This window comes from Streptomyces sp. NPDC016309, from assembly GCF_043077235.1.
GTDB lineage: Bacteria > Actinomycetota > Actinomycetes > Streptomycetales > Streptomycetaceae > Streptomyces.
Genome location: NZ_JBIBSG010000007.1, coordinates 187,977 through 232,035 on the forward strand (window position 1 = coordinate 187,977; position 44,059 = coordinate 232,035).

General features: G+C 72.2%; 45 protein-coding genes. 14 read left to right on the plus strand and 31 right to left on the minus strand.

What is annotated here, in order from left to right; genetic code table 11:
• The 3 genes from ACF068_RS19450 to ACF068_RS19460 all read left to right on the plus strand — a co-directional run.
• The coding region (locus ACF068_RS19450; RefSeq protein ID WP_392275481.1) for a DUF5753 domain-containing protein at positions 1–603 on the plus strand (603 nt) is incomplete at its 5' end.
• Complete coding sequence (locus ACF068_RS19455) at positions 600–836, plus strand: DUF397 domain-containing protein (RefSeq protein ID WP_392275482.1); 237 nt, start codon at positions 600–602, stop codon at positions 834–836. The genes ACF068_RS19450 and ACF068_RS19455, both read left to right, overlap by 4 nt.
• 34 nt (positions 837–870) lie before the next feature.
• Positions 871–1,317 carry an SRPBCC family protein gene (locus tag ACF068_RS19460; protein WP_392275483.1) on the plus strand — a complete coding sequence of 149 codons (447 nt, stop codon included), beginning with the start codon at positions 871–873 and terminating at the stop codon, positions 1,315–1,317.
• Between the two features lie 48 nt (positions 1,318–1,365).
• On the opposite strand, the gene ACF068_RS19465 is transcribed toward ACF068_RS19460, so the two are convergent.
• The 5 genes from ACF068_RS19465 to ACF068_RS19485 all read right to left on the minus strand — a co-directional run bounded on the left by ACF068_RS19465 (position 1,366) and on the right by ACF068_RS19485 (position 6,391).
• Positions 1,366–1,776 carry a hypothetical protein gene (locus ACF068_RS19465; RefSeq protein ID WP_392275484.1) on the minus strand — a complete coding sequence of 137 codons (411 nt, stop codon included), beginning with the start codon at positions 1,774–1,776 and terminating at the stop codon, positions 1,366–1,368.
• The gene (locus ACF068_RS19470) at positions 1,773–2,042 is read right to left on the minus strand and encodes a hypothetical protein (RefSeq protein ID WP_392275699.1); all 270 of its coding nucleotides are present in this window, start codon (positions 2,040–2,042) and stop codon (positions 1,773–1,775) included. The genes ACF068_RS19465 and ACF068_RS19470 overlap by 4 nt, the downstream gene beginning before the upstream one ends.
• A 104-nt stretch (positions 2,043–2,146) precedes the next feature.
• Positions 2,147–2,977 carry a hypothetical protein gene (locus ACF068_RS19475; protein ID WP_392275485.1) on the minus strand — a complete coding sequence of 277 codons (831 nt, stop codon included), beginning with the start codon at positions 2,975–2,977 and terminating at the stop codon, positions 2,147–2,149.
• A 264-nt stretch (positions 2,978–3,241) separates the two neighbouring features.
• A complete protein-coding gene (locus ACF068_RS19480) occupies positions 3,242–5,266 on the minus strand; it encodes an FG-GAP-like repeat-containing protein (protein ID WP_392275486.1) in 2,025 nt (674 codons plus the stop codon).
• A gap of 225 nt (positions 5,267–5,491) precedes the next feature.
• A complete protein-coding gene (locus ACF068_RS19485) occupies positions 5,492–6,391 on the minus strand; it encodes a glycoside hydrolase family 19 protein (protein WP_392275487.1) in 900 nt (299 codons plus the stop codon).
• A gap of 117 nt (positions 6,392–6,508) precedes the next feature.
• On the opposite strand from ACF068_RS19485, the gene ACF068_RS19490 reads away from it, so the two are divergent.
• The gene (locus ACF068_RS19490) at positions 6,509–8,461 is read left to right on the plus strand and encodes a serine/threonine-protein kinase (protein ID WP_392275488.1); all 1,953 of its coding nucleotides are present in this window, start codon (positions 6,509–6,511) and stop codon (positions 8,459–8,461) included.
• Positions 8,462–8,496: 35 nt separating this feature from the next.
• On the opposite strand, the gene ACF068_RS19495 is transcribed toward ACF068_RS19490, so the two are convergent.
• Positions 8,497–9,780 carry an adenylosuccinate synthase gene (locus ACF068_RS19495; protein WP_392275489.1) on the minus strand — a complete coding sequence of 428 codons (1,284 nt, stop codon included), beginning with the start codon at positions 9,778–9,780 and terminating at the stop codon, positions 8,497–8,499.
• A gap of 175 nt (positions 9,781–9,955) precedes the next feature.
• On the opposite strand from ACF068_RS19495, the gene ACF068_RS19500 reads away from it, so the two are divergent.
• Positions 9,956–10,759, plus strand: coding sequence for a diacylglycerol kinase (locus ACF068_RS19500; protein WP_392275490.1), 804 nt, complete (start codon positions 9,956–9,958; stop codon positions 10,757–10,759).
• A gap of 17 nt (positions 10,760–10,776) precedes the next feature.
• On the opposite strand, the gene ACF068_RS19505 is transcribed toward ACF068_RS19500, so the two are convergent.
• From ACF068_RS19505 to ACF068_RS19580, 16 genes are all read right to left on the minus strand, one after another.
• Positions 10,777–11,040 (minus strand): hypothetical protein, encoded by a 264-nt coding sequence (locus ACF068_RS19505; RefSeq protein ID WP_392275491.1) that lies wholly within the window; start codon positions 11,038–11,040, stop codon positions 10,777–10,779.
• 12 nt (positions 11,041–11,052) lie between these two features.
• Positions 11,053–12,252: a cytochrome P450 gene (locus ACF068_RS19510; protein ID WP_392275492.1), complete on the minus strand. Its 1,200-nt coding sequence runs from the start codon at positions 12,250–12,252 to the stop codon at positions 11,053–11,055.
• A 21-nt stretch (positions 12,253–12,273) separates the two neighbouring features.
• Complete coding sequence (locus tag ACF068_RS19515) at positions 12,274–12,933, minus strand: response regulator (RefSeq protein WP_392275493.1); 660 nt, start codon at positions 12,931–12,933, stop codon at positions 12,274–12,276.
• Complete coding sequence (locus tag ACF068_RS19520) at positions 12,930–14,207, minus strand: sensor histidine kinase (RefSeq protein WP_392275494.1); 1,278 nt, start codon at positions 14,205–14,207, stop codon at positions 12,930–12,932. Before ACF068_RS19520 ends, ACF068_RS19515 begins: the two co-directional genes overlap by 4 nt.
• A gap of 74 nt (positions 14,208–14,281) precedes the next feature.
• A complete protein-coding gene (locus ACF068_RS19525; RefSeq protein ID WP_392275495.1) occupies positions 14,282–15,133 on the minus strand; it encodes an NAD(P)H-binding protein in 852 nt (283 codons plus the stop codon).
• Between the two features lie 43 nt (positions 15,134–15,176).
• Positions 15,177–16,046, minus strand: coding sequence for an alpha/beta hydrolase (locus tag ACF068_RS19530; RefSeq protein WP_392275496.1), 870 nt, complete (start codon positions 16,044–16,046; stop codon positions 15,177–15,179).
• A gap of 89 nt (positions 16,047–16,135) precedes the next feature.
• The gene (kynU, locus tag ACF068_RS19535) at positions 16,136–17,368 is read right to left on the minus strand and encodes a kynureninase (RefSeq protein WP_392275497.1); all 1,233 of its coding nucleotides are present in this window, start codon (positions 17,366–17,368) and stop codon (positions 16,136–16,138) included.
• Positions 17,361–18,206, minus strand: coding sequence for a tryptophan 2,3-dioxygenase family protein (locus ACF068_RS19540; protein WP_392275498.1), 846 nt, complete (start codon positions 18,204–18,206; stop codon positions 17,361–17,363). Before ACF068_RS19540 ends, kynU begins: the two co-directional genes overlap by 8 nt.
• Before the next feature lie 131 nt (positions 18,207–18,337).
• Positions 18,338–19,258 (minus strand): DUF3152 domain-containing protein, encoded by a 921-nt coding sequence (locus ACF068_RS19545; protein WP_392275499.1) that lies wholly within the window; start codon positions 19,256–19,258, stop codon positions 18,338–18,340.
• Between the two features lie 83 nt (positions 19,259–19,341).
• Positions 19,342–19,755, minus strand: a complete 414-nt coding sequence (locus tag ACF068_RS19550; RefSeq protein WP_392275500.1) for a DUF3151 domain-containing protein — start codon at positions 19,753–19,755, stop codon at positions 19,342–19,344.
• A gap of 77 nt (positions 19,756–19,832) precedes the next feature.
• Positions 19,833–20,873 (minus strand): class II fructose-bisphosphate aldolase, encoded by a 1,041-nt coding sequence (gene fbaA, locus ACF068_RS19555; protein WP_392275700.1) that lies wholly within the window; start codon positions 20,871–20,873, stop codon positions 19,833–19,835.
• A 165-nt stretch (positions 20,874–21,038) separates the two neighbouring features.
• A complete protein-coding gene (gene pyrE / locus ACF068_RS19560; protein ID WP_392275501.1) occupies positions 21,039–21,587 on the minus strand; it encodes an orotate phosphoribosyltransferase in 549 nt (182 codons plus the stop codon).
• Positions 21,588–21,597: 10 nt separating this feature from the next.
• Positions 21,598–22,392 carry an aldose 1-epimerase gene (locus ACF068_RS19565; RefSeq protein WP_392275502.1) on the minus strand — a complete coding sequence of 265 codons (795 nt, stop codon included), beginning with the start codon at positions 22,390–22,392 and terminating at the stop codon, positions 21,598–21,600.
• Between the two features lie 10 nt (positions 22,393–22,402).
• Positions 22,403–23,284, minus strand: coding sequence for an SRPBCC domain-containing protein (locus tag ACF068_RS19570; protein ID WP_392275503.1), 882 nt, complete (start codon positions 23,282–23,284; stop codon positions 22,403–22,405).
• Positions 23,285–23,345: 61 nt separating this feature from the next.
• Positions 23,346–24,929 carry a polyamine aminopropyltransferase gene (locus tag ACF068_RS19575; RefSeq protein ID WP_392275504.1) on the minus strand — a complete coding sequence of 528 codons (1,584 nt, stop codon included), beginning with the start codon at positions 24,927–24,929 and terminating at the stop codon, positions 23,346–23,348.
• Between the two features lie 54 nt (positions 24,930–24,983).
• Positions 24,984–25,502, minus strand: a complete 519-nt coding sequence (locus ACF068_RS19580) for a DUF2617 family protein (protein WP_392275505.1) — start codon at positions 25,500–25,502, stop codon at positions 24,984–24,986.
• Between the two features lie 647 nt (positions 25,503–26,149).
• Here ACF068_RS19580 and ACF068_RS19585 point away from each other — a divergent pair.
• From ACF068_RS19585 to ACF068_RS19595, 3 genes are all read left to right on the plus strand, one after another.
• The gene (locus tag ACF068_RS19585) at positions 26,150–26,455 is read left to right on the plus strand and encodes a hypothetical protein (RefSeq protein WP_392275506.1); all 306 of its coding nucleotides are present in this window, start codon (positions 26,150–26,152) and stop codon (positions 26,453–26,455) included.
• 91 nt (positions 26,456–26,546) lie between these two features.
• On the plus strand, positions 26,547–27,713 hold the full coding sequence (locus ACF068_RS19590; RefSeq protein WP_392275507.1) for a pyridoxal phosphate-dependent aminotransferase: 1,167 nt from the start codon (positions 26,547–26,549) through the stop codon (positions 27,711–27,713).
• A gap of 309 nt (positions 27,714–28,022) precedes the next feature.
• A complete protein-coding gene (locus ACF068_RS19595) occupies positions 28,023–29,156 on the plus strand; it encodes a hypothetical protein (RefSeq protein WP_392275508.1) in 1,134 nt (377 codons plus the stop codon).
• 13 nt (positions 29,157–29,169) lie between these two features.
• Here the strand turns inward: ACF068_RS19595 and ACF068_RS19600 are convergent, their stop codons facing one another.
• On the minus strand, positions 29,170–29,715 hold the full coding sequence (locus ACF068_RS19600; protein ID WP_392275509.1) for a YbjN domain-containing protein: 546 nt from the start codon (positions 29,713–29,715) through the stop codon (positions 29,170–29,172).
• Positions 29,716–29,818: 103 nt separating this feature from the next.
• Here ACF068_RS19600 and ACF068_RS19605 point away from each other — a divergent pair, with 103 nt between their 5' ends.
• A complete protein-coding gene (locus ACF068_RS19605; protein WP_392275510.1) occupies positions 29,819–30,250 on the plus strand; it encodes a hypothetical protein in 432 nt (143 codons plus the stop codon).
• Between the two features lie 6 nt (positions 30,251–30,256).
• Here ACF068_RS19605 and clpB read toward each other — a convergent pair whose 3' ends face one another.
• On the minus strand, positions 30,257–32,842 hold the full coding sequence (clpB, locus tag ACF068_RS19610; protein WP_392275511.1) for an ATP-dependent chaperone ClpB: 2,586 nt from the start codon (positions 32,840–32,842) through the stop codon (positions 30,257–30,259).
• 120 nt (positions 32,843–32,962) lie between these two features.
• Between clpB and ACF068_RS19615 the strand changes: the two genes are divergently transcribed.
• Positions 32,963–33,376, plus strand: a complete 414-nt coding sequence (locus tag ACF068_RS19615; protein WP_392275512.1) for a pyridoxamine 5'-phosphate oxidase family protein — start codon at positions 32,963–32,965, stop codon at positions 33,374–33,376.
• A 131-nt stretch (positions 33,377–33,507) separates the two neighbouring features.
• Here ACF068_RS19615 and ACF068_RS19620 read toward each other — a convergent pair whose 3' ends face one another.
• Both ACF068_RS19620 and ACF068_RS19625 read right to left on the minus strand, forming a co-directional pair.
• Positions 33,508–33,825, minus strand: a complete 318-nt coding sequence (locus ACF068_RS19620) for a hypothetical protein (RefSeq protein ID WP_064067217.1) — start codon at positions 33,823–33,825, stop codon at positions 33,508–33,510.
• Positions 33,822–34,121: a hypothetical protein gene (locus ACF068_RS19625; protein ID WP_392275513.1), complete on the minus strand. Its 300-nt coding sequence runs from the start codon at positions 34,119–34,121 to the stop codon at positions 33,822–33,824. The genes ACF068_RS19620 and ACF068_RS19625 overlap by 4 nt, the downstream gene beginning before the upstream one ends.
• Positions 34,122–34,253: 132 nt before the next feature.
• Here ACF068_RS19625 and ACF068_RS19630 point away from each other — a divergent pair, with 132 nt between their 5' ends.
• A complete protein-coding gene (locus ACF068_RS19630) occupies positions 34,254–35,234 on the plus strand; it encodes a helix-turn-helix transcriptional regulator (protein WP_392275514.1) in 981 nt (326 codons plus the stop codon).
• A 2-nt stretch (positions 35,235–35,236) separates the two neighbouring features.
• On the plus strand, positions 35,237–35,728 hold the full coding sequence (locus ACF068_RS19635; protein ID WP_392275515.1) for a hypothetical protein: 492 nt from the start codon (positions 35,237–35,239) through the stop codon (positions 35,726–35,728).
• Here ACF068_RS19635 and ACF068_RS19640 read toward each other — a convergent pair.
• The 5 genes from ACF068_RS19640 to dnaK form a co-directional block, all read right to left on the minus strand.
• Entirely contained in the window at positions 35,721–36,374 is a 654-nt protein-coding gene (locus ACF068_RS19640; protein ID WP_392275516.1) for a DUF4232 domain-containing protein, read from the minus strand. The two genes, ACF068_RS19635 and ACF068_RS19640, sit on opposite strands and share 8 nt — an antisense overlap.
• 73 nt (positions 36,375–36,447) lie before the next feature.
• Positions 36,448–36,903: a heat shock protein transcriptional repressor HspR gene (locus ACF068_RS19645; RefSeq protein WP_392275517.1), complete on the minus strand. Its 456-nt coding sequence runs from the start codon at positions 36,901–36,903 to the stop codon at positions 36,448–36,450.
• Position 36,904: 1 nt separating this feature from the next.
• Complete coding sequence (gene dnaJ / locus ACF068_RS19650; RefSeq protein ID WP_392275518.1) at positions 36,905–38,095, minus strand: molecular chaperone DnaJ; 1,191 nt, start codon at positions 38,093–38,095, stop codon at positions 36,905–36,907.
• 51 nt (positions 38,096–38,146) lie between these two features.
• Positions 38,147–38,827: a nucleotide exchange factor GrpE gene (grpE, locus tag ACF068_RS19655; protein WP_392275519.1), complete on the minus strand. Its 681-nt coding sequence runs from the start codon at positions 38,825–38,827 to the stop codon at positions 38,147–38,149.
• Positions 38,824–40,677 (minus strand): molecular chaperone DnaK, encoded by a 1,854-nt coding sequence (dnaK, locus tag ACF068_RS19660; RefSeq protein WP_392275520.1) that lies wholly within the window; start codon positions 40,675–40,677, stop codon positions 38,824–38,826. The genes grpE and dnaK overlap by 4 nt, the downstream gene beginning before the upstream one ends.
• Before the next feature lie 256 nt (positions 40,678–40,933).
• Here dnaK and ACF068_RS19665 point away from each other — a divergent pair, with 256 nt between their 5' ends.
• Both ACF068_RS19665 and ACF068_RS19670 read left to right on the plus strand, forming a co-directional pair.
• Positions 40,934–41,566: a sugar transferase gene (locus ACF068_RS19665; protein WP_392275521.1), complete on the plus strand. Its 633-nt coding sequence runs from the start codon at positions 40,934–40,936 to the stop codon at positions 41,564–41,566.
• 85 nt (positions 41,567–41,651) lie between these two features.
• Positions 41,652–43,913 carry a (Fe-S)-binding protein gene (locus ACF068_RS19670; RefSeq protein ID WP_392275522.1) on the plus strand — a complete coding sequence of 754 codons (2,262 nt, stop codon included), beginning with the start codon at positions 41,652–41,654 and terminating at the stop codon, positions 43,911–43,913.
• Positions 43,914–44,059: the final 146 nt, after the last annotated feature.

Genomic DNA, 44,059 nt, shown 5'->3' on the forward strand with positions numbered 1-44,059 from the left:
CGGATGTATGTCCGGCTGGACAAGTATCCGGAGCAGTTCAAGAACTACGCGCTGCTGGAGCAGAAGGCGGTGAGCCTGTCGCTCTACGCGACGCTGGTGGTGCACGGGCTGTTCCAGACGGAGGCCTACGCGCGGGCGCTGATCGGCGGTGGGTACCCGCCGCTGCCGGAGCGACGGGTGGAGGAGCTGGTCGAGGCGAGGATGGCGCGCAGGGAGCTGTTCGAGCGGGATCCGGTGGCGCTGATCGAGCTGGTCCTGGAGGAGTCGGTGCTGCGCCGCACGATCGGCGGCTCGGAGGTCATGCGGGGGCAGTTGCTGCACCTCGCGGAGTGCGCGCGGAGGCGGAACGTGACGGTTCAGGTGCTGCCGCTGGACTGCGGGCTGAGCGGGGAGCACGCTGGCGAACGAGGCGGCATGACCCTGGTGGAGACACCGGAGCACGACCACCTCGTGTACCTGGAGATTCAGGGCGAGAGTCTGTTGATCAAGGACCGTGCGAAGGTCAGTACGTACGGGCAGCGGTATGCGAGGATCCGAGCACAGGCCCTCGACACCCGTGAATCGCTGGGCCTCATCGAGCGGTTGGCAGGAGAGCAGAGATGAGCAGCACCCTGCGGTGGTTCAAGTCCAGCTACAGCGACAGCGGCGGTGGCGAGTGCGTCGAAGTCGCCTTCGACTGGCGTACGTCCTCGTACAGCAGCCCCAGCGGCGGCGAGTGCGTCGAGGTGGCCGCCTGCCCCCACACCGTCCACGTCCGTGACTCCAAGAACCCCGGCGGGCCCGTCCTCGCCGTCGCCCCGGCGGCCTGGGGGTCCTTCCTCGCCTGGGCCGAGTAGGGTTGTTCGTAGGAATGACCCGAAAGGGGGCGACATGTCCGCGATCAGGCAGAGCGTCGAGATCTCGCGTCGTCCCGAGGACGTCTTCTCCTACCTGACCGACGCCTCCCACATGCCCGAGTGGCAGGAGAGCGCCCTGGCGGTCAGCCCGGTCGGAGGCGCCACCGGCGGCTTGGGCTCCCGGGTCAGGGTGACCCGGCAGATGGGCCGCCGGCGGATGCCGATGACCATGGAGATGAGCCAGTACGACCCGCCGCGGAGCTTCCGCATGGACGGGATCGACGGCCCCGTCCGGGGCCATGTGCAGGGGACGGTCGAGCCGATCGGCGACGGCGAGCGGTCGCGCGTGACGCTGGACCTGAACTTCGAGTCGCACGGCATCGGCAAGGTGCTCGTGCCGCTGGTCGTCCGGGCGCGTGCGAGGAAGGAAATGCCGAGGAACGAGCAGCACCTCAAGGACATCCTGGAGGCACGCCCGTAGCCGCCACAGGGCCCGGGCGCGCTCCGGGCCCCGCGCTCGTCGGCGGGCCTACTTCTCGATGGTGATCACCCGCACGCCGGTCCCCCGGTAGCGCTTGGGGTCGGCGCTGAGCACCGGTCGGCCCCGGGGCCACTCGACCGAGGGCTGGGCCAGGTGCACCGCGTGCGCGCTGCTCCACTCGTCATCGTGGACCCGCAGGCGCTTGCCGACGGCCGCCGCACCCGCGAAGTCCAGGGCGGCGATGTCCACGGACGGCAGGGCGCCCACGTGTTCCGCAACGCCCGCCCGCTCAGCCTCGGCAGCCGTCAGGGACAGGGCCGGGATGCAGATCCTCAGCGTGGCGTCGCTCTCGGCCTCCACGACGAGCCACGAGGCCATGCGGTTGCCGCCGCCCAGCGCCAGCACAGCGGTGTCGTCGAAGACGATCGCGCGCGGCAGCGGGTACTGGTCCTCCTTCACTGAACCTCCCCGATGCGCCCCGACACCACGTCGGCCCAGAGCTGCTGCCCCGCCACCGCGTCCTGCTCCGTGTACGGCCCGCCGAGGAAGTGTTCCTCGACGTACGCCTTGGTCTCCTCACGACGCTTCGCCAGTTCTTCTTTGGTCGGCGTCGCTCCGGCGAGCTGCGCGACCAGATCGCGCATGGTGATCCCACGATCCCGGGCGAGCTCCTGGAGGCGGTCGCGAACCGCGGGGTCAACCTTGATCGTTGTGTCAGCCACCATGACAGTATACCGACGGTATACCACCTCAGGGCGTTCGAGTGTGATGGTCATGGCACTCCATTTCTTTTCGGTGGGCCCGGCCGCCGAGCGGCGGCCGGGAGCTTTCAGCAGCGGCGGCGCAGGACCTGCCGGACCGAGGCGCTGCCGCGCAGTGCGGCCGCGACGAAACCGGCGACGGCGGGCGTGGCGGGGTCGCAGCGGGCGCAGGAGGCCCCTTCGGGCACCGGCGTGCCGCAGACGCCGCACTCGGGTCGTACGGGCGCCGCAGGGCGCGGTGCGGGCTTCTTGCGGCGGAGGCGGTCGGCCACCAGGGCGGCGGGGGCGTGAACGCGGGTGGGCAGGCCGGAGGTCAGCGCCTCGCGGATCAGGGCGTCACTGGCGCCGACGGCCCACCACTCCTCGACCAGGGTCCTCAGCCGTTCCGCCTCGCCCGCCCCCAGGGCGAGCCGTGGATCGCTCCGGCCCAGCGAGGTGAGCAACTGGACTGCCGGGGAGGGAGGTTGTTTCACCCCCGTCTTTTCTCCCGGAGGGAGCGGTCCAGGAGGCCCGTCGTCCCGGCCACCGGAGGCCGGGTTTCCGACCGTTCGGGGGGTGGGCCCGGCGGCGGGGGCTTCGGCGGGGTCCGGGGCGGGGGCTTCGGGGTCGTACGGGGTGTCGAAGACCTCGTACTCCGTGCGCAGTCGCCCCGTGCGGTCGCGGCGCGTCAGGCGGCGCAGATAGCGGGCCTCCTCCAGCTCCCGGAGGGCGGCGCCGATCCGGTCACGGCCCTCCTTGCGCTGCTCGGAGAGCTTGCGGATGCTCGCCCTGGCACCGTTGGGAAGGCTGACCAGATAGGCGAGGAGACCCACGGCGCACCACGAGATGGTGGCGTCGCGCAGCAGGGCGTTGCTGAAAGTGGTGAAGGCGCGCGTGGGCGCGGTACGGTAAACACGCATCGGGAGGTCTTGCTCCTGGTGTCGCGCCCCCGGATGTTGGCCCATCGCGGGGGCATTTCGTTTTCTGTGCGGCGAATCTAGCGCCACGCGAAGCGATCACCGCAATCAACAGCCTTTAGTCATACGGTCATTCGAAAACCGGGGACTTGATATCCGGTTTCCGGTGCGACCTGCGGTGATGCAGCGAAAAGGGGTGGCCACCCGCCGGTGGCCACCCCTGTGTCATATGCCGAATTCACCCCTGCGGGTGAGCCTCGGTGAGGCTCAGTACAGCGTGCCGCGTGCGCCCCAGCCCGAGCCGATCTGGACCGTGGGGCCGAACGTGCCGTCGCCCCTGCCGCTGTTGCGCAGCAGCTTGCCGTTGGTGTCGCGGGAGACGAGGTCGTTCTTCCCGTCCCCGTCGACGTCCCCCGCGCCGATGATCGCGTCGCGTCCCGCTCCCCAGTCTCGGAACACCAGGGTCCGGGGGTGGAACGCGCCCGTGCCGGTCGACTCGTACCTCCACAGCTCGCCGCCCGCGTCGCGGGCGAGCAGGTCGGTGTGGCCGTCCCCGTCGAGGTCGCCCGCGCCGATCAGGGTGAGACCGTTCCACTTCCCGGCGATCCTGACGCCCGCCTTGATGCCGCCCGCCCGGTTGTCCGCGTACAGGTAGAGGTCGCCCGTCGAACGCTGGCGGGCCAGCAGGTCGGCGCGGCCGTCGCCGGTCATGTCCCCGGGGTTGAGCAGGACGTCGAAGGCGTTGAAGCCCGTGCCGATCCTCGACTTGGGGCTCGTGGGGGCGGGGACCCCGGCGCACTTGGCGCCGTGGCGGTACAGCTCGCCCGTGGTGGCGCGGGTGAGGACGTCGTTGCAGCCGTCGCCGTCCAGGTCACCGAAGGGGACGACGGCGCTGACGCCGGTCCAGCCGGTCGACGTCGTCGACGTGCCCTTCACCGGCTCGTGGGCGCTCAGCCCGCCGCCGCTGCGGGAGAACAGCTCGCCGATCCCGTCACGGTCGTAGTCCCGGAACGGCAGGTGCACATCGGCGACCTGGACCGTCCCGGTGCGCACCGCGCGGGGACCGCTGCCGTCGCCGGGGTCGGCCTTGAGCGTCCAGGTGTAGTGGCCGGCGGGCACGAAGGCACCGTCCGAGCCCCTGCCGTCCCAGGCCATCGAGGACTGCGCCCCGACGCGGTCGGCGGAACTCCAGCCGGCCACGGTCGTACCGGCCGGGTTCTTGAACTCGATGCTGGTGCGGAGGGCGGGCCGCGACAGCAGCCAGGTGCCGTACCAGGCCCTGTCCGCGCCGTTCGCGACGTTCAGCACCGAGGTGTCCTGGCGCTCCTCGATGACCGAGATCGGGGAACGCGGCACAGTCACCGGCTTGATGTGGATGCGCTCCTCGGCGTCCGTGAACGCCACGTGGCCGCCAAACTTGTCGACGGACCAGTCGGCGCCGGCCGGGACGGAGGCGAAGTCGGTCGTCCTGACGGCCGCCGGGTCGCCGGTGTGGACGTCGGTGAGCGTGAGCTTCCCGGCCGCCGCGTCCTTGCGTACCACGAACCCGTCACCGAGCTGCGTCTCGCCGAACGGCACGGGCGTGGTCAGCCGGGTCTTCTGGTCCCAGACACCGGCCTTCGCTCCCTTGGCGCAGCTCCAGTGGATCCAGCGGCCCACGGCCTGGAGCCGGTCGGGGGTGCAGTCGGAGCCGATCGCGAGGGCGGCCGAGGTCGCCTTCGTCTTCACGTCGTACCAGGAGACGGTGGAGGGCTTGGCGGGGTCGGACAGCCAGACGGTCGTGCCCCACACCGTGGACGCGGCCCTGCCGTCGAACCGGCGGGTGCCGAACTGCCGCTGGAGATCGCCCACGTACTGGGTGGTGACGGTGCCCGACACGACGTACCGGCCGGAGCCGCCGGACAGCCGTCCGTACATCCCGTCGGCGTGCTGTCCTGTGAGCCCCCCGATGACGTCGGTGTTCGACTGGTGCGCCGCCTCGCCGTTGCCGAGCGGAACCAGGGCGTCGACCGGGGTGGGCAGACCCCGGACCATGACCCGCTGGTCCGCCGTGGGGGTTCCGGTGATGGACAGGAGGTGCCGGTACAGCGCCGGGGAGGACGACACGTCGGACATGGCCCGGTAGTGCAGCGCCCCGGCGCCCAGGGTGAGGCCGTCCACGGGCGTGGGCGGCGCGGGCACCACGACCTCGGCGGCCGGGCCGTCCGCCGCGAACGCCGCACCGGGGAACAGCGGCACGAGGGTGCCCGCCAGGGCGGCGGACAGAACGACGGACGCGCCGGAACGCGTCAAAGCATGACGAGGCAAGGGCCCCTCCCCAGGAACCGAAGAGGCGGGGGAGGCGGCGCGACGGCTCGCCACGGCTGATGTGTCCTGCCCGGCCCCCCACGGCCGCGCCCTCCCCCGCAAGACGCTGGGATCGTAACAGCAGCCCCGGACATCACATCAGGCACTTTCCGAGCGGGTGCGACGAAGGGGCGGCCACCCGCCGGTGGCCGCCCCCGTACCGCGCGCGTCTCAGCAGCTCAGGTTCGAGCCCGTGGGGACGCCCAGGATCTGGGTGAAGCGCTGGTAGTTGGTGATGCGGCTCTGCACCTGCGCCGGGTTCTTGCCGTCGCACTCCAGGGAACCGTTGATGGAGCGGATGGTCTGGCCGAAGCCGGCACCGTTGACCATGGCGTTGTGGGGCGTCATGGTGCCGGGGCCGTTCTGGGTGTTCCAGTACCAGAGGCCGGTCTTCCAGGCGACCGCCGGCTCCCGCTCGACGCGGTAGGGGTTGTTGAGCAGGTCGATGCCGAGGGCGTCGCCCGCCGCCTTGTAGTTGAAGTTCCAACTGAGCTGGATCGGGCCGCGCCCGTAGTAGGCGGCCTGGCCGGCCGGGCAGCCGTAGGGCTGACCGGAGTCGCAGTAGTGCGGGTAGTTGGCGGTGTTCTGCTCCACGATGTGGACCAGGCCGCCCGTCTCGTGGCTGACGTTGGCGAGGAAGGCGGCGGCCTCCTGCTTCTTCACCGTGTCACTGCCGGTGTTGGCGAAGCCGGGGTACGCGCTCAGGGCGGCGGTCAGACCGCTGTACGTGTAGAAGGAGTTGCGGTTCGGGAACATCTGGTTGAACTGCGCCTCGCTCACCACGAAGCCCGAGGGCGACGGCGAGGGGCCGGGGCCGGTGCCGCCGCCGCACGCGCCCTGGTCGGACCAGACGTCGGCGGAGCCGGGGCGTTCGTTCTGGGTCCACCACTTCGCCAGCCAGTTGCGGCCGTTGTACGAGGCGGTCTTGCCACCCGTGTAGACGGTGGCGGAGGTCCAGGGCGCCGCGCACTCGGCGGCCGACGCGGTGGTGGCGGGGAGCATGACGGCCAGGCCGACGGCCGCGGCGAGAGCGGCGAGGGTGGCGAGCAGGGTCGACAGGCGTCGCAGCATGAACCGGCCTTTCCGTGGGGGATGTCCCCTACCGAAGCGTGAATGGTCTGTACCTGTCAAGGTCTAGACCAAACGTTGTTACGGGCGCCCGGCCCTCCTCTGGCATGCTCTGTGGACGTGGAGCCTCTGAGTGGTCAAGACCCCGTCCAGGTTGGGCCGTTCCGGCTGCTCGGACGGCTGGGGTCCGGCGGCATGGGCCGGGTGTACCTGGCCAGGTCGGCCGGTGGTCGCACGGTCGCGGTGAAGGTGGTGCACGCCGAACTCGCCGAGCGGGAGGAGTTCCGGCGCCGCTTCGCCCGCGAGGTGGCCGCGCTGGAGAAGGTCGGCGGCACCGGAACCGCGCCGGTGCTGGGCGCGGACACCGCCGCGGAGGCGCCGTGGGTGGCCGTCGGGTACGTCGCGGGGCCGTCGTTGCGTACCGTCGTCGGGGACGAGTACGGGCCGCTGCCGGCCGCGTCGGTGCGGTCCCTCGCCGCCGGGCTGGCCCGCGCGCTGGAGCACATCCACGCCGCCGGGCTGGTGCACCGGGACCTGAAGCCCGCGAACGTCCTGCTCACCGTCGACGGGCCCCGCATCATCGACTTCGGCATCGCCCGGGCGGTCGAGACGGTCACCGACGGCGGGCTGACCAGCACCGGAGCGGTCGTGGGCTCGCCCGGGTTCATGTCACCCGAGCAGGTGCGGGGCGAGCGGGTCACCCCCGCGTCGGACGTCTTCTGCCTCGGCTCGGTCCTGGCGTACGCGGCGACCGGGCGCGCGCCGTTCGGCACCGCCGACAGCGGCGTCCACGCCATGCTGTTCCGCATCGCGCACGACGAGCCCGACCTCACCGGCCTGCCCGCCGAGCTGGACGGCCTCGTCCGGTCCTGCCTCGCCAAGGACCCGGCCGCCCGCCCCACCGCGGGCGACCTGGCCGCCTCCGTCGAGCCCGCCGACCCGTGGCTGCCCGCCGGGCTGCTCGCCCAGCTCGGCCGGATGGCCGCCCGGCTGCTCGACCAGGACGGCACCCCGGCGCAGGACGGCACCCCGGCACACGGCACCACCCCCGAGCACGGCACCCCCACCCCCGGCGGCACCCCCGGCGCCACCCCGGCCGGCGACGCCACCCCCGCGCACGACGGCACCACCGCCGGCGGCGGCGCGCAGGCGCCCGTACCGGAGCCACCGGGCCGCCCCCGCCCGGGACGGCGGCGGCTGCTGATCGGCACCGTCGCCGCCCTCGCCGCCGCGGCCACCGCGGCCGCCGTCGGGTACGGGCTGACGGAACGCTCCCGGACGCCGGGCGCGCCCGGCGGGGGCACGACAGCGGGGGACGGGTCCCGCAACGTCGTCCCCGCCACCTTCCTCGGCGCCTGGGAAGGGGTCCTCCGGGGCACCGACACCGCCCCGTACGAAACCGCCCGCATCGAGATCAGCGAGGGAGCGCCCGGCGACAAGGCGGCGGTCTACGTCCACGTGGGCGGGGAGCGGCTCTGCATGGGCCGGTCGGCCCTCGTCTCGGCGGACGAGGACGGGATCGTGTTCGGCGAGAGCGACGTGACGACCAGCGTGCCCGCCCGGCGCTGCACACCGGCGGCCCACCAGAAGCTGACCGTCCGCTCCCCGGAGGTGCTGGAGTGGTCGTCGGGCGCGGCGACCGCCACGTTCCGCAAGGCCCGGTCCGGGCCCGCCGTCGTGCCCAAGGAGTTCCTCGGGCACTGGAAGGACGTCCCGCACCCGGACGTGTCCGACCCGCAGGCGGACCTCTACAGCCACGAGGTGATCATCACCCAGGGCCCGGTCGGCGCGCCGCTCGTCCGGTTCGAGCAGAGCTACCCGCGCACCGACGAGGAGACCGGCGAGCCGCTGTCCGACACGGTCAACTGCGCCGAGACCGCCGTCCTCGGCGGCGCCGGGAGCCTGCTGGTGCTGGGCCCGGCCACGGTCGACGCGGCCGCCTCCGACCGGGAGTGCACCGCCTCCGGCGCGTCCTCGAACCTGCGGATCCAGCGCGTCGACGGCAAGGACCGGCTCCTGGTCTACGGCATGGACGCGGACGGGGAGCCCGGCGAGTTCTCCAAGGAGAAGTGACCGGGCTCCCCGTCACGGGACCTGCTCGGGTGTGCCTACAGGAAGGAGTTGATCTCGATCGTCTCGGTACGGCCGGGGCCGACACCGATCGCGGAGATCGGCGCGCCCGACATCTCCTCCAGCGCCTTCACGTACGCCTGCGCGTTCTTCGGCAGGTCGGAGAAGGTCTTCGCCTTGCTGATGTCCTCGGACCAGCCGGGGAGGTACTCGTAGACCGGCTTCGCGTGGTGGAAGTCCGTCTGCGAGTACGGCAGCTCCTCGACGCGCTTGCCGTCGATCTCGTACGCCACGCAGACCGGGATCTGCTCCCAGCCGGTGAGCACGTCCAGCTTGGTGAGGAAGAAGTCGGTCAGGCCGTTGACGCGGGTGGCGTACCGGGCGATGACCGCGTCGAACCAGCCGCAGCGGCGGTCACGGCCGGTGGTGACGCCCCGCTCGCCGCCGATGCGGCGCAGCGCCTCGCCGTCCTCGTCGAACAGCTCCGTCGGGAACGGGCCGGCGCCGACGCGGGTGGTGTACGCCTTGAGGATGCCGATGACCCGGCTGATCTTCGTGGGGCCCACGCCCGCGCCGGTGCAGGCACCGCCGGAGGTCGGGTTGGACGAGGTCACGAAGGGGTACGTGCCGTGGTCGACGTCCAGGAGGGTGCCCTGGCCGCCCTCGAAGAGGACGACCTTGCCCTCGTCGATGGCGTTGTTGAGGATCAGCGTCGTGTCGGCGACGAACGGCTTGATCTGCTCCGCGTACTGGAGCATCTCCTCGACGATCCGGCCCGACTCGATGGCGCGGCGGTTGAAGACCTTGGCGAGGAGCTGGTTCTTCTGCTCCAGCGCCGCCTCGACCTTCTGCTCCAGGATCGACTCGTCGTAGAGGTCCTGGACGCGGATGCCGACGCGGTTGATCTTGTCGGCGTAGGTGGGGCCGATGCCGCGCCCGGTCGTGCCGATCTTGCGCTTGCCGAGGAACCGTTCCGTCACCTTGTCGAGGGTGACGTTGTACGGAGTGATCAGGTGTGCGTTACCGCTGATCAGCAGCTTCGACGTGTCGACGCCGCGCTCGTTCAGTCCGCTCAGCTCGGAGAGCAGGACCGCCGGGTCGACGACGACACCGTTCCCGATCACCGGGGTGCACCCCGGTGAGAGGATTCCGGAAGGGAGAAGGTGCAGCGCGTACTTCTGGTCGCCGACGACGACCGTGTGGCCGGCGTTGTTGCCGCCCTGGTAGCGCACCACATAATCAACGGATCCACCGAGGAGATCGGTGGCCTTTCCCTTGCCCTCGTCACCCCACTGAGCACCGAGCAGCACAAGTGCGGGCACAGGCGTACACCCCTTCCGGGCGGGGCATGTCCAAGGCCAGGGGAAGTACAGACGTCGTACGACGGTGTACGACACAGCCTGAGCCGTCGGACCGGGTGCCCCGGAATAGACGAAGCCCCTGGCGCAATAGCGCAAGGGGCTCTTGCACAAAGATGCTACCCGAGGAAGGACCGAGGTGTCGGCTCCCGACCAGTTGCTGGTCGTCATCGACGCGGTGGCGCGCCGGAACGACGGCGAGTCCGTGCGGATCGCGAAGGACGTCCTGCGTGCCGGGGCGAGCGTCAAGATCTGCCTCCCCGACACCCCGGCCGAGTTCGCCCGGGCCCTTTCCCGGCGCGGTTCGCGGCGCCCCGTGGTCATCGGTGACGACCGGGCGCTGCTGCGGGCGGTGGCGCAGCTTCACCGGGAGCGGGAGCTGGCCCACGGGGCGTTGTCGCTGGTCCCGGTCGGGCCGCGCGGCTCGGTGGAGCTGGCCGGGGCCCTGGGCGTGCCGCTGGGCGCGGTGGCCGCCGCGCGGTCGGTGCTGGACGGGGCGGTACGGCGGCTGGACCTGCTGGTCGACGACAGCGACGGCGTGGTGGTGGGGGGGCTGCGGGTGCCGGCGGGGCCCGCGGGACTGTCGGTCGTGGAGCCGCCGTCGGTGTGGGACACCTGCCGGTCGCTGGTGCGGACGCTGGTCCGCCCGGCGCCCGTCGTTCCGGCGATACGGACGCACCGGCTGCGGGTCGAGGCGGACGGGCGGCTGCTCAGCGACCTGGACGACCCGGTGGAGGGTGTGACGGTACGCTCCCGGGGCGGGGTCGCCGAGGTGGTGGTCCGCCCCAGGGCGGCGGAGCCGGTGCGGGTGGAGGCCGCCGCGGTCACGATCTCGGGCGCCTCGTACCGCTACCGGGCGGACGCGCTGGTCACGGGCCCGGTGTGGACCCGGACCTGGACGGTCCGCCCGTCGGCGTGGTCGCTCACCCTGCCGGTGGGGTAGCGCCCGGGGGCCGGTTCCTACAGGGCGTCCAGCGGGCCGGTGAAGGGCGGGGGCGTCGAGGCGTCGTCGTTGTCGTCGTCCTTGTCGTCCTCCGGGGTGCCGGGGAACATCAGCCGGGCACTGATGCTGATCATGGCCATCGCCGTGAGCCCCATGGCGAACTTCAGCAGCCGCATGCCGCCCGTCCACTCGTGCGGCGACCCGAAGACCACGTAGAACGCGAGGGCCGCTCCGGAGAGCAGAACGAGGACAGCGACGGTACGGCGCAAGGCAGTTGACATCCGTCCATGATCTCAAACCTCCACCGGCAGCCCCTTCAGACCCCGGATCACGAAGCCCGGGGAGCGCTCCGGCTCCCCGGCCGGCCGGAGGGCGGGCGCCCGGGTGAGCAGCGCCTCCATCGAGGCCGCCAGCTCGATACGGGCCAGCGGGGCGCCGAGGCAGTAGTGGATGCCCGCGCCGAAGGAGACGTGCGGGTTGTCCGACCGGGACAGGTCCAGGGTGTCGGGGCGGTCGAAGACGTCCGGGTCCCGGTTGGCCGAGCCGAACAGCAGGGCGACCTCCGAGCCGCGCGGGACGGTGGTGCCGCCGATCTCGATGTCGTCCAGCACCCAGCGCTCGAAGAGCTGGAGGGGGGTGTCGTAGCGGAGCAGCTCCGCTACGGCGGTGGGGACCAGCCCCGGGTCGGCGCGCAGGGCGGCGAGCTGCTCCGGGTGGCGGAAGAGCGTCCACCAGCCGCCGACCGTGGCGTTCACCGTCGCCTCGTGACCGGCGTTCAGCAGCAGCACACAGGTGGAGACCATCTCCTGCTCGGTGAGCCGGTCGCCCTCGTCGTGCGCCGCGATCAGCGCGCTGATCAGGTCCTCGCCCGGTGCGGCGCGCCGCTCGGCGATCAGTTCGCGCAGGTACGCCGAGAACTCGGCCGACGCCCGGACCGCGCGGGCCGCCGTCCCCTCGTCCGGGTTCAGCTCGTACATGCCGCAGATGTCCGCCGACCAGGGCCGCAGCGGTGCCCGGTCGGACTCGGGGATGCCGAGCATCTCCGCGATCACGGCGACCGGCAGCGGCTCGGCCACGGCGGTCAGCAGGTCACCGCCGCCGTCCGCGACCAGGACGTCGACCAGCTCGCCGGCCAGCCGGTGGACGTAGGGCCTCAGCCGCTCGACCGTGCGCGGGGTGAACGCCTTGGACACCAGGCGCCGGACCCGGGTGTGGTCCGGCGGCTCCAGGTCCAGCATCCCGTGGTCGTTGAGGGTGTGGAACGGCTCGTGGGCGGCCGGCGGCGGCGTCCGCCCGAACTCCTCGTGGGTGAAGCGGTGCCGGTACGTCCGCCCCAGCCGCCGGTCGCGCAGCAGCGCGGACACGTCGGCGTGGCGCGGGACCAGGTACTGGCGCGTCGGCTCGAACCAGTGCACCCGGCCGCCGGCGCGCAGCCCGGCGTAGGCGGGGTAGGGGTCGGCGACGAAGGCGGGCGACCACGGGTCGAAGTCCATGCGCCCGACCCTATGCACGGCTCAGCCCGGAGTCACCAGCCTCGCCTCGTACGCGAAGACCGCCGCCTGCGTGCGGTCCCGCAGCCCCAGCTTCACCAGGATGCGGCTCACATGCGTCTTGATCGTCGACTCGGCGACCACCAGGTGGGAGGCGATCTCGCCGTTGGACAGGCCCTGGGCGATCAGCACCAGGACCTCCGTCTCGCGCTCCGTCAGGTCCCCGACCTGGGCCAGGGCCGACGGGCGGGACGTCTCGGCGGTCTTGGCGAACTCGGTGATCAGGCGCTTGGTGACGGTCGGCGCCAGCAGCGCCTCGCCGCCCGCGACCACCCGTACCCCCTCCGCGAGCTGCCGCGCGGAGGCGTCCTTCAGCAGGAAGCCCGAGGCCCCGGCGCGCAGCGCCTGGTACACGTACTCGTCCAGGTCGAACGTCGTCAGCACCAGCACCTTGGCGTCACCGTCCGCCGCGACGATCTCGCGGGTGGCGTCGATGCCGTTCATCTCCGGCATGCGGATGTCCATGAGCACGACGTCCGGGCGGAGCGCCCCGACCTGCCGGACCGCCTCGCGGCCGTTGACGGCCTCGCCGACGACCTCGATGTCGGGCATCGCGTTCAGGAGGACGGAGAAACCCTCCCGGACCATGCTCTGGTCGTCGACGATCAGTACGCGGATGGTCATGCCGACTCCTGTCGCTGCGCCGGGATGAAGGCCGCGACCTCGTAGCCGCCGTCCTCCGTCGTCTCCGCCGTCATCTCGCCGTCCAGCATCGCCACCCGTTCCCGCATGCCCGTGATCCCGTGCCCGGCCCCGGGGGACGGCTTCACCAGGCCCCGGGCCGGCCCGTTCACCACCCGCAGGCCCAGCCCGCCGAGCACGTACGACACCTCCACCTTCGCGGACGCGCCCGGTGCGTGCCGCAGCACGTTGCTCAGCGCCTCCTGCACGATCCGGTACGCGGACAGCTCCACGCCCGGCGGCAGCTCCCGGGCGGCCCCGGTGACCGTGGCGTCCACGGTCAGGCCCGCCTCGCGGACGTTGGCGATCAGCGATTCGAGGTCGGCCAGCGTCGGCTGCGGCGCGTCGGGCGCCTCGTAGTCCTCGGCCCGTACGACCCCGAGGATGCGGCGCAGCTCGGTCAGCGCGGCGACGGCGTTCTCCCGGATCGTGACGAAGGCCTGCTCCAGCTCCGGCGGCGGGTTCTCCACCCGGTACGGGGCGGCCTCCGCCTGGATGGCGACGACCGACATGTGGTGGGCGACCACGTCGTGCAGCTCGCGGGCGATGGTGGTGCGCTCCTCCAGGAGGGTGCGCCGGGACCGCTCCTGGGCGGTGACCGTCTGCTGGGCGGTGACCTCCTCCTTGGCCGCGCGGCGGGTGTGGAAGACGGTGACGCACAGCAGCACGAAAGCGGAGGTGACCAGCAGGGGCCAGGTCGACCCGCTGCTGCCCCGGCTGAGGAAGACCTCGCAGAAGAAGCCGAACCCGCCCGTGAGCGCCCACATCCAGGCGGCGGTGCGGGGCCGGGTGCGGGCGGCGACCACGGTCATCACGGTGAGCTGGCCGATGAAGCTGGTCGGGGCCCATGGCCAGCCGTCCCAGTAGCCGGCCATCACGCTCACGAACGGGGCGGTCGCCAGCGACGCCCAGAACGCGGCGACGGGCCGGACCAGGGTCAGCATGATCACGCCGGCCGGGATGATGCCGGTGACCGGCTTGCCCTCGGTGTAGCCGACCGACATGACGATCAGGGCGGCCCCGATCACCAGGGCGTGCGGGAACCAGGCGACGTACCCGCGTATGAGGCGCGGCAGCCGCCTGGTCACCGGCCCGTCGGTGGCCATGGGCGTCAGCGGCCGGTAGGCGAGGGCGTCGTCGAGGAGCTCACGGCGCATGCCCATGAACATGCCGTGAGCCATCCGGTACTCCGGACTGCGCGTCTTGGTGTCGGTCACGTCAGCAACGGTAGGCAAGGCGGGGGCCGCGGTCGTCACCTTGGATGGGGATCCTTCCGCGTCCCCCTGGAGTACTACGCCGCTGACCAGGAGCGGAACGCGGCCGCGTGGGTCCTGGCCCACTCCGCGAAGGTACGGGCCGGGCGGCCGGTGACCCGCTCCACGGTGTCCAGGACCGTACGCCCCTCGGGCGGGGTGTTCCCGTACACGTCCAGCAGGAAGTCGATCACGTCCGCCGGCCGGCCCTCGGCGCGCCACCGGGCGACCGCCTCGGCCTCGGTCAGCTCCACCAGCCGCACCTCCCGGCCCCTGGCCGCCCCGATCGCGTCGGTCTTGTCCCGGACGGTGAGCGCCTCGGGCCCGGTGATCACGTACTCCCGTCCCGCGTGCCCGTCCTCGGTGAGGGCGACCGCCGCGACCGCACCGATGTCGGCCTCGTGGACCATGGCGCTGAGCCGGCCGGGGAACGGCTCGCGGACCTCGTCGGAGGTGCGGATGTCCTCCGCCCACTCCAGGGCGTTCGCCATGAACTCGACCGGCATGAGCACCGTCCACGGCAGGCCGCCCGCCCGCACCGCGTCCTCCAGCGGGCTCGGTCCGCCGCCGTGCAGGACGGTGACGCGCCGCACGCCGGCCGCGCGGGCGAGCTCCACGACGCGGGGGCCGGTGTCCAGCGGGGTGAAGTACGGGCCGCCGAAGGTGATCAGATGCAGACCGGTGACCCCCTCCAGGGCGGCGGTGAGGGTCCCGGGGTCGGTGAGGTCACCGCGTACGACCTCGACGCCCTCGGGCAGGCCGGCCTTCGCGGGGTCCCGGGTCAGGGCCCGCACGGGCCGGCCGCGGCGCAGCAGCTCGGCGACCACCTGGCGGCCGACGGTGCCGGTCGCCCCGGTCACCAGGGTCGTCTCGTTCTCGTGGTTCGTCATGGCGGCGACGCTACGAACCCTTGCGGTCAGCCCCCGTCCTGGATCACCAGGCCAGTTGCGCGATCTCCTCCGCGACCACCGCGCACGCGTCCGCCGCCGGGTCGATCAGCGGGAAGTGCCCGACGCCGTCCAGCAGGGTGAGCCCGACCATCTCGCCCGCCTTCGCCGCCGCGTCCGCGTACGCCTCCGCCACGGCCCACGGGACGACGGTGTCCTCGCGCCCCTGGACCACCGCCGTCGCGATCCCGGTCGGCAGCAGCACGGACGGGTCGGCGCACCTCGCCCGCGCCTCGAACTCGGGGCCGGACCCCAGGAGCTGGGTGACCGCACCACCGCACACGTCCAGCTCCACCGCCCGCGCGACGTGCGCGATCGGCGCCAGGGCGACGACCCCGCGCAGCGCGGGCGGGCCGTCCAGCCGCCACGGCGCCCCGGCGGGCAGGACGTGCCGGGCGGCCACCCACAGCGCGAGATGACCGCCCGCCGAATGCCCGGTGACCACCGTGCGGCGCGCGTCGGCCCGCGGCAGGTGCGTACGGACCAGGGCGGGCAGCGCGTCCAGCGCGGCCGCCACGTCGTCGAACGTCTCCGGCCAGCGCCCCGCGACGGGCCCGTCGCCGCCCTGCCCGGGTACGTCCCGGCCCCGCCGGTACTCGACGTTGGCCACGGCGAAACCGCGCCGCGCCAGGTAGTCGGCGAACGGGGTGACGTGCCACCGGTCGTACGGCGCCCGCCACGCCCCGCCGTGCAGCACGACGACGAGCGGCGCGTCGCCGTCGCCGCCGCGAGGGGCGTAGAAGTCCACGACCTGATCCGGATGATCACCGTACGCGGCGGTGGAATCCGGGTCGACGGCCGGATGCGACAGGACCGACGCTTCCTCGGCGGCGTCGCGCGCGGCGGGGTCGGGCATGATGCTCAACCTTTCGGTGACGAGGCCCGATCGGCCTGGACTGCGGGGACGGTACCAGGACCGGCCGCCCCCGCGGACCAGGCCCGACGTCAGCCGGCGGACTCCGCGACGGCGTCCGCGAACACGTCCCGGACCACGTCCGCCAGCACGCGCGCCGCGCGCTCGGCGTCCGCGAACGACACGTACAGCGGTGTGAAACCGAACCGCAGCACGTCCGGGCGGCGCAGGTCGCCGACCACGCCCCGCGCGATCAGCTCCTTCATCACGGCATGGGCCTTTGAGCAGCGCAGGCTGACCTGGCTGCCTCGCTCCTCGTGCGGCCCGGGGGTCACCGAGGTGACCCGGCCCGCGGGGACGTAGGCCTCGACGCACTCCAGGAAGAAGTCCGTCAGGGCCAGGCTCTTGGCCCGTACCGCCGCCACGGGCACCCCGTCCCAGACGTCCAGCGACGCCTCCAGCGCCAGCATGGACAGGATGTCCGGCGTGCCGACGCGCCCGCGCGCCGCGCCCTCCGCCGCCGCGTAGCCCGGCGTCATCGCGAAGGGGTCGGCGTGCGAGTTCCATCCCGGCAGCGGGGAATCGAAGCCCGCCTGGTGGCGCTCCGCCACGTACAGGAAGGCCGGCGCGCCCGGGCCGCCGTTGAGGTACTTGTACGTGCAGCCCACCGCCAGGTCCACGCCGTGCGCGTCCAGGTCGACCGGCAGGGCGCCCGCACTGTGGCACAGGTCCCACACGGCGAGCGCGCCCGCCGCGCGGACGGCCGCCGTCACGCCCGGCAGGTCGTGCAGCCGGCCCGTGCGGTAGTCGACGTGGTTGACGAGCGCGGCCGCCGTCCGCGGGCCGACCGCGTCCGGCACCTCTTCGGGGGCGGCGGCCACCAGTCGCCTGCCGGTCAGCCGCGCGGCCGACTCGGCGATGTACCCGTCCGTGGGGAACGTCGTGGCGTCCACGACGATCTCGTCCCGGTCCGGGTCGGCCAGCCGCACCGCGCCCACCAGCGCCTTGAAGACGTTGACGCTCGTCGAGTCGCCGACCACCACCTGGCCGGGTGCCGCGCCGACGAGCGGCGCGATCCGGTCGCCGATCCGCTCGGGCGCGGTCCACCAGCCGCTCTCGTCCCAGGAGCGGATGCGCAGCTCGCCCCACTGGCGGGTGATGACGTCCGCCATGCGTTCCGGTACGTGGCGGGGCAGCGCGCCCAGCGAGTTGCCGTCCAGGTACACCACGCCGTCGTCGAGCGCGAACAGCCCGCGGCGCTCGGCGAGCTGGTCCCCGGCGTCCAGCGACGCCGCCCTGGCCCTGAGGTCGAGGTCGTCAGACATGGCTGCGCGCCGTCCACACCTCGGGGAACACGTTCTTGCGGGCCCGCTTCTCCAGCCAGGCCACCCCGGCGGAGCCGGCCGTGCCCGTCTTGGAGCCCATCGCGCGCCGTGTCGCCACCAGGTGGTCGTTGCGCCAGCGCCACACCAGCTCGCCGACGTCCGTCAACGCCTCGCCCAGCCGAACCAGTTCGTCATGATCCGCCGGGTTCGCGTAGATGCGCGCCCAGATCTCCTCGACCACCGGGGACGGTTCGTACTTCTGCGACAGGTCGCGCCGCAGGACGCTGTCCGGCACCGGATGGCCGCGCCGGGCCAGCAGCCGGAGCACCTCGTCGTACAGGCTCGGCTCGTGCAGCGCCTTCTCCAGCTCCGCGTGGACGCGCGGGGCGCCGCGGTGCGGCACCAGCATCGACGCGGACTTGTCACCCAGCAGGAACTCCAGCCGGCGGTACATCGCCGACTGGAACCCGGAGCCCTCGCCGAGGGCACTCCGGTAGGAGTTGAACTGGGCCGGAGTGAGGCGCGCGAGCGGCTTCCACGAGGCGTTCAGCGCCTCCAGCTCGCGCACCGAACGGCCCAGGGCGTCCATCGCCACCGGTATCCGGTCCTCGCGCAGGGCACGGCTCGCGGTCTCCCACTCGTGGACGATCACGGTGAACCACAACTCCATGACCTGCGTGGTCACCAGGAACACCATCTCTCCCGGATCGTCCGAGAGCGGGTGCTGGAGGTGGGTGAGGACGTCCGCCTGGACGTAGTCCTCGTACGGCGTCGTGCCTGTGTACTCCAGGTTCGGGGTGTCCGAACCGGGCGCGGAGGCATCGGGGGAAGTAGACATCGCTGTCTCCATCAATGCGTGCTACCGGGTAGCGGTCTGCCCCCCTTATGGGCGCTCGGTTTGCCTTGCGTCCCGCAGGCGGAGCCCCGGTCCCCTCGGGACCACGCCGTGTGCGCGTGGACCCAGTCGCATCATGACACGAGCGGTCCCTCGATGTACCGGCCGGAGGTGTCATACGGCCAGGCGTTGGAGCGGCACCCGTCGAGGCCCTTGATCTGCTGCATCATCACCGGGGCCGGCCGGCCGGGGGCCGCGCAGCCCATGTGCCGGCGGATGCCGATCTCGTGGCCGACCTCATGGTTGATGATCAGGTGCCGGTACTCGGCGGGGGGACCGGTGAAGGTGGGGGAGCCCAGCATCCAGCGCTTGAGGTTCACCACGACCCCGTCGGCGGTCTCGCAGTTCAGCTCGCCGCCCGTGTCGAACCCCTGGGCGAGGCACAGGGCGTCGGCCGTGGCGGGCGTGGCGATGCGGATGACGAAGTCGGGGTCCTCGGCGACGAGCTGGAAGGAGCCCCGGCCGTGGGCGGCCCAGCCCTGGGGGTGGGCGAGGATCCGCTGGATCTCCTGGGCCGCGCCCGCCGCCGGGAGGCCGATGCCATCCTCGACCTGGACGCTGTAGCGGCGGAGGGTTCCCGAGCCGGTCCTGGCGCCGGTGGTGCGGGCGGTGGTGAAGGTGCCCGGCCCGGACGCCGGAACGGCGGTGGACGTGCCGGGGCGGTCCCGCCGGGGCGGGGCGTCACGGCCGGCGCGCGGCGGGGCGGTGGCGCCGTGGCCGGTGGCCGGGCCGGCGGCGGGCCGGCCGGGCGGGGGTGCGAGCGGGGCGGCGGCGGTGCCGGCGGGGGCCGGGGCGCCCCGCCAGTGGGCCAGGGCGGCGCCACCGCCGAGGCAGACGCCGGTCAGGGCGAGCGACAGCAGGACTATTCGGCCCAGCGGGCGGCGGGCGCCCCCGCCGCCCCGCGCGCTCCGACGGCGTCGACGTCCTCGCGGTGCGGCGGCACGCTTCCCCACAATGGATCTCCGTTCGATGGTGAGCGCGATCGTAACGGTCACGCATCGATAACGGTGCGACCCGCCTCACCCCGACCGGAGGGAACCGGTCCGGGTGGGCGGGTCTCGGCGTGGCGGAGCCCCGGTCAGCCGAGGGTCTCGGCGGCCAGGGGCGAGGAGTCCCGCAGGAACGTCGAGCAGCGCTCGTACTCCTCCTGCTCGCCGATCGCCTGCGCGGCCCGCGCCAGGGCGTTCAGGGCGCGGAGGAACCCGCGGTTCGGCTCGTGCTCCCACGGCACCGGGCCGTGCCCCTTCCAGCCGCTGCGGCGCAGGGCGTCCAGGCCCCGGTGGTAGCCGGTCCTGGCGTACGCGTACGACTCGACGACCCGGCCGGCCTCGAACGCGTCGTCGGCGAGCTGGGCCCAGGCCAGGGAGGAGGTGGGGTACTTCGCGGCGACCTCGGCGGGCGCGGTGCCGCCCGCGAGCAGCTCACGCGGCTCCGGGTCGTCGGGCAGATGGGTGGGGGGCGGTCCCCCCAGCAGGTTTTCGTGGATGGCCATGCCACCAGTGTCACAGGCCCGGCACCGCGTCTGCGATGCCGGGCCCGTGTCGGACGATCAGTGGTGTGCCGGGGGTGTTACTTCAGCTTGGTACCGGTGGAGCGCAGCGCCTCGCACGCCTCGGTCACGCGCTTGGCCATGCCCGCCTCGGCCAGCTTGCCCCAGGTGCGCGGGTCGTAGGTCTTCTTGGAGCCGACCTCGCCGTCGACCTTCAGCACACCGTCGTAGTTCTTGAACATGTGGTCCGCGACCGGACGGGTGAAGGCGTACTGGGTGTCGGTGTCGAGGTTCATCTTCACGACGCCGTTCTCCAGCGCGGTGGCGATCTCCTCGGCCGTGGAGCCGGAGCCGCCGTGGAAGACGAAGTCGAACGGGTCGGCCTTGCCGAAGCGCTCGGCCACGCCCTGCTGGAGGTCCTTGAGCAGCTCGGGGCGGAGCACGACGTTGCCCGGCTTGTAGACGCCGTGGACGTTGCCGAAGGAGGCGGCCAGCAGGTAGCGGCCCTTCTCGCCCAGGCCGAGCGCCTCGGCGGTGCGGATGGCGTCGTCGACGGTGGTGTACAGCTCGTCGTTGATCTCGTGGGTGACGCCGTCCTCCTCGCCGCCGGTCGGGGTGATCTCGACCTCAAGGATGATCTTGGCGGCGGCGGCCTTCGCGAGCAGCTCCTGGCCGATGGACAGGTTGTCGGCGAGGGTCTCGGCCGAGCCGTCCCACATGTGGGACTGGAACAGCGGGTTGTCACCCTTGGCGACGCGCTCGGCGGAGATGTCGAGCAGCGGACGGACGTAGCCGTCCAGCTTGTCCTTCGGGCAGTGGTCGGTGTGCAGCGCGATGGTGACGTCGTACTTCGCGGCGACGATGTGCGCGAACTCGGCCAGGGCGACCGCGCCGGTCACCATGTCCTTGCTGTACTGGCCGCCCAGGAACTCCGCGCCACCGGTCGAGATCTGGATGATGCCGTCGCTCTCTGCCTCGGCGAAACCACGCAGGGCGGCGTGCAGAGTCTGCGACGAGGTGACGTTGATGGCCGGGTAGGCGAACTTGCCTGCCTTCGCCCGGTCGAGCATCTCGTTGTAGACCTCGGGGGTTGCGATGGGCATCTGTCCGCTCCTTGTGATCTGCGGTTGCGTAGCGTTGCTGATCCCTGACCTGGGGGCGACGTCATCGTCGCACCCATCTTTCCAGACTCCGCCGCGGGCTCCACCCCGCCTGCCACGAGGGGCGGACCGTTTCACGTGAAACCGTCCGCCCCTCGATGAACCCGCAGGTCACGCCCTATGGGACTAGTCCAGGCCCAGCTCGTCCAGGGCGTAGGCGTACCGGTACGGCACCCCGGCCGTCCCGCTGATCTTCTCGGCCGCACCGGTCGCCCGGTCGACGATCGTCGCCACCGCCACGACCTCGGCACCGGCCTCGCGGACCGCCTCGACGGCGGTGAGCGGCGAGCCTCCGGTGGTGGAGGTGTCCTCGACCACCAGGACCCGGCGGCCCGTGATGTCCGGGCCCTCGACGCGGCGCTGCATGCCGTGCGCCTTGGCGGCCTTGCGCACGACGAAGGCGTCCAGCGTCCGGCCGCGCGCGGCGGCGGCGTGCAGCATCGCCGTGGCGACCGGGTCGGCGCCCAGGGTGAGACCGCCGACGGCGTCGAACTCCAGGTCGGCGGTCAGATCGAGCATGACCTGACCGACGAGCGGGGAGGCCGCGCCGTCCAGGGTGATCCGGCGCAGGTCGACGTAGTAGTCGGCCTCCAGACCCGAGGAGAGGGTCACCTTGCCGTGCACCACGGCCTTGTCCTTGATCTGCTGGAGCAGATCGGCTCGTACGTCAGTCATGCCCATGAGCTTAAAGCCGCCGCCACGCGAAGGTCGCGGCCAGCTCCAGCGGCTCGATGGGCGTGACCAGGCGGGGAGCGGTGTTGAGGCCGTTCGGCGGTCCCGACTGGGGCTCCACGCAGACCGCCGCCTCCTGCTCGTCGTACACCACGACCCAGGGGGCACGGCTGGTCACCTTCAGCTCCAGCTCCCCGGGCCAGGTGAGGGTGACATCCACCCCGTCCGGCATGCCGAAGCAGTCGTCCCACGGCCCGGGCAGGGGCGCGATCCGGCGGCCGGTGGGCAGGTGGTCCTCGCCGCGCTCCTCCTGCCACTCGGGTGCGAAGTCGAGGCGTACGTCGTCCCCGCCCAGGTTCCGCCGGAACCACGGGTGCCAGCCGGCCTGGGCCGGGAAGGAGTCGCCGTAGGTCTCGACACCGAGCTGGAGCGTGAGCGCGTCCTCGGTCAGCCGGACGGTCTGGGTGACCCGGCCGGGGTACGGCCACGGCTCGGTGAGGTCATAGGTGAACACCGCCTCCGCCTCGTCGGCGAGGGCGACGCGCCACGCGGTGTCGCGGCCGGTGCCGTGGATGGCGTGCGGCGGGGAGTTGAGCGGCATCCGGTGCCAGGTCGCCCCGTTGAGGAACCGGCCGTCGGCGATCCGCCCGCACCAGGGCACCATCGGGAAGCAGCCGTACTTCTCCCCCTGCCGCAGCAGTTCGGTCCCGCCGACGCGCAGGCTCTCGATGCGGCATCCGTTGTCCGGACGCACCGTCAACTCGACGTCTCCGGCCATGAGCCGGACGCTCTGTTCGCTACTGGTCACGCCCCCGACACTACTTGCGGCGGCGCAGCGCGCGTCCGACCACCACCGCGGAAGCCAGGGCGAGCGCGGCGGCCGGGGCGAGCCACCGCAGCGTCGCGGCCGTCGACGCGGTCTCCGGACCGGGCGTCGGCGCGTACCGGCCGCGCGGCGGGGCGTGGTCGACCTCCTCGGCACTGCGGCCGATCATGGTGCGCCGGGCGTGTGCCGCCTCGGCGCCCGCACCGGACAGCACTCCGTCGGGGATGTCGGGCACCTCGAACTCGGCGTCGGCGAGCGGGTCCAGGGACGGCGGCGGCACGGGGGCGTCGAACACCGACCCGGCGCTCTCGGCACCCTGGTCCACTCCGTCGTCGTCGACGTCCAGCTCGTCGGTGAGGTCCCGGCCGGCCAGGCCCGCCTCCTGGGCGAGGTCGTCCCCGTCCTGATCACCGATGGAGGCGCCACGCACCCCCGACGCGGTGGTGGTGGCCGTCGCCGCCAGGGACTCGGCGAAGCGGTCGAGCAGCCGGTGGGCCGCCGACAGCGCGGTGTCGTCCGGCAGCTCCGTCAGCCGGCCCTCCGCACGCGTCGTCCCCGTGAAGCGCAGCGTCGTGCCGCCGTCCACCGGGGTCATACGGACCGTGAGGGCCACCTTCGCCGAGCCCGTTCCGCGCACCTCCGTGCCGTCGCCCTCGACGACATAGCTGCCGTCCTCCTGGGCGGCGATGTGCAGGGCGCCCCGGTAGGTGATCGAGTGCCCGCCGGCCCGCACCTTCAGGCGGCCCGAGAGCGGGCCCGCCGACGCGTCCGCGTCCTGCTGGAGCCCCGGCACGCACGGGGCGACCCGGGTGGGGTCCGCCAGCACCGCGCGGAGGGTCTCGACGTCAACCGGAACGAACACCTCATGCTCCATGGAGCCCGAGCCTACCCACGCCCGGCGCCCACGTCTCCCATGTGCGCGAGGCCAAACGAGGTCACTCGCCGTACCTCGGGTGCACCAGCGTCGAGGGCGGCAGGTCCGCCGGCCGTGTCCCCACCACGGGGCGCACCCCCGCCACGGCGGCCGGGTCCGGGGGCGGCTGGCCCCGGGCGGCCAGCAGGAAGCCCCAGTCGTCCGGCACCGAGCCGCCGTCCGTGGACCGGTCGGGCCCGGCGGCGAACCCGGAGAGCCGCCCGGTGGCGCGGTAGGGCCGGGTGGTGAAGCCGGCCGACCGCAGGGTGGCGTCCACCGTCCAGAAGGTGCGGGGCCGGGACGCCATGGGGCCCGCGTGGACCGCGAGCCGGCCGCCGGCACCGAGGACCCGGCCCGCCAGGCCGTAGAACTCCGCCGAGTACAGCTTGGTGCTGGCCGTGATGCCCGGGTCCGGCAGGTCGCAGACCACCACGTCGTACGGCGCGCCCGACGCCGCCGTCTCCCGGAGCCACGCGAAGGCGTCGCCGTACACCACCCGCACCCTCGGGTCCCCGTAGGCGTGCCCGTTCAGCCGGGCGAGGGCGGGGTCCTGCCGGGCCAGCCGCACCACCCCGGGGTCCAGCTCCACCACCGTCACCGACTCCACCCCGGCGCGGAGGACCTCCCGCACCGCCAGCCCGTCGCCCCCGCCCAGCACCAGCACCCGCCCGTGCGGTCCGCGCATCGCGGGGTGCACCAGCGCCCGGTGGTACCGGTGCTCGTCCCGCCCGCTGACCCGCAGCCTCCCGTCCAGGAAAAGCTCCGGCGGCTCCCCCGCCCCGCCCGTCAGGACCACCTCCTGGACGTCCGTCTGCACGGCGACCCGCAGCCGCTCCCCGTACACCGCCCGGCGCACCGACCGCTCGAAGTCGTCCGCCAGCACCGTCGCGGTCGCCAGCACGCCCAGCACCGTCACATTGGCCACCACCAGCAGCCAGCGCGCCCGCACGGTCAGGTCCCGCCCGAACAGCCAGAGCACCAGCGCCCCGCCCGCCACCGCGTTGACCGCCCCGGTCAGCAACGCACTTGTCAACTGGCCCAGCCACGGCAGCAGGAGGAACGGGAAGGCGAGCCCCCCGACCAGCGCCCCCACGTAGTCGGCGGCGAACAGGTCCGCGACCGTCCCGCCCGCGTCCTGCTCGGCCCGCCGAGAGATGCGCTGGATCAGCGTCATCAGCAGCGGTATCTCCGCCCCGATCAGCACCCCGATGGCGAGGGAGAACCCCACCAGCGCGTACCGCGACTCGCCCACCCAGGCGAACGTGGCGTACAGGACGAGGGCGGAGCAGCCGCCGACCAGGGCCAGCGCGGCCTCCAGCAGCCCGAAGCCCACGGCCGCGCGCCAGCGCAGCCGCTTGGCGAGGAGCGAGCCCACCCCCATCGCGAAGACCATCACGGACAGCACGACGGACGCCTGGGTGACCGAGTCCCCGATCAGGTACGAGGCGAGCGCGACCAGCTCCAGCTCGTACACCAGCCCGCACGCCGCGCAGATGAACACCGTGGCCAGCACGAGGAACCGCCCCGCCCGCTGCCGCACGGGCGGCGGTGCCGGCCCGCCCTGTGCGGGCGGCACGGCGACGGAGACGTGCGGCGCTTCGATCACCCCAATAACGCTACGTCACACCTCCATGACCATTTGTCACCCACACGGGTGTAACTAGAGGGGTGCCGGCATACGGACGCCCACACTGGTCCTGGTGACCACGAGCTGTCCTTCTTGCGGGTACGCGTGCCATGTGCGCCACCGCACCTGGCCCTCGTGCCGCTGGGCGAGCATGGCGGTGAAGGCGTGGGGCGAGCCGGGGAACGTGCCGGCGAGGCCGTGGGGATGGTCGGCGACGAGCGCCAGCAGTTCCTGGGCCCGGCCGGCGAACGACCCCTTCGACAGGGTCTCGACACGGGCGGCGAACTCGTACTCCCACGGGCCGATGCTCTTCGCCACGCCGAGCGGCAGCGGGGTGCTGCTGCCGGGCATGCAGGCGACGGTCTCGGAGCATCTGCCTCGTTCCTCCTCCAGCAGGACCTGGTGGGAGGCGCCGAGGAGTCTGAGCTGGAGGGTGGCGCCGGCCAGTTCGAGATCGAGCACGGCGAGAGCGGGCAACGCCTCCCGACCCAGCGCCCAGGCCAGGTCGGCGGCGCGCGTATCGGTGTAGGAGGTTTTGAGCGTCGTGAGCATGGGTCAGCTCCGCAAACATGGTTTGACGGGTGGACCAGAGGCGTCCCGGAAGACGTTCAGGGGGACTGGGGGATCTCCGTCGCGAAATCCACACGCGAGGTCCGAGGGCTGGGATGTTCTCGACAGCGAGGGAATCATGAACCGCGGATGACTCACAGCCGTTTTACCCAACTTGACGTGGTTTCCATCCCCTGGGGGGCCTGCCGGTTCACCAGTTCAAGAAGAACCGGGGGTACGGCCTTGCGATATGCCCGGCGCATCGTCAACGCGAGGGTGCCCGGCGGAAGTTCACCGCCGGGCACCCTCCGTGGTCGCGGACCGGCTGCCCCGTGTCAGCTGCCTCCGCCACCACATCCACCGCCGCCCCCGCAGGACGACCCTCCCCCGCACGAGGACGACCCTCCCCCGCAGGACGCCCCGCCCCCGCCTCCGGCCCACCAACTGCCGCCGGCGGAGCTCCCGGAGCGGGAGCGGGAGCGCGGACGGCTGCGCTTCCCGCCGCCACCGCCCGCCGAACAGATCGCGATGAGGAACCCCACCAGGAAGATCAGTCCGGCGGCGATCAGGCCCATCTCCATTCGATCCACCATCCCCCCGTGTCGTACGTGAGAGGGGGATGCCCCCGCGGCCACCCCTCCCAATCCGAATTGAGGAAGTCCAGAGGTTCGGCGCGCCCGGGCGCTCAGCTACAGGAGGAGGACGATCCGCCTCCGCACGACGAGCTCGAACCGCCGCCGCACGACCACCCGCCGGAACACGACGACGAGGAAGACGAGGACGAGGAGGAAGAGGACGACGAGCCCTCCGCCCACCAACTGCCGCCCCGCTTCCGGTCCCCGCCACCGCCCATCGCCACCCGGGTCACCCCCACCACGATCGCGATGAACACTATGAAGAAGAACGCCTCGAAGATCCCTGCCTCGACCATGTCCCCCACCTGCCTTGTCTTCTGATGGTCCGTCCGTGTGGCGGGGAGATCCCCCCGGTGATCACGCCCCAAAGCACACTTGAGGAACTCCAGAGCTTCGCCCCAGGATGGCCGCCATGAAACGACCGCCGCTCAACCGCCGCCTCGCCGAGTTCGGAACGACGATCTTCGCGGAGATGTCCGCGCTCGCCGTGGCCACCGGCTCGGTCAACCTCGGCCAGGGATTCCCCGACACCGACGGCCCCGACCGGATCGCCGAGGCGGCCGTCCGCGCCATCCGGGACGGCCGGGGCAACCAGTACCCGCCCGGCCCGGGCGTGCCCGAACTGCGCACCGCCGTCGCGGACCACCAGCGCGAGCGGTACGGACTGGCCTACGATCCCGACACCGAGGTCCTGGTCACGGCCGGTGCCACCGAGGCGATCGCCGCCGCCCTGCTCGCGCTGGTCGAGCCGGGCGACGAGGTGATCGCACTGGAGCCGTACTACGACTCGTACGCCGCCTGCATCGCCATGGCGGGCGGCACCCGCGTGCCGGTGACCCTGCGCCCCCGGGAGGGCCGGTTCGTCCTCGACCTGGACGAGCTCCGGGCCGCCGTCACCGACCGCACCCGGCTCCTGCTGCTCAACACCCCGCACAACCCCACCGGCACCGTCCTCACCCGCGAGGAGCTGGCCGCCATCGCGGAGCTCGCCGTCGAACGCGACCTGCTCGTGGTCACCGACGAGGTGTACGAGCACCTCGTCTTCGACGGCGCCGTCCACCTGCCCATCGCCACCTTCCCCGGCATGCGCGAGCGCACGGTCACGATTTCGAGCGCCGGCAAGACGTTCTCGTTCACCGGCTGGAAGGTCGGCTGGCTCACCGCCCCGCCCGAGCTGACCACCGCCGTGCGCTCGGCGAAGCAGTACCTGACCTACGTCTCCGCCGGGCCGTTCCAGTACGCGATCGCCGAGGCGCTGCGGCTGCCGGACGACTACTTCACCGCGCTCCGGGAGGACCTGACCGCCAAGCGGGACCTGCTCGCCGGCGGGCTGGAGCGAGCCGGCTTCTCGGTGTTCCGGCCGCAGGGGACGTACTTCCTCACCACCGACATCCGGCCGCTGGGCGAGCACGACGGCATCGCGTTCTGCCGCTCCCTGCCCGGCCGCTGCGGTGTGGTGGCGATCCCCCACGCCGTCTTCTACGACCACCGCGAGCAGGGCGCGCCGTTCGTGCGGTTCGCCTTCTGCAAGCGGACCGAGGTGCTCCAGGACGCGGTGCAGCGACTCGCGGCCCTCTAGGACGCGGTGCAGCGACTCGCGGCCCTCTAGGGAGCGGTGCAGCGACTCGCGGCCCTCTGGGGCGCGGTGCCGGGCGTCGTGAGCCCGGCCTGATCGGCGAGACATTCCCTAGCGCCCGGCGGGCGTGCTGTCACGGCGACACGCGCGGGGGCGGCGGCCCGGCGGCGGGGACCACCCGGGCGGGCTGCCAGAGGTCGCGGCGGGCACGGGCGGCGCCCAGTGTCGGGGTGACCGTCCCCGCGCGCACGGAGGTGCACCCTGTTCGCCGAGACCTTCGCCCACGCGAGAGCCGCCTCGACCGCCCGCCCGGTGCCCCGGTGGCGCGCGGCGCTGTACCGGGCGGCACCGGCACTGGGCCTGTTCGCCGTCGCGCGGCTCACCGGGATGCTGGTGCTGGCGCTGTGGGCGTGGCACATCGGCCGCTCGCCACGGGCCCTGCTGGCCACGTCCTGGGACTCGGACTGGTACCTGGCGATCGCCGCGCAGGGCTACGGCACGACCCTGTACTGGCCGGACGGCACCATCCAGTCGGACCTGGCGTTCTTCCCCCTCTACCCGGTGCTGGTCCGGGCGGTGGGCACGGTGCTGCCGGTGGCCGGCGGGACGGCCGGACTGCTGGTGTCCTGGGCGGCGGCCGGGGCGGCCGCGTGGGGCGTGTACCTGGTCGGCGAGCGGCTGTACGGGCGGGGCGTGGCGACCGTGCTGGTGCTGCTGTGGGGCCTGCTGCCGCACTCGATCGTGCTGTCGATGGCGTACACCGAGCCGCTGCTGACGGCGTTCGCCGCCTGGTCGCTGTACGCGGTGCTCACCGGGCGCTGGCTGTGGGCGGGCGCGCTGGCCGCGCTGGCCGGGGCGGCCCGGCCCAACGGGATCGCGGTGGCGGCGGCGGTGGGCGCGGCGGCGCTGTACGCGGCCTACCGCCTCTTCCGGTGCGAGCGCCGGGCCGACTGGCGGATGTGGGCCGGGGCGGTGATGGCGCCGGCCGGGTGGCTGGGGTACCTGCTGTGGGTGGGCGTGCGCAGGGGCGACCCGCTGGGCGGGTACTTCGCGGTGCAGGCCGGGTGGACGTCCCGGTTCGACTTCGGGGTGGGCACCTACGGTTTCGCCCGCACGGTGCTGACCCGGCCCATGGACCTCGGCTTCACCGGCGCGCTGCTCCTCACCGGCGTGGGCGTGCTGCTGTTCGCGCTGTTCGTGCTGGAGCGCCCGCCGCTGCCGCTGCTGGTGTACACGGCGGTGCTGGTGGTGATCGCGGTGGGCGGGTCCGGGTTCTTCGAGTCCAAGCCGCGGTTCCTGCTGCCGGCGTTCCCGCTGCTGGTGCCGGTGGCCGTCGCGCTGCGCGGAGCCCGGCCCGGGCCGGCGGCCGTGGTGGTCGCCGCCCTGGCCGGGCTGTCGTTCGGCTACGGGGCGTACCTGCTGACGCTCGCCCCGATGGCGCTGTGAGCCGCGCCGCGGCTCAGGCCTCGTCGCCGGGCTTCCCGTCGCCCTCGGAGCCCTCGGTCTCCAGGCCGAACTGCTCGACGAGCCACTTGTCGAACTCGATCGACGCGCGCACCCAGCTCACCGTGGACTGGACGAAGTGCTCCAGGCTGACGCCGGTGCCGATCATCATCTGCGCCTCGCCGATGAGCCGGACGGTGGCGCCGCCCTGCTCGTCCTCGTGGAGGTGCGTGTAGACCTTGGGCCACAGGGTGCGGCGGTTCCAGTCGTCGATCGTCTCCAGGATCTGGGCGCGGTTCTCGACCGGGTGGGGACGGTCGTAGAAGGTCCGCACCGAGAAGACCTGCTGCTCGTCCTCGCCGCGGAACATGAAGTACGTGCGGAACTCCTCCCACGGAGCCGCGAGGTCGCCCTCGTCGTCGATGACGTACTTCAGCTCCATCTGCTCCAGGAGCTGCTTGACGAGGTCCTGGTCCGGGACGACGGGGCCCGCCGGTCCTGCGGCCTGCTGGGGCTCGGGCTGCCCACCGAAATTCGGAATGGAGGCCGGGTCGATGCTCACCGTGAATTTCCCTTCGTACGATTCCTGCCATCCTCCCCCATCCCCGGCCGTGACTGGCAACCCCGGACACGGGCGATCCGCTGCGGGCTGACAGGATCCGCCCATGGCGAGGAGATCGGCGCGGGCCCGGCGGTGGACGTGGATCGGCCTGGCGGTGGTCCTGCTCGGTCTGCCGGGCGGGTGCGTCGTGTGGGGCGCGTACGCGTGGAGCGAGGCGGGCAGGACGCAGGAGGTGGCCTGTTCCGAGGCGCTGGCCTTCGCGCGCGCCACGGTGCCGGAGGGCGCCCGGGACGCCCGCTGCACCGCGGCCCACTGGCAGGACACGTATGTGACGGCCGACTTCCGGGTGCCCCGGGCGGAGGCGGACGGCTGGCTGTCGGCGGCCTACCCGGCGGCGCGGCCGTCGCCGTCCTGCGCGACGGACCGGTGCGTGCACGTGGAGTTCGGGGACGCCGACCTCGCGGCCGTGGACGTGCGGCTGACGTACGAGGACGGGGACACCGCCCTCGTACGTCTGCGGGCCTTCGACCAGTAGGGCCGCCTACCGCGCCGGGCCCACGATCAGGCCGTCCTCGAAGCGGTCCACGCGGACGGTGTCGCCGTCCTGGACCTCGCCGCCGAGGATCTCCTTGGCCAGGCGGTCGCCGATGGCCGTCTGGACCAGGCGGCGCAGCGGGCGGGCGCCGTAGGCCGGGTCGAAGCCCTCCACGGCGAGCCACTCCAGGGCCTCGGGCGTGACGTCCAGGGTGAGGCGGCGCTCGGCGAGGCGCTTGGCCAGCCGCTCGATCTGGAGGCCCGCGATGTGGGCGAGCTGGTCGCGGTCGAGGGCGGAGAAGACGACGATGTCGTCGAGGCGGTTGAGGAACTCGGGCTTGAAGGAGGCCCGGACCACCTCCAGCACCTGTTCCTTCTTCTGCTCCTCCGGGCTCAGCGGGTCCATGAGGAAGTGGCTGCCCAGGTTGGAGGTGAGGATGAGGATGGTGTTGCGGAAGTCGACCGTACGGCCCTGGCCGTCGGTGAGCCGCCCGTCGTCCAGCACCTGGAGCAGGATGTCGAAGACCTCCGGGTGGGCCTTCTCCACCTCGTCGAGCAGGACGACGCTGTACGGGCGGCGGCGCACGGCCTCGGTGAGCTGGCCGCCCTCCTCGTAGCCGACGTAGCCGGGAGGGGCGCCGACGAGCCGGGCGACGCTGTGCTTCTCGCCGTACTCGCTCATGTCGATGCGGACCATGGCCCGCTCGTCGTCGAAGAGGAAATCGGCGAGCGCCTTGGCCAGCTCGGTCTTGCCGACACCGGTGGGGCCGAGGAAGAGGAACGATCCGGTGGGCCGGTCGGGGTCGGAGATCCCGGCGCGGGTGCGGCGGACGGCGTCCGACACGGCCCGCACGGCCTCGGTCTGGCCGATCAGACGCCGGCCGATCTCGTCCTCCATGCGCAGCAGCTTCTGCGTCTCGCCCTCCAGCAGGCGGCCGGCCGGGATGCCGGTCCAGGAGCCCACCACGTCGGCGATGTCGTCGGGGCCGACCTCGTCCTTGACCATGGTGTCCTTCGAGGCCTCCTGCTCCGCCTCGCTGGCGGCCTCCAGCTCCCGCTCCAGCGCCGGGATCTCGCCGTACAGCAGCTTGGAGGCGGTGTCGAAGTCCCCGTCGCGCTGGGCCCGCTCGGCCTGGCCGCGCAGGTCGTCCAGCCGTTCCTTCAGCTCACCGACGCGGTTGAGGCCCTGCTTCTCCTTCTCCCAGCGGGCGGTCAGGCCGCGCAGCTCCTCCTCCTTGTCGGCGAGGTCGCGGCGCAGCTTCTCCAGGCGCTGCACGGAGGCGGGGTCGGACTCGTTCTTCAGCGCCAGTTCCTCCATGCGGAGGCGGTCGACGGCGCGCTGGAGCTCGTCGATCTCCACGGGCGAGGAGTCGATCTCCATCCGCAGCCGGGACGCGGCCTCGTCGACGAGGTCGATGGCCTTGTCGGGCAGGAACCGGGAGGTGATGTACCGGTCGGAGAGGGTGGCGGCGGCGACCAGGGCGGAGTCGGCGATCTGGACCTTGTGGTGGGCCTCGTACCGGCCCTTGAGGCCGCGGAGGATCGCGATGGTGTCCTCGACGGTGGGCTCGGCGACCAGGACCTGCTGGAAGCGGCGCTCCAGGGCGGGGTCCTTCTCGATGCGCTCGCGGTACTCGTCGAGGGTGGTGGCGCCGACCATGCGCAGCTCGCCGCGGGCCAGCATGGGCTTGAGCATGTTGCCCGCGTCCATGGCGGAGTCGCCGCCGGCGCCCGCGCCGACGACGGTGTGCAGCTCGTCGATGAAGGTGATGATCTGGCCGTCGCTGTCCTTGATCTCGGACAGGACGGTCTTCAGGCGCTCCTCGAACTCGCCCCGGTACTTGGCGCCCGCGACCATGGCGCCGAGGTCGAGCGCGACGAGGCGCTTGTTCTTCAGGCTCTCGGGGACGTCGCCCTTGACGATGCGCTGGGCGAGGCCCTCGACGACGGCGGTCTTGCCGACGCCGGGCTCGCCGATGAGCACCGGGTTGTTCTTGGTGCGCCGCGACAGCACCTGGACGACGCGGCGGATCTCCTGGTCCCGGCCGATGACCGGGTCGAGCTTGCCGTCCCGGGCGGCGGCCGTGAAGTCGGTGCCGAACTTCTCCAGGGCCTTGTACTGCCCCTCGGGGTCGGGTGTGGTCACGCGGCGGCCTCCCCTGGCCTTCTCGAAGGCGTCGAGCAGTTTCCTCGCACCGGCGCCCTGACGCTCCAGCACCTCGCCGGCCTGGCCGCCCTTGGCGGCGATGCCGATGAGCAGGTGTTCGGTCGACAGGTATTCGTCGCCCAGCTCGCGGGCGCGCTGCGAGGCGTCGGCGATGACGGCGAGCATGTCACGGTTGGGCTGCGGCGGGGCGACGGTGGAGCCGGTGACGCTGGGCTGGGCGGCGAGCACGCGCTCGGCCCCGGAGCGCACGGCGGCCTGGTCGGCCTCGACCGCGGCGAGCAGGTCGGTGATGTTCTCGTTGTCCTGGCCCTCGAGCAGCGCCAGCAGCAGGTGCGCGGGGGTCAGGTCCGGGTGTCCCTCGGACACGGCGCGGCTGGTGGCGGCGTTGAGCGCATCCCGGCTCTTGTTGGTCAGCTCGGCGTCCACGGGCGGTCTCTCCTCCTCGGTGCTGCGGTTCCGTCGACCATGACTCGTCCAACGTACGTAAAGTTGAGTCTATTCCACTCAAGATGGTGAGGGACAGCCGCCCCCGGTAGGTTCGCGGGCATGGCCATCGACCCCCGTCATCCCGGCGCTTCGTATCTGGACTTCTGGCGCGAGTACCACATGTGCACCTTGACCACGCCCCGGCCGGACGGCACGCCGCACGTCGTCGCGGTGGGCGTGACGTACGACCCCGAGGGCGGCGAGAAGGGCATCGCCCGGGTGATCACCAACAAGCACAGCCGCAAGGTCGCCAACGTGCTGGCCGCGGGCCCGGACGGCGCGCGGGTGGCGGTGTGCCAGGTCGACAAGGGGCGCTGGGCGACCCTGGAGGGCGTCGCGAGGATCCGTACGGAACCGGAGGCGGTGGCCGACGCGGTGGAGCGGTACGCGGCCCGCTACGGCCGCACGCCCACGCCGAACCCTGACCGGGTCGTCATCGAGATCGCCCTGACGCGGGCGATGGGGCGGGCCTGACGCCCGCGCGGGGGGTCCTGACCGTACGCGTGCGTACGCGGACAGCACAGCGGCGCCATCGTGTTCAGGTCCACGATGGCGCCGCTGTGTGGGGGAAGCACCTGAGCGATTTACAACGACGGGGGAACCGCTCAGGCGCTGCGGGGGGTGGCGGTGGTGGTCTCCGGCTCGACGAGCTGGTGGTCACGCTGGTCGAGGTTGACGAAAATCATTCCGTACCTGATGGCGCACCGGACGGGCTGCGGTGCTCCGCGGGGCCGTCGGAGGCATCGGTACGCTCGGATGTCCTCGTCCTCTCCGCGCGTGATGACGATCGGCTCTCCGAAGAGGGTGACCATCAACGAATCGCCACTGTGCGGCACAGCCGTGACGAGGTCGATGAAATGCCACCCGGACCGGTAGGCGGATGCCATCTCGCGCCGGAAACGCGAGTCGTCGGGAACGTTCATGCGCGGACGAGGGTCCAGCCGGGGTCGGTCGCCGAACGGCCCGCCGACGCGGGCGCGGCGGTCCATCCGGGGTCGGTCGTCGCCGGGCCCGACCTGACGGGTACGGCGGTCCACGAGGGGTCGTGCACGGTCCGGCCCGACGCGGCGGGCGCCGCGGTCCAGCCGGGGTCCTGCGTCGTGATACCGGTGCCGGGAGCCGCCAGCGAGTCCTGACCCTCGGCCGCCCCCAGAACCCCTACCGCGCCGGCAGCGATGAACGCACTGGCAACCACTGCGCGTATGAGTCTCTTCGTCATCACCGAGCAACCTCACTTGAAGGCAACGTCTCTTTCCAACCCCCGCGGCTACGACGATTGCTCACTCTCCACGCTTCCACCACCTACGACAGGCATCATGTTCCTGAGATGCAGGAGCCTGGGGGTGTACAGATGAGCGTAAAACCAGACAAGCCTGGCCACCCCCATTCCCACACGGAGCTGTGCGAGGAGGGGTCCGAGCTCTACGCCAACGCCTTGCGCAGCGGACGAATACCCCGGTCAGAGGCGGATGAGGTGCCGTGTCTCCTCGACCTCGCGCTCCTCCACCCGGACCCGGACGACGCCCAGTGGCTCCGTCCCGTCCCGCCCTCCTCCGCGCTGGCCCAACTGCTCCAGCCCATCGAGCGCGAGATCCTGGAGCGTAGACGTCTGACGGTCGAACTGTCCGACGCGTTCGAGCCATTCATGGCGATCAGCGCCCAGAACGCCCCCACCACGCACGCGATCACCGTGCTGGAGGGCCTGAGCCGGATCAACGCGACACTGGACCGGGTGGTGGCCGGCTGCGAGAAGGAACTGCTGACCGTCCAGCCCGGCGGCGGCCGCCCCGCCCACGGACTGAGCGAGGCCCTGCGCCGGGTGCGGCCCCTGCTCGGCCGGGGCATCCGGATGCGCACGCTCTACCAGCACACGGCCCGGCACACCGAACTCACCCTGACGTACCTGGAACACGTGGGCCCCGAGGTGCAGGTGCGCACCCTGGAACAGATCATCGACCGGCTCATCATCGTCGACCGGGAGGTCGCCTTCGTCCCCGCGCGCAGCGACCGCCAGGTCGCCCTGGAGCTACGCCACCCCGGCCTGGTCGCCTACCTCGCCGGTGTCTTCGACCAGTTCTGGCAGCTCGCCGTGCCGATCAACGAGGAGATCCCGTACGACCTGAAGTCCGACGGCATCAGCGGCGTCCAGCGCTCCATCGCCAAGCTCCTCGTCGAGGGCCACGTCGACGAGGCCATCGCCCGCCGCCTCGGCATGAACGTACGGACCTGCCGTGCCCACATCGCCAAGCTCGCCGCCGTCCTCGGCAGCGGCAGCCGCGCCCAACTGGGCTACCTGATCGCCCAGTCCGGCATCCTGGAGCAGGACCACTGACCATGCTCGACCATTCCCCCGCCACGCCGGACGTGGACCTCCGGCCCGCCGCCGGGACCCTGGACGTCACCGGCCCGGGCCTCCCCCACGTACGCCTGGTCCGCGCCCCCGGCACGGAACCCGACCCGCACGTCCCCCTCGGCTCCCGCGACCCGGCCCTGCTGACGCTCACCGTCGACGGCCGGCCCGCCCGGATCGCGCCCGCCAAGGGACGGCTGTCCCGCCACTCCTACCGCGTCGACGCCACCGTCGGCGACGTCCGCTACCGGCTCGTGCCCTGCTCGTACGGGGAGAGCCGGCTGCTGCGCGGCGGCCGCCGGCTGGGCGAGCTGGAGTCCTCCGGCGACGGCACGGTCACCGCCGCGTGGAACGACGACGCCAAGCCCCTGGCCCAGGACGTCGCCGTGGGCACGGCCCTGGCGGCCGCCTTCGGGACGGGCGCGCAGCCGCTGTGGCAGACCACGCTGGACGTGGTGGCCGAGCTGATCACCTAGGGCGCGTCCCGGCCGGGTCGTCGTACGGCTTCCAGGGCGTGACCTCGACGGCGCCGGTGTTGCCCAGGTCCAGCGGGCCGCCGTCGGCCGGGGCCACCGTCTGGGCCGGTACGCCGGGGGCGGGGGTCACGCGGACGTACGCCCCGTTCGTCGCCACCACGTCCGTACGGGTCACCGTGTTGCGCCAGACCACCGAGGCGCTCGCCCGGGCGCCGGGCGCGAGGACGAACGCCGAGGGCTTCGCGCCGGCGTCGACGTGCGACCCGCGCCGGACGGTGACGTCCAACGCCCGGCGGTCCTCCCCGAGGACGTCGAGGGCCGGGTACCCGCTCACCTCGAACGGCCGCGTACCGCAGTTGACCAGCAGCAGGCCCATCGCCCGCAACCCCGACGCGGCCTCCGTCATGCCCGTCCCGACCCGCACTCCCGAAGCGGGACAGTCCGCGTCCGGCGCCCCGGGCCCGTCCGGCGCCCCCCGCGGCGGTACGGGAGCCGCCGTCCCGGGATCCGGGCGCGCGGTGATCCGCTCCGGCAGCGGCGCGTCACCGGTCCCGTCGTCGCAGCCCGCCGCGAGCGCGGCCACGGCCACCACCAGCACCGCACCGGCGCGCAGCCGGCCGGGCGAGGCCCCCCACGTCGTACGCATCCCGGGATCATCGCACGCGCCCACGACGGCGAAAGGCCCCCTCCGCCGGAACGGAAGGGGCCTGGCAAGGGTGTCAGGCGCGCTCGCCGCGCTTCTTGGGCGGGCGCCACACCACCAGCGCGCTCGCCTGCTGCACGTCCTGGTACGGCACCAGGTCGCGCCGGTACGAGGCGTGGACCTGGGCCTCGCGCTGGCGCATCGCCGCCGCCGCGCCCTCGACGGCCGCCGACAGCTCGGCCACCCGGGACTGGAGCGCGGCGACCTGGTTCTCCAGCTCGATGATCCGCTTGATGCCGGCCAGGTTGATGCCCTCGTCCTGCGACAACTGCTGTACCTGCCGCAGCAGTTCGATGTCCCGGGCCGAGTACCGCCGGCCCCGCCCGGCCGTACGGTCCGGCGAGACCAGACCCAGCCGGTCGTACTGGCGCAGGGTCTGCGGGTGCAGTCCGCTGAGCTGGGCCGCCACCGAGATGACGTACACCGGTGTCTCGTCGGTCAGCTCGTACGGATTGCGACGGCGTCCGTCCATCTCAAGCCCCCTTCGCGGCCTGGAACAGCTCGGCCCGCGGGTCCTCACCCGCCGTGGCCTCCCGGTACGTTTCGAGTGCCTCGCGCGCCTTGTCGCCCAGGTCCTTCGGCACGGCCACCTCGACGGTGACGAGCAGGTCCCCGCGGGTGCCGTCCTTGCGGACCGCTCCCTTGCCACGGGCGCGCATGGTCCGGCCGTTGGGCGTCCCCGCCGGGATCTTCAGCGTGACCGCGGGCCCGCCGAGGGTGGGCACCCTGATCTCGCCACCGAGGGCCGCCTCGTCGAACGAGACGGGCACCGTGACGGTCAGGTTGTCGCCCTTGCGGCCGAAGACCGGGTGGGTGGCCACGTGCACCACCACGTACAGGTCACCGGCCGGGCCGCCCCGCTCGCCGGGCGCGCCCTTGCCGCGCAGCCGGATGCGCTGCCCGTCGGACACGCCCGCGGGGATGCGGACCTGCATGGTGCGGGAGGACTTGGCGCGGCCGCTGCCGTGGCAGACGTCGCACGGGTCCTGGGCGATGAGCCCGCGGCCCTTGCAGTCCACGCACGGGTCGGTCAGCGAGAAGGAGCCGCTGCCGCCCCGCGAGACCTGCCCGGTGCCGACGCAGGTGGGGCACACGCGCGGTGTGCCGTTCTTGTCGCCGGTTCCCGAACACGCCTTGCAGGGCTGCTGGCTGGACATCCGCAGCGGGACCGTCGCCCCGTCGACCGCCTCGGTGAAGCTGAGCGTCACCTCGGACTCGACGTCCTGTCCCCGGCGCGGCTGGGTGCGCGTGCCCGCGCCGCCGCCCGCGCCCCGGTTGAACAGGCCGCCGAAGACGTCCCCGAGGCCGCCGCCGCCGAAGCCGCCGGCACCGCCCGCCCCGCCCTGGGCGCCCCCGAAGAGGTCGCCCAGGTCGAAGTTGAACGTTCCGCCTGCTCCGCCGCCCGGGCCGGCACGGAAGCCACCGTTGCCGAACAGGGCGCGGGCGTCGTCGTACTCCTTGCGCTTCTTGGGGTCACCGAGGATGTCGTTCGCCTCGGAGATCTCCTTGAAGCGCGCCTCCGCGCCCGCGTCACCCTTGTTGGCGTCCGGGTGGAACTCGCGGGCGAGCTTCCGGTACGCCTTCTTGATCTCGGCCTCGGTGGCGTCCTTGGGGACGCCGAGAACCTTGTAGTAGTCCTTCTCCACGAAGTCCTTCGTGCTCATCGACGTCCCTCCTTCCGGTCACCGGTCACTTCCCGGTCGACGGTCGACGCGTCAGCCCTCCTCGGGGCCACCGCTCTCCTCGTCGGCCGCCTTCTGCTCCTCCTTCGGCGCCTGCGCCGACGGGGCCGGCGCGGCCCCCGGCTGGGGCTCGGCCACCGCGACACGGGCGGGCCGGATGGTCCGCTCGCCGATGCGGTACCCGGGCTGAAGGATCGCCACGCAGGTCGTCTCGGTGACGTCCGGCGCGTACGAGTGCATCAGCGCCTCGTGGATCGTCGGGTCGAAGGGCTCGCCCTCCTTGCCGAACTGCTGGAGGCCCATCTTGGCGGCGACCGTCTCCAGCGATTCGGCCACCGACTTGAAGCCGCCCACCAGCTCGCCGTGCTCGCGGGCGCGGCCGATGTCGTCGAGCACCGGCAGGAGCTCGGTCAGGAGGCTCGCGACGGCGATCTCCTTGACGGTGACCCGGTCGCGCTCGACCCGGCGGCGGTAGTTCTGGTACTCGGCCTGGAGCCGCTGGAGGTCCGCGGTGCGCTCGCCGAGCGCGGTGCGGGCCTGGTCCAGCTGGGCCGTCAGGCCGGCGACGGTTGCGGTCGCGTCCCCTGCCGGGGCCGCCGGGCCCTCCTCCGCGTTCGCGGAAGGAGTGGCACCGGCGGTCTCGGCGGCGTCGTCAGGCGCGGCGCCGGAGGGGACGTCGGGCTTCTCCTCGAAGCCCGGGGTCTCCTCCGTCATGCGGCCCCCTTCGGCTTCTCGTCGTCGACGATCTCGGCGTCGACGACGTCGTCGTCGGCGGCGGCACCCTGGGCGGCACCCGGGGCCTCACCGGCACCGGCGGCGCCGCCCGCGGCCTGGGCGTCCGCGTACATGGCCTGGCCGAGCTTCTGGGAGACGGCCGCGACCTTCTCGGTGGCGGTGCGGATCTCCGCGGTGTCCTCGCCCTTCAGCTTCTCCTTGAGCTCGTTCACCGCCGTCTCGACCTCGGTCTTGACGTCGCCCGGGACCTTGTCCTCGTTGTCCTTGAGGAACTTCTCCGTCTGGTAGACGAGCTGCTCGCCCTGGTTGCGGCTCTCGGCGGCCTCGCGGCGCTTGTGGTCCTCCTCCGCGTACCGCTCGGCCTCCTCACGCATCCGGTCGACCTCGTCCTTCGGCAGCGAGGAGCCGCCGGTGACGGTCATCTTCTGCTCCTTGCCCGTGCCGAGGTCCTTCGCGGTCACGTGCATGATGCCGTTGGCGTCGATGTCGAAGGCGACCTCGATCTGCGGGACGCCGCGCGGGGCCGGCGGGAGGCCGGTCAGCTCGAACATGCCGAGCTTCTTGTTGTACGCCGCGATCTCGCGCTCGCCCTGGTAGACCTGGATCTGCACCGACGGCTGGTTGTCCTCGGCCGTCGTGAAGATCTCGGACCGCTTGGTCGGGATCGTGGTGTTGCGCTCGATCAGCTTGGTCATGATGCCGCCCTTGGTCTCGATACCGAGGGACAGCGGGGTCACGTCGAGGAGCAGGACGTCCTTGACCTCACCCTTGAGGACACCGGCCTGGAGCACGGCGCCGATGGCGACGACCTCGTCCGGGTTGACGCCCTTGTTGGCCTCGCGGCCACCGGTCAGCTCCTTGACGAGCTCGGCGACGGCCGGCATGCGGGTGGAACCACCGACGAGGACGACGTGGTCGATCTCGGAGAGCTGGATGCCCGCGTCCTTGATGACGTTGTGGAACGGCGTCTTGCAGCGCTCCAGCAGGTCGGCGGTGAGCTGCTGGAACTGGGCGCGCGTGAGCTTCTCGTCCAGGTGCAGCGGGCCCTCGGCGGACGCCGTGATGTAGGGCAGGTTGATCGAGGTCTCGGTGGACGAGGACAGCTCGATCTTGGCCTTCTCGGCGGCCTCGCGGAGGCGCTGGAGGGCCATCTTGTCCTTGGACAGGTCCACACCGTGACCGGACTGGAACTGCTTGACCAGGTAGTCGACGACGCGCTGGTCCCAGTCGTCACCACCGAGGTGGTTGTCACCGTTGGTGGCCTTCACCTCGACGACGCCGTCGCCGATCTCCAGCAGCGAGACGTCGAAGGTGCCGCCACCGAGGTCGAAGACCAGGATGGTCTGGTCGTCCTTGTCCAGGCCGTACGCGAGGGCGGCGGCCGTCGGCTCGTTGACGATGCGCAGGACGTTGAGGCCCGCGATCTCACCGGCCTCCTTGGTGGCCTGGCGCTCGGAGTCGTTGAAGTACGCCGGGACGGTGATCACCGCGTCGGTGACCTTCTCGCCCAGGTACGCCTCGGCGTCACGCTTCAGCTTCTGCAGGATGAAGGCGCTGATCTGCTGCGGGTTGAAGTTCTTCCCGTCCAGCTCGATCTTCCAGTCGGTGCCCATGTGGCGCTTGACCGACCGGATGGTCCTGTCGACGTTCGTGACCGCCTGGCGCTTGGCCACCTCGCCGACGAGCACCTCGCCGTTCTTCGCGAAGGCGACGACGGACGGCGTGGTCCTGGCGCCCTCGGCGTTGGTGATGACGGTGGGCTCGCCGCCTTCCAGAACGCTGACGACGGAGTTAGTCGTGCCCAGGTCGATGCCGACCGCACGTGCCATTTTCGATTCCTCCAGCTGACTTGAGTGGAACAGGCTCAAGGATGCACGACAGCCGGATCGGAGTCAACAGACTTGAGCCGTGGGGGCTCAACTTCTTGGCGGCGCTTGCGGCAGGGCGGTCGTCCGGCCCTGCGGCCACGACCCGCCGCCTACCCCGAACCACTACCACCTCACACACAACCGTGCGATCGTTCAAACAACGAATTAAAAGCCGCATTCACGGCGATTAGCCGCAAAGTCGTCAGGTGTGTGTCCCATGCGCTCCATGCACCCCTCACCGCGCGTCCCCCGCCTCCCCGAGGAGCCCGCCGGGCCGCCCGGTTGCGCCTCCCCCGGGCCCTGCGACCCGCCGCGCGCCGGGACACCGGCGCGGCTCGGCGACCCCAAGCGGGTCCTCGACCTGGTGCTGGCTACAGCCCTGCTCGCCCTGGCGGCCCCACTGCTCCTGGCGGGGGCCGTCGCCGCCGCGCTGGGCCGGCCGGCCGGCGGGGTGCTCGTACGCGAGACGAGGACCGGCCTCGACGGCCGCCCGTTCACCCTCCGGTATCTACCCGTCCGCCGGTTCCGCCTGGACGTGCTGTCGCGCCTGCCCCATGTCGTCCGGGGCGAGATGTCCCTGGTGGGCCCGGCCCCCCTCCCGCCCGGCGCCCCCGCCGCCCGCGCCCCCTGGCGCCGGAGCGTCAGACCGGGACTGACCGGCCTGGCCCAGGTGCGGCGCGGCTCCGCGCTGCCGTGGGACGAGCCGCTGCTGCTCGACCAGCACTACGTCGAGAACCAGTGGATCGGGCTGGACATCGCCCTGCTGCTGCGCTCGTTGCGGACCGTGCCCGGTCAGGCTCACCTGAGCGACGCAGATCACCGCCTGCGCGGCTACAGTGCGGCGGAATAACTGGGTACGCTCAGCACGGACTGAATAAGTTACCGCTTAGTAGTACCCACGCTCACGCCCACCCTCGCAGGCCCGAGGAGCCTCCATGCAACTCGCCGCGATCATTGTGTCGCTGACCCTGACCGTGGTCGGCGTTGCGCTGCTCGCCCGCGCCATCGGCCAGTTCGTCCGCTACTTCAAGCTGGGACAGCCCGTCCCGGCCGGCACCCGGACCGACAACCCCTACCAGCGCAGCGTCACTCTGGTCAGGGAGTTCCTCGGCCACACGCGGATGAACCGCTGGGGCATCGTCGGCTTCGCCCACTGGTTCGTGGCGGTCGGCTTCCTGACGCTGCCGCCGACGATCATCACCGCGTACGGCCAGCTCTTCCAGGCCGACTGGACGCTGCCGCTGATCGGCGGCTTCCTGCCGTACGAGCTCTACATCGAGTTCATCGGCGCGATGACCACCCTCGGCATCGCCACGCTGATCGTCATCCGCCTGCTGAACCTGCCGTCGCGCCCGGGCCGCAAGTCCCGGTTCGCCGGCTCGAAGATGGGCCAGGCGTACTTCGTCGAGTACGTCATCCTCACCATCGGCCTGGCGATCTACGTGCTGCGCGCACTCGAGGGCGCCCTGCACCACGTCGACCACTACGAGGCCGCGTACTTCGCCTCGTACCCCCTGGTCCTGGCGGTGAAGGGGCTGAGCGTCGGCGCGCTCCAGAACCTGGTGTACCTGTTCGCCATGATCAAGCTGAGCACCACCATGATCTGGATGATCACGGTGTCGCTCAACATCAACATGGGCGTCGCCTGGCACCGCTTCCTGGCCTTCCCGAACATCTGGTTCAAGCGGAACGCCACGGGCGAGACCGCGCTCGGCGCGCTCCAGCCGATGACGTCCGGCGGCAAGGCGATCGACTTCGAGGACCCGGGCGACGACGACGTGTACGGCGTCTCCCAGGTCGAGCACTTCTCCTGGAAGGGCATCCTCGACTTCTCCACCTGCACCGAGTGCGGCCGCTGCCAGTCGCAGTGCCCCGCCTGGAACACCGGCAAGCCGCTGTCGCCGAAGCTGCTGATCATGTCGCTGCGCGACCACGCGCACGCCAAGGCGCCGTACCTGCTCGCCGGCGGCGGCAAGACGATGGAGGGCGACGAGAAGGCCTCCGAGGAGCAGCTCAAGGACGTCCCGGCGGCCGCGCTGGCCGAGGCCGAGCGCCCGCTGATCGGCACGCTGGAGGAGAACGGCGTCATCGACCCGGACGTGCTGTGGTCCTGCACCACCTGCGGCGCGTGCGTGGAGCAGTGCCCGGTCGACATCGAGCACATCGACCACATCGTCGACATGCGCCGCTACCAGGTGATGATCGAGTCCGCGTTCCCGTCCGAGGCGGGCACGATGCTCAAGAACCTGGAGAAGAAGGGCAACCCCTGGGGCCTGGCGAAGAAGCAGCGCGTCGAGTGGACCAAGGAGGTCGACTTCGAGGTCCCGATCGTCGGCAAGGACGTCGAGGACCTCACCGAGGTCGACTACCTGTACTGGGTCGGCTGCGCGGGGGCCCTGGAGGACCGGGCCAAGAAGACGACGAAGGCCTTCGCCGAGCTGCTCCACATCGCGGGCGTGAAGTTCGCGATCATGGGCGGCGAGGAGAAGTGCACCGGTGACTCGCCGCGCCGCCTGGGCAACGAGCCGCTGTTCCAGCAGCTCGGCCAGGAGAACGTGGCCATGCTGAACATGGCGTTCGGCGAGGACGACGAGGACGAGTCGACCAAGAAGCCGAAGTCGGCCAAGAAGATCGTCGCGACCTGCCCGCACTGCTTCAACACGATCGCGAACGAGTACCCGCAGCTCGGCGGCGAGTTCGAGGTCATCCACCACACGCAGCTTCTCCAGCACCTCATCGACGAGGGCAAGCTGCTCCCGGTCACGCCGGTCGACGGTTTGATCACCTACCACGACCCGTGCTACCTGGGCCGCCACAACAAGGTCTACACGCCGCCGCGCGAGATCATGTCGGCCGTCCCGGGCCTGCGTCAGCAGGAGATGCACCGCCACAAGGAGCGGGGCTTCTGCTGCGGCGCCGGTGGCGCGCGGATGTGGATGGAGGAGCGGATCGGCAAGCGCATCAACAACGAGCGCGTGGACGAGGCCCTGTCCCTCAACCCGGACATCGTCTCCACCGCCTGCCCCTTCTGCCTCGTGATGCTCACGGACTCCGTGAACGGCAAGAAGAACGACGGCAAGGCCAAGGAGAGCCTCCAGGTCGTCGACGTGGCCCAGCTCCTGCTGGACTCCGTCAAGACGCCCGCGCAGGAGACGCCGGCGGAGGACGCGGACACCGAGCCGGAGCCGGTGAAGTAGTTCCCGTACGACACCGGAAGCGGGGGGGGGGGGGCGCGGGGGGGGGGGGGGGGGGGCCGGCGGCGGGGGGGGGGGGGGGCCCGCCCGGCACTCAAAGACCGCCCCCGCCCCCACCGCCCCCCCCCCCGCCCCCCAACCCCCGGCCC

Excerpts from the sequence above, each read along its gene's own strand:
- ACF068_RS19455 (WP_392275482.1), top strand. The coding sequence starts at position 600 with ATGAGCAGCACCCTGCGGTGGTTCAAGTCCAGCTACAGCGACAGCGGC.
- ACF068_RS19460 (WP_392275483.1), top strand. The coding sequence starts at position 871 with ATGTCCGCGATCAGGCAGAGCGTCGAGATCTCGCGTCGTCCCGAGGAC.
- ACF068_RS19470 (WP_392275699.1), bottom strand. The coding sequence starts at position 2,042 with ATGGTGGCTGACACAACGATCAAGGTTGACCCCGCGGTTCGCGACCGC.
- ACF068_RS19475 (WP_392275485.1), bottom strand. The coding sequence starts at position 2,977 with ATGCGTGTTTACCGTACCGCGCCCACGCGCGCCTTCACCACTTTCAGC.
- ACF068_RS19485 (WP_392275487.1), bottom strand. The coding sequence starts at position 6,391 with ATGCTGCGACGCCTGTCGACCCTGCTCGCCACCCTCGCCGCTCTCGCC.
- ACF068_RS19505 (WP_392275491.1), bottom strand. The coding sequence starts at position 11,040 with ATGTCAACTGCCTTGCGCCGTACCGTCGCTGTCCTCGTTCTGCTCTCC.
- ACF068_RS19510 (WP_392275492.1), bottom strand. The coding sequence starts at position 12,252 with ATGGACTTCGACCCGTGGTCGCCCGCCTTCGTCGCCGACCCCTACCCC.
- ACF068_RS19515 (WP_392275493.1), bottom strand. The coding sequence starts at position 12,933 with ATGACCATCCGCGTACTGATCGTCGACGACCAGAGCATGGTCCGGGAG.
- ACF068_RS19525 (WP_392275495.1), bottom strand. The coding sequence starts at position 15,133 with ATGACGAACCACGAGAACGAGACGACCCTGGTGACCGGGGCGACCGGC.
- ACF068_RS19530 (WP_392275496.1), bottom strand. The coding sequence starts at position 16,046 with ATGCCCGACCCCGCCGCGCGCGACGCCGCCGAGGAAGCGTCGGTCCTG.
- kynU (WP_392275497.1), bottom strand. The coding sequence starts at position 17,368 with ATGTCTGACGACCTCGACCTCAGGGCCAGGGCGGCGTCGCTGGACGCC.
- ACF068_RS19540 (WP_392275498.1), bottom strand. The coding sequence starts at position 18,206 with ATGTCTACTTCCCCCGATGCCTCCGCGCCCGGTTCGGACACCCCGAAC.
- ACF068_RS19550 (WP_392275500.1), bottom strand. The coding sequence starts at position 19,755 with ATGGCCATCCACGAAAACCTGCTGGGGGGACCGCCCCCCACCCATCTG.
- pyrE (WP_392275501.1), bottom strand. The coding sequence starts at position 21,587 with ATGACTGACGTACGAGCCGATCTGCTCCAGCAGATCAAGGACAAGGCC.
- ACF068_RS19570 (WP_392275503.1), bottom strand. The coding sequence starts at position 23,284 with ATGGAGCATGAGGTGTTCGTTCCGGTTGACGTCGAGACCCTCCGCGCG.
- ACF068_RS19580 (WP_392275505.1), bottom strand. The coding sequence starts at position 25,502 with ATGCTCACGACGCTCAAAACCTCCTACACCGATACGCGCGCCGCCGAC.
- ACF068_RS19590 (WP_392275507.1), top strand. The coding sequence starts at position 26,547 with ATGAAACGACCGCCGCTCAACCGCCGCCTCGCCGAGTTCGGAACGACG.
- ACF068_RS19605 (WP_392275510.1), top strand. The coding sequence starts at position 29,819 with ATGGCGAGGAGATCGGCGCGGGCCCGGCGGTGGACGTGGATCGGCCTG.
- ACF068_RS19615 (WP_392275512.1), top strand. The coding sequence starts at position 32,963 with ATGGCCATCGACCCCCGTCATCCCGGCGCTTCGTATCTGGACTTCTGG.
- ACF068_RS19620 (WP_064067217.1), bottom strand. The coding sequence starts at position 33,825 with ATGAACGTTCCCGACGACTCGCGTTTCCGGCGCGAGATGGCATCCGCC.
- ACF068_RS19625 (WP_392275513.1), bottom strand. The coding sequence starts at position 34,121 with ATGACGAAGAGACTCATACGCGCAGTGGTTGCCAGTGCGTTCATCGCT.
- ACF068_RS19630 (WP_392275514.1), top strand. The coding sequence starts at position 34,254 with ATGAGCGTAAAACCAGACAAGCCTGGCCACCCCCATTCCCACACGGAG.
- ACF068_RS19635 (WP_392275515.1), top strand. The coding sequence starts at position 35,237 with ATGCTCGACCATTCCCCCGCCACGCCGGACGTGGACCTCCGGCCCGCC.
- ACF068_RS19640 (WP_392275516.1), bottom strand. The coding sequence starts at position 36,374 with ATGCGTACGACGTGGGGGGCCTCGCCCGGCCGGCTGCGCGCCGGTGCG.
- ACF068_RS19645 (WP_392275517.1), bottom strand. The coding sequence starts at position 36,903 with ATGGACGGACGCCGTCGCAATCCGTACGAGCTGACCGACGAGACACCG.
- dnaJ (WP_392275518.1), bottom strand. The coding sequence starts at position 38,095 with ATGAGCACGAAGGACTTCGTGGAGAAGGACTACTACAAGGTTCTCGGC.
- grpE (WP_392275519.1), bottom strand. The coding sequence starts at position 38,827 with ATGACGGAGGAGACCCCGGGCTTCGAGGAGAAGCCCGACGTCCCCTCC.
- dnaK (WP_392275520.1), bottom strand. The coding sequence starts at position 40,677 with ATGGCACGTGCGGTCGGCATCGACCTGGGCACGACTAACTCCGTCGTC.
- ACF068_RS19665 (WP_392275521.1), top strand. The coding sequence starts at position 40,934 with ATGCGCTCCATGCACCCCTCACCGCGCGTCCCCCGCCTCCCCGAGGAG.
- ACF068_RS19670 (WP_392275522.1), top strand. The coding sequence starts at position 41,652 with ATGCAACTCGCCGCGATCATTGTGTCGCTGACCCTGACCGTGGTCGGC.